This window comes from Xenorhabdus yunnanensis (genome assembly GCF_028598805.1).
Classification (GTDB): Bacteria; Pseudomonadota; Gammaproteobacteria; order Enterobacterales; family Enterobacteriaceae; genus Xenorhabdus; species Xenorhabdus yunnanensis.
Window position 1 is genome coordinate 1 of the sequence record NZ_JAQRFI010000042.1, and the last position, 40,985, is coordinate 40,985.

Sequence of the window (40,985 nt, forward strand, 5' to 3'; positions counted from 1 at the left end):
AAGCAAAGACACTTAGCTTGAACGAAGAGAAAGCAGCGTCATTTAGGCGCAGTCGGTAACATGCCCTTATAGGGCTAGAGCAAACCACCCGCTATGCGGGTGGTTCTGATTAACTTAAGCATATAGTAAGCTCTATGTACTGTTTTTTGCTATTTTTTCCACAAGCTTATTGTACTCTTTCCAAACAACGGATACTGGTGAGTTTAAACAGCAGATAGAGATTGAACCACCTGTTGCAGGATGATATTCATACTTTGATTTTCCTCTATAAACTCTCTTGGGCAGTATGTTGTCCGCAGGATTCTTTCTTTTTCGCTCTAACATCAATTATAACCTCACTTGCAGATTATCTGATGGCCAGATAGTGGATTATTAACATCTTGCTAACCCGTTATTGTTGTTTCCTATTGTAAAAATAACAACTGAAAATTTTAATACGCGATGGTGGCTTTTTCCAACTATCACAGTATTAAAATTTAATAATCTCATTTGGAGAAAGATATTACTATATGTTTTCGTAAATATTAGAAATTTCAAGATTAAATTTTGTAATTCACCCACTTTTTTAATGAATTCGGTGATTACTACATTAGTGATATAGCAGAGCGTGATTATCTAAATTTACTCTGTGCATTTTGTTTGGGTGCATCAATAACTTCCAGTTAACACATTCTTTTCATTTGGTTATTGTATTGGCATTGTTTTTAAAAGGTTTTATTTTTGTTGATGATATGTTTTGTGTTTTGGGTGGGGCGTTAATTAATTTATGTCTATTGCTTATATATAAGAAGAAAATTAACCCGCAACTCTTGTTCGTGAAATGCACTTAATCAGCTCAAAATAGGGAATAAAGCGTTTATGGCGAATAGATAACTATTTAATTTTTCTAAAGTAAATGTAAAAATTTCATTAAAAGTTACACATTGAAATTGATATTGTGTTACATTCTTTCCGTTTTTACTGGCTAGTATCTCTGTGTTTTTGTATACAGAATTTTGTTACTTGTTAAGTATAAAGGAAATTAAGCACAATAAAATTTCACCGGATACGGCACTATGGTCAGCTAATGTTTGCTAATTAGTAAGAGGAAAATATCTTGACGGATCTGATTAACTTCATTAACTTCATTAACAACATCCTTTGGGACTACGCACTAATATACCTGCTTCTTGCGGTTGGTCTTTACTTCACACTGCGTTCTGGTTTTATACAGCTTCGTCATTTTGGTCATATGTTTTCAGTTCTGAAAGATAGTAATAAATCAGATAATTCTGGTATTTCATCTTTTCAGGCTTTATGTACCAGCCTTGCTGCTCGTGTGGGAACCGGTAACTTAGCAGGAGTTGCCATTGCAATTACTGCAGGTGGGCCAGGGGCTATTTTCTGGATGTGGGTAGTGGCATTTATTGGTATGGCAACTTCCTTTGTGGAAAGCACGCTTGCCCAGTTGTACAAGACGAAAGACGATCAGGGAAATTATCGCGGTGGCCCGGCTTACTACATGGAAAAAGGGTTGAAGAAGCGATGGATGGGAGTATTGTTTTCATTCTTCCTTATTATCGCGTTTGGTCTTGTATTTAATGCTGTCCAAGCAAATTCAATTGCGGAAGCGGCTGCCTTTGCCTTTCATGTCAAACCATTTTATGTCGGTATTGTCTTAGTCATTATTAGTGGCACAATTATTTTCGGTGGGCTGCGTTCCATTGCCCGAGTAGCGGAATTGGTTGTACCGTTCATGGCTGGCGCTTATTTAATACTGGCATTTTGGGTTGTTGGTCACAATATTGAACGCATCCCAGCGGTATTTGCATTAATTATCAAGAGCGCCTTTGGCCTTCAGGAAGCAATAGCAGGAACATTAGGCTACGGCATCTCTCAGGCAATGACTCAGGGTGTTCAGCGTGGGTTATTTTCGAATGAAGCAGGGATGGGATCTGCGCCGAATGCTGCGGCATCAGCTTCCCCATATCCACCACATCCAGCCTCTCAGGGTTATGTGCAGATGTTGGGTGTATTTATGGATACGATCGTTATCTGTAGTGCAACGGCAGTTATTATCCTTTCTTCCGGAATTCTCGATGATAATGTCACTGCTATCAGCGGAATTGAATTGACTCAGAGGGCATTATCAACAGCTGTTGGGCATTGGGGAACGACATTCATTGCGATTGCCATTTTCTTCTTTGCTTTCACATCGATTATTGCCAACTATGCTTATGCTGAAAGCAACATGATATTTTTGGAGCGCAACCACACTGCTGGATTATTTATTTTGCGGTTGGCTGCATTGGGTATGGTAATGTTTGGTGCATTGGCAGAAGTCCCTCTGGTTTGGAGTATGGCTAATCTATCAATGGCATGTATGGCTATTGTTAACTTGATTGCCATACTTATGTTGTCAGGCGTTGCAATAAAGTTGGCGAAGGATTATAACCGACAGAGAAAATTAGGTCAGTTGCCAACATTTAATATCAATTCGTACCCAGAGATTCAACAGCAAGTTGAAAAAGGTATTTGGGATAATGATATATCGCATAACAGCGAGAAGGGTAATCGCTGATACTGAAATGCCTCTATAGGGGATATCAGTAACGGGGTATTACTCGCATCAGGTAAAACTTTATTAGCCAGCCATTCGAACGTTCTGCGAATGGCTGGCTTTTATTTGTTCTTAAAAGCATGCTGATAAGCAAAAAGTATCACATCTATTTTAGTTTCATCTAGTATATAATCATTATAATGTTATCTTTTCCTGCAAAATAGCTGACCCAACATGATAAAACGATTAATGATAAGTATGTTTATCACATTGTTGATTGGTTGTTCTTATTCCCCTGAACGAGAAGATAGAAATGGGTATATTGTTGACCACTCCTATCCTTATTCGACTAAGCAAGGTATTGACTCAATTAGATTTATTGTCCTCCATTATACTGCGTTGGATGATAAAAAATCTTTACGGGCATTAACGGGAGGTCGTGTTAGTATTCATTACCTTATTCCCTCGCAGCCGCAGTATGAGAATAAAGAACCGATTATTTTTCAATTGGTTTCAGAAAAGGAAAGAGCATGGCACGCGGGAAAGAGTGAATGGAATAGATACCAAAACTTAAATCGTTATTCTATTGGTATTGAAATTGTTAATTGTGGGTTTAAGCAAGAGTTTATTAAAAAAGAATGGTGTTTATATCATCCGTCACAAATTGATACCGTTATCCGATTGCTAAAAGATATTATTCATAGGTATAAAATTAAAGCTGTTAATGTTGTGGGTCATAGCGACATAGCACCATTGAGAAAAAAAGATCCCGGGCCTGTTTTTCCGTGGCGTGAGCTTTATGAACAAGGAATTGGTGCTTGGCCTGATGACGCAACAGTGAATAAATATTTGGCTGGTAGGGCACCTAATTTTCCTGTGTCAGTGATGGCAATTCAGAAAGCGCTGGCTCTTTATGGCTATAGTATCCCTCAAACGGGACTCTTGGATAACACTTCTTATAGAACTATTCAAGCCTTTCAGATGCATTTTCGTCCGTCAGACATTAGCGGTATCCCCGATGCAGAAACGGAAGCAATCGCTTTGGCGTTAATCGAGAAGTACCAATAATGATTTAGGCATAGCGGCCTTGGTGAATGGCCGCTGATGATACCGAGCTTCATGGTTCGCAGTTGTAAGTGAGATGTAATGGAACTTTAACTTCAAGTTCAATATCTGTACTTTGGCGAAAATCGTGAGGCGTAATGCCATATTCTTTACGGAACATATAAGTGAAATGGGATTGAGAGCCAAAGCCGAAATCCAAAGCAATATCAAAAATAGGCAAGGAACTATTTTTCAGCAGAAAAACAGTGCCAGCCAAGCGTCGTTGGCGAATGTACTTCCCAAGAGATATGCCGGTAACTTCCTTGAATATTTTCTGCATGTGCCAAAGTGAATAGCCAGAGTAAGCAGCAAGCTCTTCAAGATGAATGACACGGCCAAGATGGTTTTCAATCCATTTACTCAGTGCGCATACAAGTGCTAAGTGGTTATCTTGTGCCATTACAATTTTAAACTGGTTGAAGGTTGAGGGAGTATACACAACTTCTTTTCAAGATGACAAAATCGATTATTATAGGGGGTACAACGACCAGATGAAAATTTTAACACGCTATCATCACTCTATCATATGATAACTCACCATAATATTTTATTTTAAAGTTAACAACAATGGAATAATCATAAGGTGGTCTAATTAAACACTAAATAAGTTCTTTTAACTCTGTGCTCAATATTGATTAACATACATTTACGGTATTCATTCTTTGTAAATGATGTTTTAATATCCACCTGATACGAATTAACACACTCAATATTGCGTTAAATTAGTATATAACTCAATCACTACAATATATTGAGGGAATCACGTTGAGGAAATTTGGATTCGACAAATCTTGTATAAGTTGGGAAAGATAGGAAAATATCTGGTTCAATTCAGATTTAACGATTTAAAACAATAAATTAAATAGCTTTTAATGAGACGGGTTCTAAACATCGTAAAAAGAGGACTAGATGGCGGAACAACAAGAACAACAATCAACGCTTAAGCGTGGTTTAAAGAACAGGCATATTCAGCTTATTGCCCTTGGTGGCGCAGTAGGAACCGGGTTATTTTTGGGTATTGCTCAAACCATCAAAATGGCGGGGCCTTCGGTGCTCCTTGGGTATGCAATTGGTGGGTTTATTGCATTTTTGATTATGCGCCAATTAGGTGAGATGGTTGTTGAGGAGCCTGTAGCGGGATCATTTAGCCACTTTGCTTATAAATATTGGGGAAATTTTGCCGGTTTCCTATCAGGTTGGAATTACTGGGCAATGTTTATTTTGGTTGGAATGGCTGAGTTAACGGCTGTTGGTATATATATCCAATATTGGTGGCCGGAAGTTCCAACATGGGTTTCTGCTGCAATATTCTTTGTACTGATCAATCTTATCAACCTAATTAATGTTCGGTTATATGGCGAAACTGAATTTTGGTTCTCTCTCATTAAAGTCAGTGCGATCATCGGGATGATTATCTTTGGGAGCTATTTACTGATCAGCGGTAATGGTGGCCCACAGGCAAGCATCACCAATTTATGGCAGCAGGGCGGTTTTATGCCAAATGGAATTTCTGGCTTGATTATGGCGATGGCCGTGATCATGTTTTCATTTGGTGGTCTGGAAACCGTGGGCATTACAGCAGCAGAAGCAGAAAATCCTGAAAAAAATATCCCAAAAGCAACTAACCAAGTTGTTTATCGAATCTTACTGTTTTATATCGGTTCATTGGCTATTTTGCTGTCGCTGTATCCATGGGCGAATGTGGTAGAAGGTGGTAGCCCATTTGTTTTGATCTTTCATAACTTGGATAGCTTCTGGGTAGCGAATGTTCTGAATGTGGTGGTACTAACGGCGGCCTTATCTGTTTATAACAGTGGTGTATATTGTAATAGTCGGATGTTGTATGGTTTGGCTAAACAAGGTAATGCCCCTCGTATACTCACAAAAGTTAACAAACGTAGTGTGCCGGTCTTGTCTATTGGTTTATCCGCGCTGGCAACATCGATTGGAGTATTGGTTAACTATGTAATGCCTGGTAAAGCATTTGAACTGTTAATGGCATTAGTGGTAACTACACTAGTCATTAACTGGATTATGATTTGTTTTGCTCACCTGAAATTCCGTGCAGCCAAGAATAAAGAAGGTATCAAAACGAAGTTTCAGGCACTGTGGTATCCATTTGGGAACTATCTGTGTTTGGCATTCCTGGCGTTCATTCTCATCATTATTCTAATGATGCCACCAATTCGTATTTCGGTTATTTTAATGCCGTTTTGGATTGTGGTCTTATGGGGTGGATACTTGATCGCTCAATCTAAGAAAACTAAGAAATAAGTAGACTGGTTGTTAATCCATTCAGTGTTTTTTCAGCTGGGTGTACAATCCCCGGCTGAAAAAACACTGAATGTCAATTCCCCACCTATTCTGAAGCCGCATTTTTCCCATAAATCAGAAGAAGAGTATTTGTGATCTTTTTCTGACAATATAACTTCATTTTAAATTCCAACTACTTCAATACGATGTACTTAATGGGATCAGTTTATCGTATAGAAGTAAACATATGGAGAAATATCTAAAAACGTCTTATAAATATTATAATTGAATAATATTTAATAAATGATAGACAAAAAGTAAGTTGGTTACATGTAAAAAAATTATATTGTATGTTCAAAAAGAATGATTGAAATTAATCATGATTTTTATAGTTATCTAAAATGGATTTTGCATAACTATAACTCTCTGGTCTACAACATAACAGATGTGAAAAACAGCATTATGTATTAAGTTTATTAAAGTGATTTCTTTGGGTTGAAATTTTCTTTTTACGTTTATTCATATGGTTAGGTGACTTAAAAATTATTAAGCAATTTCAAATTGGAACGGATATTAAGAATTTTAAATATGTGCGTTGGCTCCAGCACCTGAAAAAAATGGCTTGCGATTATATAAAGAGTATGTGATAAAACACGTGGGTAAACGAAGTGCTGTTCTGTTAATTAATAACAGAAACTAATACGAGTTTGTTTATTTTTATGCCAACAGGCTAATAAAGTGATTCAAAGGAAATTTTTGAAATGGCAAAAATCACTGGTACTGTGAAGTGGTTCAACGAGTCTAAAGGTTTTGGTTTTATTACTCCAGCTGATGGTAGCAAAGATGTATTTGTACATTTTTCTGCAATTATGAAAGATGGGTTTAAAACATTGTCTGAAGGCCAACAAGTTGAGTTTGAAATTCAGGATGGTCCTAAAGGTCCTGCTGCTGCAAACGTATCAACTTTATAGTAATAAATTTAATTTGGTTAGTATTTTATTACTGGCTAAATATATTTATCGTCAGTCTAGTTTTATTATCTGATGATAAGTTATTGCAAATATCACTCTATTGGGATACTAATAGAGTGATTTTTATTTTGACTCGGGGCGTTCTTTATTGAACTGAGAAGTACCCGTATTACCTGATCTGGATAATGCCAGCGTAGGGAAGTCATGGTATCTCTAGTTCCGATACCCACTTTTCTTTAGCTGGTGGTAGGAATCACCATTATGAGAATTAATTCACTGACGATCGCGGGAACAGATCCTAGCGGTGGAGCCGGCATTCAAGCCGATTTAAAAACCTTTTCCGCACTTGGTGCTTATGGTACGACAGTTATCACTGCGTTGGTTGCGCAAAATACAATGGGCGTACAATCGGTTTATAACCTTGATCCTCTCTTTGTTGCTGCTCAGTTAGAATCAGTGCTTTCAGATGTCAGAATTGATAGTGCTAAAATTGGTATGTTGTCGAATGCTGCCAATATCGCGGTAGTAGCAGAATCATTGCATCGTTATCCTATTCCCTACATTGTATTGGATACTGTTATGGTGGCGAAAAGCGGTGATCCCTTGTTATCACCGGAGGCTATTACAGCGATGGTAGAACAATTATTGCCGAGCGTTTCTTTGATCACTCCCAACTTGCCGGAAGCAGCAGCCATATTAAAATGTGATATTGCCAATACTGAAAATGAAATGTTACAGCAGGGGCGCGCATTACGTGCAATGGGATGTCAGGCAGTTTTATTGAAAGGTGGGCATTTGAATAATGCGGAAAGCCCTGATTGGCTTTTTACCCCGGAAAGGGAGTGGCGTTTTACCGCTCCGAGAGTAAATACGCGGCATACTCATGGAACTGGTTGTACTTTGTCTGCTGCACTTGCTGCATTGCGCCCACGTTATTCAGATTGGCAAAGTACACTACCGGTTGCGAAAACATATTTACAAAATGCACTAATACAGGCGGATAGTTTAGAAGTTGGTCATGGTATTGGGCCAGTACATCATTTTCATCAATGGTGGTGAATTGAGAATTTTATTTTCTCTGAAAATACTTTGCCTTGGATAATATCATGCTTGAGTAATGGGGACACAGAGATCCCCATCTTGACGCTGGTGTGCCCAGAAATTTTGATTAGGCGATAGTAATTTTCTTATCGAGATAGACATCCTGTACGGAGTGGATCAACTCAACGCCTTCTTTCATCGATTTCTTGAACGCTTTGCGCCCAAGAATCAATCCCATTCCTCCGGCACGTTTATTGATGACAGCCGTGCGGACTGAATCACTTAAATCATTATTTCCGGAAGCACCACCTGAATTGATTAATCCAGCGCGTCCCATATAACAGTTAGCAAGTTGATAGCGAACGAGATCAATCGGATGTTCAGTGGTTAAATCGCTGTAGACGCGTTTATCTGTGTGCCCGAATCCAATCGCAGTATAGCCACCATTCGTTTCAGCCATTTTTTGTTTAACGATATCAGCACCGATTGTTGCTGCCAGATGGTTTGCTTGACCGGTTAAATCGGCGCTGGTGTGGTAATCAACCCCATTTTTCTTGAAAGCTGAGTTGCGCAGATAAGCCCATAATACGGTGACCATGCCTAGTTCGTGAGCGCGTTCAAAAGCGGCTGAAATTTCTTCTATTTGGCGGCGTGATTCGGGAGAGCCGTAATAGATTGTCGCACCTACTGCAACTGCACCCATGTTAAATGCTTGCTCGACACTGGCATACAAAGTTTGATCATATTGAGCCGGGTAGGTCAACGCCTCATTGTGGTTGAGCTTGACCAGAAATGGAATCTTATGGGCATAACGACGAGAAACAGACGCCAGAACACCATAAGTTGAAGCAACACAGTTACAGCCAGCTTCAATTGCCAGTTCAACGATATTTTTGGGATCAAAATAGAGAGGATTGGCAGCAAAAGAAGCGCTGGCAGAATGTTCAACTCCCTGATCTACCGGCAAAATTGAGAGATAACCAGTGCCTGCCAGACGGCCATGATTCAGTAAGGTTTGCATGGAACGAAGGACAGTATTGGGGCGGTTATTTTCAAGCATTACTCTATCGACAAAATCTGTACCTGGGAGATAGAGATTTTCACGTGGAATAGTATTGCATTGATGTTGCAATAAACTTTCTGCGTCTTTTCCTAACAACTTAGCAATATCAGTCATAATTAACTCCAGTTTGCAAAAGGCGCTACTGATTGTTGTTTATATTCGAGCTGATCACAAGGGAAGTAGAGGGGGAAGCAGCAGTGGATCGCTTCAGTCAATACAAATGTTGCTAAAATTTAATCATTTTGCATAACAATAAAGAAAGATAATATGTATCTGGCTTGATTTATTTGGATTGGTGATGGGTAAATATTGTAGTTATTCATGGATTGAATGATTTCGATTATTTTTTTGTAAAATTTCCTTCATTAAACTGAATAAATTCTAACAATATTTATTGGAATACTGTTTTCTTGGTTATCATAATTAGCGTTACTAATAGGAGTTCAATAAATATCCAATATAAATTAGTAATCATTAAATCAATTTATGTCTAATGAAGGTGGTTTTTTAATGTATTGAATTTATTGAGTTATTTATTCTTTAATGTAAAAGAAAAGGCCAGCCCAAGGGAGATTGAGCTAGCCAAGGAGGTGGTTCCTAGTCTTACAGTAAAACTTTTTTAGTTCTTTATTTTTCAGGGATGATAATACGAGAAATAAAATAGCATTGATGTGATCTGTTTCTAAAAAAATAGATCAATTTCTTTAAAATCTTATTTCTAATTATTTCACTTGTAATTCTTGTAGGTAAGATGTTCTGGTATTGCCGCCTTTTAATTTCCGGACAAGCAAAGCATAATCCAGCTCGATTTCTTCAGGAATAGGAAGATAAACGATATGTCCATCACCCGGTGCAACTTCTACAGTTTGGCCTTTTTTATTTGCCATGGTTTCTAACGTGAAGTTAATATTGCCTGATGGCGTCATGAGTTCCAGATTATCCCCAACAAGAAATTTATTCTTCACGGCGACTTCAGCCAAGCCATTGACTCGATTACCAGTAAGCTCTCCAACAAATTGTTGAGTGTCTGACACTGAATAGCCGTATTCATAGGTTTGGTAGGCATCATGAGTATGGCGGCGCAGAAAACCTTCTGTATAGCCACGATGTGCCAAACCTTCCAGTGTGGTCATTAACGTTGGGTCGAAAGGCTTTCCGGCAACGGCATCATCTATAGCACGACGATATACCTGAGCGGTGCGGGCACAATAATAGAAAGATTTGGTACGGCCTTCTATTTTCAGTGAGTGAACACCCATCTTTGTTAATCTTTCCACATGCTCAATGGCACGTAAGTCCTTGGAGTTCATAATATAAGTACCATGTTCATCTTCAAACGCTGACATATATTCGCCAGGACGTTTGGCTTCTTCTATCATGAATACTTTATCTGTTGGCGCGCCTTGACCCAGTGTTGGCTCAATATTTTTGACAGGGATAGGATCGTGCAAATGGACAATATTTCCGACAGTGTCTTCTTTGCCTTCCTGCACATTGTACTCCCAGCGGCAGGCATTAGTGCATGTGCCCTGATTGGGATCGCGTTTATTGATATAACCCGATAACAGGCAGCGACCGGAATAAGCCATACAGAGTGCACCATGCACAAAAATCTCAAGTTCCATATCAGGTACTTGCTGGCGGATTTCAGCGATTTCTTCCAGTGAGAGTTCACGGGAGAGAATGACTCGCGTCAGTCCCATCTGTTTCCAGAATTTTACAGTGGCCCAGTTTACAGCATTGGCTTGAACTGAAAGATGAATATCTATTTCAGGAAATGCTTCACGTACCATCATAATCAAGCCCGGATCAGACATAATCAACGCATCAGGTCCCATTTCCACGACAGGTTTTAAATCACGGATAAAAGTTTTCAGCTTTGCGTTATGTGGTGCGATATTAACGACGACATAAAAACGCTTACCCAAGTCGTGAGCTTCCTTAATGCCCTGAGCCAATGTTTCATGGTTAAATTCATTATTTCGAACACGCAGGCTATAACGGGGTTGTCCGGCATAAATGGCATCTGCGCCATAAGCGAATGCGTAACGCATGTTTTTCAAAGAGCCGGCAGGAGAAAGTAATTCTGGAGTAAACATATTTTTAACGTTCTCGGTCTGAGTTCAAGTCAGTCCTTACCCAGACTTCATTATCATTACTAAGGGTAAGGTTTAAAGGAGGGGGATTTTAGCGCCTATACCATCATTAGCACAAATATATTATGGAAATATAATGATGCTACGTCCTGTATATACCCAATGGATTTCAAGATGCGTCGCGAGTTAATAATTGTATCTGTTAATCGTGTTTGGTCAGATCACGAATGTTTTCTGTCGGCCCGATTTATTTATTCTCACCTCATGGCAGGCTTTATCGGAAGAGTTGACTTGCACAGAGTGAATAGATTTGACAAAAAAATTTATCTCCCATCCCTCTATTTTATAGAGCACGATGACTATTTTGTATTTGTCGATTAATTTATAACTACTTCCAAATTGGATGCTGCACGAATATATTACAGTATCTCTTATTCAGAGATAATTACACACCGTAACAATAATAACCTGATTAATTCAGCTTCTCATTAGGAGTTCCGCATGCCGGCAGCTATTTGGGCTCTAGCCATAGCAACATTTGGGATCGCTACAACCGAATTTATTGTCGCTGGTTTACTTCCTGAAATCGCAATCGAATTTAGTATTTCAATACCAACTGCGGGGTATATGGTAACCAGTTATGCACTTGGTGTATTTGTTGGAGCACCTGTTCTAATAATATTGGGGGGACGTATAGAAAGGAAAAAGATGCTTTCCGTGTTAATGATATTATTTATTATCGGAAATGCGCTGACTACTTTTTCCCCGACATTTTATCTGGCAATTATCGGTCGAATTGTGGCTTCTTTGACCCACGGTGCTTTTATGGGAATCGGTGCAATTATTGCTGCTGAGCTGGTGCCGGAAAATAAAAGAACTACTGCTATCGCATTTATGTTTAGCGGAATGACACTTGCCAACTTGGTTGGTATTCCACTTGGAACATGGATAGGGAAAGCAATTTCCTGGCGCGTCACTTTTGCAATAATTACTGTCATTGGCATTATTGCATTGTTTGGGATTTTAAAGTTATTACCTAAATTTGACCAAAAAGCGCCCGCCAGTATCAAAAAGGAATTGTTAGCTTTCACTAATATCCATGTCCTTTTGGCAATGGGGATTACCGTGTTGGGTCCTGCTGCATTTTTTACAACTATTACCTATATTGCTCCATTGATGATCAATATTGCTGGGTTCTCTGAGAGTGCAATAACATGGATTCTGCTGGTTTTGGGGCTGGGGTTTTTCTTTGGCAATATTGTTGGTGGGAAACTTGCCGATAAGGCAATGAGGCCATTGTTATATTGGACTCTAGGACTACAATCCTTTATTTTGTTTGTTTTCTGGCTTTATGGCGACAATCAATTTATTGCCTGTTTGAGTATATTTCTAATGGCAGCATGTGGTTTTGCCACAGTATCGCCAATCCAGCGTCTGGTGATGGATAAAGCTCAGGAAGCTGGTGCACCTAATCTTGTTTCTTCGGTTAATATTGGATTTTTTAATTTGGGCAATGCAGTCGGTGCATGGCTGGGTGGTGTGATTATCGCATCTAATTATGGCTACACAACCCTCAATCTGGCAGGTGGTTTATTAGCCTTGATGGCATTGTTATTAGCTGTCATTTCAGGCTTGATTGACCATAAAAGAGCTTAAGCATATAGTCTCAACATAAATATATAGCCTCAACAGTAACCGACATTATTATTAATGTTGGTTACTGTGCCCACATTGCAAATAGTACTCAATAAAACCAGTTGCGGTGGATATTGTTACATCAACCGACAGATTTCTGCTTCCCATCGATAACCCAATCCATAAATGGAACGGATAAATGATTTATCCTCATCCAATTGCTCCAGTTTCCTGCGTAAATTTTTAATGTGGCTATCAATAGTACGGTCGTTCACAATGCGATGATCGTTATAAAGATTATCCAATAACTGATCACGAGAAAAAACACGTCCTGGTTGAGTGGACATAATTTTGAGCAAGCGGAATTCAACCGGAGTGAGTTCAAGCACTTGTTCAAGGTAACGAGCCTGAAAGTGGTTTTCATCAATGGTCAGTGAGTTTTGCTCGCTAATGATATCTTTTGGACGGTAGCAACGACGCAAAATTACTTTTACTCTGGCAACTATTTCCCGTGGGCTATACGGTTTGCAGATATAATCGTCAGCTCCAATTTCCAGACCGAGTAACCGGTCAATCTCCTCTGTTTTGGCTGTCATCATTACAATCGGGATATCTGAAAATTTGCGGATTTCCCGACAGATCGATAACCCATCAAGGCCGGGCAGCATAAGATCAAGCAAGATAATATGGGGTTGGTATTTTTGAACATAAGCAATGACTTCATCACCACGTGTGAGCCATTGGGTTTGGTAATCCGCAGATTGTAGATAATCAACCAGTAATTGCCCCAACTTTGGTTCATCTTCAACGATTAGAACAGTATTTTGGGTTAGATGTGTACTCATTATGTTTCAAGTTTATATGCTTCAAGTTCAGATGATTTAATCAGCGGTAATACTACGTGAATTTTAATACCACCTAAAGGTGATATTTCAGCACGAATTATTCCATCATGGGCTTCAACGATATTATAGCAAATTGCCAGCCCAAGCCCTGAACCTCCGCTTGCGCGGTTGCGGGAAGATTCACATCGATAAAAACGCTCAAAAACCCGCTGACATTGCTCAACAGTCAGTCCGGGAGCACTATCCTGTAAATCGAATATCCATTTTTGCTGATCTGAATGTCCACGAATAATCACTTTTCCGTGCTTATTGGTATAACGCAGGCTATTTTCCAACAAATTGTGAAATAATTGTGTCAGTCGATTTGGATCTGCAAATAATGTCACATTTTCTTTTAAATTCAATTCCAAAGAGATTTGTTTATCTGCAAAGCGGCTATGATAATTCGCCACGGATATTTGCAGTAATTCACTGACATTAATAGGTTCTTTTCTATAGGCCAGTGAGCCTCGATTAGAGAGGGATAATAAATGCAAATCGTCTACCAGCTTTGTCAGAGTAGTCACTTCTGTGAGCAAAGAATGGATAGTTTCTTGTGTTGGTTTCCGCAAACCATCTTGCAAGGCTTCCAGCTCACCGCGCAAAACAGAAAGTGGGGTGCGTAGTTCATGGGAGATATCGGCCATATAATCACGGCGCATTTGTTCATTTTTTTCTAGCGTGCAGGCAAGCTGGTTAAAATCTGATGCTAATTTGCCTATTTCATCTTTACTGGATGGAATAACACGAACAGTAAAATCACCTGCTGCGAGTTTATGTGTACCTTCCACTAGCCGCTTAACAGGTCTTAAAAGACCACGGGAGAAAATAAAAGTGGCGATCAGTGCCAATAAAGTTGAAAAACCCGCAATAACCCAACTGGTGAATTGCTGCTGGTGAGCGAAACTAATGTCGGCCTGACGGGTAATTTTGTCAGATGGGCTGACAATGACCCAACCGACAGTCTTATTTTGATAGGTGACTGATTTGCGATAACTCCCCGCTGGAATATCACTAGAGTGCCCTACTAAACGATTCATTTGAGCATCTACAATCCAAAATTGAGGGCGCAAACCATGAGATTTGGTTTTCTGACGGGGATCGTTATCCTGTTCAACCGTGCGGATAATTTGAAATATCGCTCGATCATTTTGAGTCAGAAAATGCCAATTACCTTGTTTCTGGTACTGTTCTGTTAATGCTTCTGCCAGCCTATTAGCCTGCATTCGGCTATTTTGTTTGATATAGCCAATAAAACTATGCTGAAAACTGACATGAACTCCCCAGTGCATTGTGACCAATACCAGCATACAAGTAGCAAAAATTGCCAGAAAAAGTTTAGTTCTGATCCCCGTTTTTATCATGTATTTCATTTTGACTCAGTTACCCGAGATGGGGAGATACTGAGTGTTGCCTGACGATGACGCCATTTTTCACGCAATCGGTCAAAAAACAGATACACAACCGGAGTGGTATACAGAGTGAGAAGTTGGCTCATCACCAGACCACCAACAATCGTGATCCCCAGCGGGAAGCGTAATTCAGCCCCATCCCCGTTGCTCAGTACCAAAGGTAAAGCGCCAGCCAGAGCAGAGAACGTCGTCATCATGATCGGACGGAATCGCAATAAACTGGCCTGAAAAATCGCTTCCTGGGCACTGAGTTTGCCACTTCGTTGCGCTTCAAGGGCAAAATCCACCATGATAATGGCGTTTTTCTTGACAATACCGACCAACAGCATAATTCCAATCATAGCGATTAGGCTAAATGGAGTATTGAACAGTTCCAGAGCCAACAAAGCACCTATTCCCGCAGAAGGCAGGGTAGAAAGGATTGTCAGGGGATGGATATAACTTTCATAGAGCACTCCGAGCACCAGATAAACAGTGACGATGGCAGCAAGGATCACCAGTAATTGAGAGCGCTCACTCTCTTGAAAATCCTGTGCTGTACCAGCGAAAGAGCTACGCACTGCTGAAGGAACGCCCAGTTCTGTTATTGTTCTTTCTATTGCACTGATGGCATCGGACAACGTATAGCCGGGTGCTACATCAAACGCAATGGTAGAAGAAGCTGAAAGCCCCTGATGATAAACGTCCAATGGTGCATTAGAAGGGTGCCACTGTGCAAAGTAGGAGAGGGGAATACGTTCTCCTTTGCTATTAATGACAAACATTTTCTCCAGCGCACTGGGATCTTGGTTATATTGCGGAGCAACTTCCATGACTACTCTGTATTGATTCAACGGTTCGTAAATTGTGGAGACTTGCCTCTGCCCAAAAGCGTTGTTGAGCAAATTATTTGCCTCAGTAACATTAATACCTAAACGGGCCATAACATCACGATCATAGGTAATCGCTATTTCAGCACCTTTAGCCTCTTCATCGTCATCGGCATTGACATCCACCAATTGAGGCATTTTTTCCAGCGCTTTCTTGACGATAGGACTCCATTTACGCAGTTCGCCAAAATCATCAGACAGTAAATTAAACTGATAAGTCGATTTGGCTCCCCGTCCTCCGCTTCTCAGATCTTGAACAGGAACTAAATATAAGCGTGCTCCTGCTTCATTGGTCAGTTTGCTTCTTAAGCGGGTAATAACTTGCTGGATACTTTCGGTACGTTCTTTCAATGGCTTCAGAGAAATAAACATAGAACCCACATTGATGCTGTCACCACCAGTAGAACCCACGACATTATCCACGGTTGGATCGTCATTGACGACCTGCATAAAGCGCTTCACTTTTTCACGCATGGCCTGAAATGAAATACTTTGGTCAGCAACCACAAAACCCAGCATTTTCCCAGTATCTTGTTTAGGGAAAAACGTTTTTGGGATACTGATATAGAGCCAGATATTCAGGGCAATAATGCCAAGCAATGTCAGCAATACCCAACGAGTATGATTGAGTATCCATTTCAATGAACGGCCATAGCCTTGCTGAATTCTCAGCAATACCTTCCCGAATCCCCGTGTCTGCTTCTGTGTGTTTGCTGGTGTGGATTTGAGCAAATAAGCACACATCATCGGGGTCAAGGTCAGTGAAATGAACAGAGAAATCCCGATGGCGGTTGTAAGTGTGACAGCAAAATCCCGGAATAATCTGCCGAGTAACTCATCGATCAATACAAGGGGAATAAATACCGCAACGAGTGACAGGCTCATGGCCAATACCGTGAATCCAACTTCTCTGACCCCTTTGAGAGCGGCTTGCATGGGTTTTAACCCGGCATTCAGGTGGCGGGAAATATTCTCCAGTACCACAATGGCATCATCGACAACAAATCCAGTGGCAATGGTTAATGCCATCAACGAGAGGTTGTTCAAACTGAAACCACATAAATACATGGCGGTAAAGGTGCCAATCAGTGATACCGGAACGGCAATTGCCGGAATCAATGTCGCTCGGCCAGAACGTAAAAACAGGAACACGACCAGAATCACCGAGGCGACGGCAATCGCTAGTGCACTTTTTACTTCTTGCAGAGAAGTGTGAATAGTCGGTGAGCGATCCTGAGCAATGTTTAGCTGAATGTTGGCGGGTAAAGATGCTTGCAGAGTGGGAAGTTGCTCACGAATACGTTGAACGGTTGAGATAATATTTGCACCCGCTTCACGACGGATAATAAGAACAATAGCAGACTTATTTCCGGACATGCCTGCTGCGCGAATATCCTCGACAGAGTTCTTAACATTTGCGACATCCTGCAACCTGACAGGTGCTCCATTATTATAATGCACAATAATCGAGCGGTAACTGTCAGGTGTTTTCAGTTCGTCATTGGTACGTAGCTGCCAAATCTGTTTATCGGAATCAATATGCCCCGTTGGAAATTGGACATTAGCATTATTGATGGCATTACTGACATCGTTGAGAGAAACACCTTGATTAAAAAGTGAATTTGGGTTTAGTTCAACGCGTATTGCCGGTAATGAACTACCGCCAACACTGACTTTGCTGACGCCTTCTATCTGGGAAATCCTTTGGGCTAATCTGGTAGAAGCAAGGTCATACAGTTGGCCTTCACTATAATTGTCAGAGGTGAGGGTCAAAATTATAATCGGAGCATCTGACAAATTGGCTTTATAATATCTCGGTTTGCTTGGCATACCGGAAGGCAATAAGCTTTGTGCGGCATTGATGGCCGCTTGAACATCCCGTGCTGCACCATTGATATCTCGGTTGAGATCGAATTCCAGATAAATATAAGAGGCTCCCAGTGAGCTGGCGGAAGACATCTCTTTTACCCCTGAAATACGGCCCAATGCACGTTCCAGAGGCGTCGTCACGGAGGATGCCATGGTTTCTGGTGATGCGCCGGGCATGGAAGCGCGAACCGTTATCATGGGAAAATCAACTTGTGGTAGCGGTGATACAGGCAGCAAGAAAAAACTGAATGCACCACAGAGAGTGATGGCTAAACTCAGCAATGTTGTAGCAACTGGCCGCTGAATAAATAGGGCGAAGAATTTCACAGCGGCTCCTGATGATTAACTGAAGATTTATCAAGCCTTATTTGCTTATCTTTGCTGTTTTTTCGGTAATAGCATGCCAGCTGATCAAACAGCAGATAAATAACGGGAGTTGTGAACAAGGTTAGAATCTGGCTCATAATCAGGCCCCCGACCATGCTTGCGCCTAAAGGACGGCGCAGCTCCGCACCGATACCGGTACTCAACATCAGTGGCAATGCTCCCAGCAGTGCTGCCATTGTTGTCATCAGGATTGGCCTGAAACGCAACAAACAGGCTTGGTAAATGGCCTCATAAGGAGTCATTCCTTTTTCCCGCTCTGCTGCCAGAGCAAAATCGATCATCATGATGGCATTTTTCTTCACAATGCCGATCAAGAGAATGATCCCAATGACGGCGATAATATCTAACTCATAGCCACCGATCATCAAAGCCAGCAATGCGCCAACACCTGCGGTAGGTAAGGTTGACAAGATTGTAACGGGATGAATAAAACTTTCGTACAGTATACCGAGTACGATATACATAGCGACGACAGCTGCCAGAATCAGCCAAAGGGTATTACTGAGTGCATCTTGGAACGCCAGCGTTGCTCCCTGAAATTGCGTAATGATGTCTTTTGGCATTTGGATCGCCCGTTCTGCCTCATTGACGGCATTGACCGCTTGTTCAAGGGAAGAATCTTTCGCAACATTGAATGAAAAAGTGGCGGAAGGAAATTGTTGTAGATGATCGATAGACAAATTCCCCAACCGCTGTTCGACGGTTGCAATGGTATTGAGAGGTACCATTTTTCCATCATTACCGGTCAGATAAAGATTATTCAGCGCTTCCAGCCCCTGAGCATTCTTCGTATCCTGCTCAAGGATGACGCGATACTGATTTGATTGAGTGTAAATGGTCGAAATCAGGCGTTGGCCAAAGGCGTTATACAAAGCATTATCCACCGCAGCCATAGAGATCCCAAACCGGCTGGCCATATCTCTATTCACTTTGAGATAAGCCACTAGCCCTTGATTTTGCCAATTGTTACCGATATCCACCAACTCTGGTCGTTGTTTCAGGGCATTTTGCAATTTAGGAACCCAGACAGCGAGTTCATCAAGTGAAGTGGCCTGCAATGTAAACTGATATTGCGTGCGCGATAATTGGGTATCAATTGTCAAATCCTGTGTTGGTTGCAGGTACAGTGTGACGTCAGGAACTTTGGCAATGCGTGCCTGTAGACGAGGGATGACTTCGTTAATGTGATCGTCACGTTGGCTGAGTGGTTTCAACGTGATTTGAAGACGAGCATTATTCAAGGTTGGATTGTTACCATCAACACCGATAAATGTCGTGACATTATCCACAGCCGGATCTTTTAATAACAGGGTCGTGACTTGCCGCTGTTTATCCGCCATTGCATTGAACGAAATGGATTGTGGTGCTTCCAGTGTGCCCTGAATCAACCCGTTGTCTTGCAGGGGAAAGAATCCTTTGGGGATCATGATATAGAGCAGGGCAGTCAGAGCCAACGTGCCGAATGCAACACCCAGTGTAATCCAAGGGTGATTTAACACTCGTTTCAGGAAGACAGCATAGACTGCAATCATGCGCTCGAAGAAACGTTCGCATGCCTGTTCGAAGCGATTGTGTTTAGTATTGGCTTCGGGTTTCAGCATTCTTGCGCACATCATCGGCGTTAGCGTCAATGACACAACAGCAGAAATTAAAATGGCAACGGCAAGGGTAATGGCGAATTCCCTGAATAGCCGACCGACGATATCTCCCATAAACAAAAGAGGGATCAAGACGGCAATTAATGAAAAAGTCAGGGAGATGATAGTAAAGCCGATTTCTCCCGCCCCTTTCAGCGCAGCCGCCAGAGGCTTTTCTCCTCGTTCAATGTAACGAGAAATATTTTCTATAACGACAATGGCATCATCCACTACGAAGCCGGTTGCAACGGTTAGCGCCATTAAAGTCAGGTTATTAACGGAAAAGCCGCAAAAATGCATAACGGCGAATGTACCTACCAGCGAAAGCGGTACTGCAATACTTGGGATCAAGGTTGCAGTGACATTGCGTAAAAATAGGTAAATCACCATGACGACCAGTGCGATAGCCAGCAATAGTTCAAATTGAACATCCTTGACTGAATTGCGGATCGAAATAGTGCGGTCTGTCAGCAGCTCTACATTGACGGAGTTGGGCAGGCTGCTGATCAATTCTGGCAGCATGGTACGAATATTATCCGTAGTCTCAATAACGTTCGCCCCGGGTTGGCGCTGAACATTAATAACGATGGCCGGCTTCTCATTTGCCCATGCGCCTAATTTGCTATTTTCCACACCCTGTTCAATAGTGGCGACATCACGCAGACGAACCGGAGCATCATTTTTGTAGGCTACGATTAAATTGCGGTAATCATCGATAGATTTCATTTGATCGTTGGTGGATATAGTAATGGAGCGGGTTGGCCCGTCAAAACTGCCTTTTGCCGAATTCACGTTAGCTTTCATGATGGCAGAACGGATAACATCGCTATCTAATCCTTGTGAAGCTACGGCTTGTGCGTTCAATTTCACACGTACAGCAGGGCGTTGCCCGCCTGCCAAAGTGACCAAACCGACCCCACTGACTTGAGAAATACGCTGGGCTACGCGGGTTTCCACCATATCTTGCACCTGAGTCATCGGCAGGGCATCAGACGTTACAGCCAGCGTCAATATGGGAGGATCAGCCGGATTGACTTTGCTGTAAATTGGCGGATAAGGCAGATCTTCCGGCAATAGATTACTGGCTGAATTGATCGCCGCCTGCACATCCTGCTCTGCTACATCCAAGGGCAATGAGAGCTGGAATACCAGTGTGATAACAGAAGCTCCACCAGAACTTCTGGATGACATCTGTTTTAAGCCGGACATCTGACCAAACTGTTTTTCCAGCGGAGCGGTAACGGCAGATGTCATCACATCCGGATTGGCACCGGGATACAGTGTTACCACTTGAATTGTTGGATAATCTACTTGCGGCAATGCAGAAACCGGCAACATCCGATAACCAATTATCCCGGCCAGCAAGATCGCAACCATAAATAATGTCGTGGCAACAGGGCGCAGGATAAACAGGCGAGATGGCCCTCCGCCTGTCATTGAAGAATCAGATTGCATTAGGAATTCTCCACCTTACCGTTTGATTGTTCTGAATTCTTCTTATTTTTATCTGCGTCAAGTGATTCAATTGCCAAGGGTTTGACAATCTCGACTTTGGCACCTTCGGTCAGGCTGTCAATGCCATCCGTGACGACGCGCTCACCTGCTGACAAGCCACTATTGATGACCACCAACTGATTATTTTGCAGCCCTGCGATGACCTTGTGTTTGCTGACTTTATTGTCTTTATTGTTTTTACTTATTTTCCAGACGAAATTACCGCTATTTCCCATTTGTAATCCAGCCGTTGGAATAACAACGACATTATTCAGTGTATTGACCTTCATCTGGATATTGACAAATTGATTAGGGAACAGCGCATTATCTTGATTATTAAACTGAGCTTTCATCTTGATTGTGCCAGTAGCTACATCAATTTGGTTATCGATACTGAATAGTTTTCCTTGCGCCAATTGTTGCTGATTATTGCGATCCCACGCGATGACAGCGACCTTTTCGTGATCTTTCTGAGCCTTTAACACGGTGCTGATATCGTTTTCAGGTAGGGAAAACAGCACATTAATAGGATCGACTTGTGTAATGGCCACAATGGGAGTTGCTCCCGCACCAGACACATAATTGCCGACATCAATACGTTTTAATCCAACGCGACCAGAAATAGGTGCCGTAATACGGCTGTATGCCAATTGCAATTTGGCTTCATCAATATCGGATTGAGTGGCTTTCACGCTGGCTTCACTCTGACGAACCAAAGAGATTTGCTTATCCAGATCCTGCTGGGAGATAAGTTTACTTTTCGCTAATTGCTGAAAGCGGAGCAAATCCTGTTTAGCATTGGTCAACGTTGCCTGATCTTTGGCGTATTGCCCCTGCGCTCTTGCCAATTTGACTTTCAGGGGACGAGGATCGATTTCCGCCAGTAAGTCGTCTTTTTTGACATATTGACCTTCATTAAAATGTAAAGCCATTAACTGACCTTCCACTTGGCTGGTGACAGTTACTGTATTTGCCGCCATAACCGTTCCTAATCCGCTTAAGTAATGAGGTACAGATTTGATTTCAGCCGTTGCTACCTGCACGGGAGGATAGGTTGGATTGTTTAAATTCTGTTCTGATTCTGAATCCTGAGAGTTATCTGATGATGAAGGTGTGTTGAAGTGTTTCCACGTAAAGAAAACTGCCGCGACGATCACGGCTAGCGCCGTAGCGAGACGGAAAAAATAGGAACGGCTTTTGTTATTCATTTGCTCGACATTCTCTTAATGTAGTGGCAGTAATCAGTCATGCAGCATCTTATGCCAAAATAGATGCAAGAATATATTATTAGTGTAACCAATGGGAATTAGTCAATAATGAAGAAAATATGGAGGTTATGTCAAAAAGATAATGTTTTGGGTAGTGATTTTTCATGGGATTTGTGATGAGTAATCCAATGGAGTTCAGAGAATTATGTTATGAGAGGAAATCTGTTGATATAGAACGCACCATATTCACGGCATTGCTTGGGATTTTTAACATAAAGTTAAGACATACCATGTGTACCGCCAGAGTAGTTTTTTTCTATCTTGAAATCCATTGGGTATAAATCATTCCGTGATGAGTATTTTTTCTTATAAGGATTAAAGATAAGAGACATACCCTTATAATTGATTTGATGATGATAGATAAGATGAAAAACATAAAAAATTTAACAATGATATGTGCTATGTTTTTCTTTTTTGGGAAGCTCACAGGCATCAGGGAATAATATTCCAAAAGATTTAAAAGAGTACATAGATAATGTGGAAGATTGCCAGCATTTTTCCGGTGAATGGGATAGTGATTTGCCTGATGAACAAAAGAAAGAAATAGAAGATGGTATTGACCAATATTGTACGAAAGCAAAAGAATTGCAGAAGAAACTTAAGAAGAAATACAAAAACGATATTAAAAAAATAGAAATAATAGATAGTTATGATATTTAATCCGGTTAATGTATGTTGACATTTTATGAAAAAATATGTGATTGAATGAATTTAAGATTTCTTTCTTATTATATAGTGACTTTCATCACGATTTTTCATACCCAAATGGCTGGATTTATGTGATTACAAAAAACGCCGATTCAAGCATCGGCGTTTTTTAAGAATCAAAACTAAACCAAAAATAGCGTCGCTAATCCTAAAAAGATAAAGAATCCGCCTGTATCTGTAATTGCAGTAATCATCACGCTGGAGCCAATTGCCGGATCTCTGCCCAATTTCATCATAATAAAGGGTATTAATACTCCCATCAGTGCGGCCATCAATAAGTTCAATACCATTGCCATCGTCATAACGCCCCCCATCGCGAGGTCACCATAGAGCAGATAAGTAATGACACCCATGATTCCACCCCAGATAATGCCATTGATAACAGCAACACCCAGCTCTCTCAATAACAGGTAAGAGAAGCTGCCGGTTTGGATTTGATGAAGTGCCAGCGCACGGACGATCATGGTGATGGTCTGGTTACCGGTATTGCCGCCGATGCCTGCCACGATGGGCATTAAGGTTGCAAGGGCAACGAGCTGGGAAATGGTATGTTCAAATAAGCCAATGACGCGTGAAGCAACAAAAGCGGTACATAAGTTTATGGCGAGCCATGTCCAACGAGTTTTTACCGCCTGACCAACAGGAGCAAAAACATCTTCTTCGCGGCTTAAGCCCCCCATTCGGCGAATATTGGTGTCAGTCTCTTCACTTAAGGTATCAACGATATCTTCAACAGTTAGGCGTCCCATTAAGCGCCCGTTATTGTCCACTACGGCGGCGGAAATCAAGTCGTAACGTTCAAATGCACTGGCGGCATCTTCACCTTTTTGCTCTGGTGAGAAAGTAACGGTATCCATATTCATAACTTCGGATACCAATCTGTCCGGTGCATTGAGCAGTAAGGTTGTGAGGAGCAGCTCTCCTTGAAGGCGATTCTTGCGATCAATCACAAAGATCTTATCTGTCGTTTCGGGAATTGAGCCTCTGGAGCGTAAAAAACGCTGAACAGTGCTGAGTGTAACATTGCCTCGCACTGTCACGAACTCGAAATCCATCATCTGACCAATACTATCTTTATGGTACTGCAATACTTCTCGGATGCGATTGCGTTGGCTCGGTTCCAGATAGGTCAGCAGGCGGCGAGTGGTATCACGGGGAAGACGTTCTACGATATAGGCCTGTTCATCTACGTGCAGCTTACCAATGGTGCGTAACAGCTCAACGTCAGACATATCTTTGATCAGGTTATCCCAAACGGGGATGGAGGCTTCCACCAAAACCTCACCACGATGATTACTGTCGATCAAACGCCATAAAGCGAGACGCTCATCGTAAGGCAAAGCCTCCAGAATATCGGCAATATCGGCAGCATGCAGGCTGGTCAGCAGCGTACTGACTTCCTCTATTTTCTCCAATAATTGTTCGTCACTGATAGCTGAATATTCATCAGTTTGACCTAATAATGTATCGACAAATAGCTTATCGTGGATGAATAGTGAAAGCAGGCGTTGACGAACATGTGTCAGCTTTTGGGAATATTGGCTGGCAACAGTTGTATTATCAGGTGTAAAGGTTGGTTGTGACATGGAGCACCTTTAAGGCAGAAAATAGGGCAAAAAACCAGACGATCGTAATAATATCGCCATAAATTTGAGTGTTATTGGTTATTATATTCTGTTTTTGGGTTATGGAGATATTTCACCGATTGCTGTTGTGTTTGCAGAGAATGTTCCAATGCTGCCATAAATGAATAGATAAAGCGCCCAAATAATATTAAGAAGCTGATAAACAGTATTAATTTTATAATTTGAACCGTTTTCCTGTTCTTTTTCATAACGCGATATCGTTAAGTCGATTCCTCTTCAATGTGTAATTTCCAGTTAGTCACATCACGCCAGTAGCTTTGCTCTTTCTCCAGATCGAGCATCACGAGGGCATTTTGTGCTAAATAGTTTTTGGGCAGATAGAGTATCCAATGACCATGATCGGTTTCTAGCCTTAATGTATCCGGTGTTGTGGTAGATTGGCGTTGGTTGTTCAACAAGGTTGCCAATCGCAATATCTTGAGCATGGGAAGGTACTGTTTTTTCTTGTACAAATAGAAACGGGGATGCTCATGCACTTTAACCGCTTTGCGGTGATAACGAACCAGTGTTGCCAACAACGATTGTTGTTCTTGGTTGAATCCCGGCAGATCGGTATTTTGCAGGATATAAGCAGAATGCCGTTGCAAGCCACTCAGATTGATGCTTAAACCAACCTCATGCAGCATGGCTGCCCAAAGCAGAATTGACTCCAGTTGTGGATGTACTCGTTTAGGGTTTTGTGCTGCCCATTGGTTATACAGATTTTTGGCGGTACACCAAACTCGGTCTGCCTGTTCCCGATCGATATTATAGTGTTCAGCAAGGCTTTTGGCGGTTCGTTGGCGAATATCCTGATGACGGAAACGGTTCTCCATTTCGTAAAGTACACCTTCCCGCAATGCACCATGAGACAGGCGTAATTCCTGAATATTTAAAGCATCGAAAATGCCGCACAATATTGCTAGCCCGGAAACAAAAGTTTGTTTCCGGTCATCGGATAATCCCGGCAATTCCAGTGCAGTGAAATCTCTGTATTTCAGGACTCGTTCTACCAGTATGTTTAAACGTTCTGGCGTAATCAGGCCATCTTTCTCATCCAATTCCACCAATAGTTCGTGTACTGCCTTGATAGTTCCCGATGCGCCCAAGGCAAAATCCCAGCCTTTTGTCCGAAATTGCCAGACGAGATTCTCCAGTTTTTGTGCCGCCTGGAGCCGTGCCCGGCGAAAGTTATGTTCATTAATCACACCGTCCGGGAAGAATTGACGGGCAAAACTGACACAGCCCATACGGCGGCTTTCAATCAATAGAGGTTCGAAGTCTTCACCGATAACCAATTCAGTGGAACCTCCGCCAATATCAATTACCAGCTTCCGGCCTTTTTCTGGTTGCGTATGCTCAACGCCCATAAAAATCAGACGGGCTTCTTCATGACCAGAGATAATTTCAATTGGATAGGGGATGACTTCTTTTGCCCGTTTTAAAAATTCTTGTACGTTGGCGGCTTCACGTAGGCTATGTGTTCCCACTAAACAGACATTATTGGCGGAAAAACCCTGCAATCGTTCTGCAAACAGAGAAAGACAATTCAGGCCACGATTTATGGCTTCTTCGCTTAATTCATTTTTACTGTTTAAACCATCGGCAAGATAAACCCGCTTTTTTAAACGTCCAATAACCTGTAGTGCGCCGTTAACAATACGGGCGATTACCATGTGGAAGCTATTGGAACCCAAATCAATAGTGGCAATTTCTTGGGGTTTGGGCATTGGGGTATCGTGTTTTAACGGCATAAATCAGGCTCTTGGTTCCGGTTGTTCGAGGTTTTTCAAATAATCATAAACAGCAAGCTGCGCGCGGATTTTACGCTTATTTCCTCGTGGAACATAGTGATTGCTCAATTCCTTATCAATATATCGTGCTTTGACGGTATCACTGAACTGCAATTCAAGGATATGCATAACCTGTTGTTTCAGAAGAGGATCGAGCAGGCAAACAGCCACTTCAATGCGATGGTCAATGTTGCGGGTCATCCAGTCGGCCGAAGAAAGGAGAACTTTTTCATCGCCTTTATTGGTGAAAACATAAACGCGATCGTGTTCCAGGAAACGATCCACAATACTGGTGACTTGAATGTTTTCACTAAAGCCGGATTGATTGGGAACCAAAGAACACATGCCACGTACAAGAATGCGGATTTTGACACCAGCTTCAGAGGCATCATATAGGCGATCCACCAACTCCTTATCTACAAGGTTGTTGACTTTCAGAGTGATCCCCGCCAATTCACCGGCCTGTGCATTCTCGATTTCCTGAGTAATCAGTCGATTGAGCATGGCGCGTGAATTTTGGGGCGATACCATTAAATTATTAAATGTGACAGGCCGATAAGGGTTTTCAATAAAGTTAAATACCCGACGAACTTCATTAGTGACTTCGGGGTTGGCAGTCAGCAGAGAATAATCGGTATAGAGGCGTGCCGTTTTTTCGTTGAAATTTCCCGTACCTATATGGGCGTAACGAATAATTTCTTCGCCTTCCAGCCGCGAAATAATGAAGAGTTTTGCGTGAATTTTCAGGCCCAGAGCGGAGAAAATAACATGTACTCCCGCTTCAGTGAGGCGTTTTGCCCAATGGATATTAGCCTCTTCGTCAAAACGTGCTTGTAATTCCACCACGACAGTCACTTTCTTGCCATTATGTGCTGCATGAATCATGGAATCAATAATGCGTGAGTCTTTTGCGACGCGGTAGATATTAATCTTGATCGAAAGCACGCTGGGATCGAAAGATGCCTGACGCAGTAATTCCAGCACATGTTCGAACGTGTGGTAAGGGTAATAAAGCAGGACATCCCTTTCACGGATAGCGTCGAATCCGTTGCGGAAATGGTCAAACCAAGTATGACGCAGTCGCGGTATAGGTTTGTTCAGAAGGTTACGGTTTCCTTCATTGGGAAATTTGATGAAATCTTTAAAGTTATGATAGCGACCACCTGCAATCACAGAGTCATCATTCGATAACCCCAGCTTGCTACGCAGTAGTTCTACCATTTCATCAGGCATATCACGCTGATAGACAAACCGTACAGGCTCCGCAGTCAGTCTTTGCTTCAATGTGGAAGACATCAGTTCCAGCAGACTGGATTCCATCTCTGTTGCAAGGTCATACTCGGAATCGCGGGTCATTTTCATCGAGTAGACGTTCAAAGTATCATAATCGAAGAATCCCTTGAAAATTTCATCCAGAGTGTAACGTAGAATATTATCAAGCAATATCATTGACTTGCGTTTTCTTGGCATTTCTGGGGGGAGGTTGACGAAACGCGGGACTTTATCGGATGGAATTTCCAACAAAGCATATTGCGTTTCTTGCCCACGGATAATTTCAATGGCTAAATAGGTATAATCATCCTTTAAAAACTCAACCAAATTGGTTTCTGAATTGATGACAATTGGTGTTATGTGTGGCCGTAAATGCTGGCGAAAATATTGCCGCAGCCAGATTTGTTGATTTGGAGATATCTGACGTTCATTGATCAAGAAAATTTGATTACGTGCCATTTCCAGCAGCAGATCGTTATAAAGGGTATCGAATTCTTGATCGATTTTGACAACCTTAGCCTGAATCTTTCTTAATAATTGGCGGGCACCAGTGGCTGAACCCCGTTCTTCACTGATAAGAATGCGTCGCTTCACATCGGCAAAACGAACCTTATAAAACTCATCCAAATTATTGGAGTAGATCCCTAAAAACCTCATTCTTTCAATCAGCGGGTTACTTTTGTCAGCTGCTTCCTGAAGTACACGCTCGTTGAAAGAGAGCCAGCTGAGTTCTTTTTCGGTATAAAGGCGATCGTGGGACATTACTACTCCTTACTGCTCCATTTGGTTTTCCATCTGGCTTGATGGTTAGCGTTTAATGAGCCGGCGTGCTGGTCTGAGCTTCACGGGCTTTATTAGCGAAATAGTGGTGTTGGAAAGTACACATCCTAATGGCTGTATGATAAGAGCCGTTTACAAAAAATTCATCGATTAATTCGCCTTCAATATGGAAGCCCAATTTATTGTATATATGAATTGCTTTTATGTTCTCTTTATCAACAATCAAATACAGCTTGTAAAGATTTAAAACAGCAAAAGCGTATTCCATCGCCAGTTTGGCGGCCACTGTTGCGTAGCCTTGTCCTTGATAGGCTGGGGCGATGATAATCTGGAATTCAGCACGACGGTGGATATAATCAATCTCGACTAATTCCACCAGCCCAACTTTGGAGTTCAGGCTTTCGATGATAAAGCGGCGCTCATTTTGATCATGAATATGCTTGTCATAGAGGTCGCATAATTCAACAAAGGCTTCATAAGGCTCTTCAAACCAATAACGCATGACACTGGCATTATTATCAAGTTGGTGAACAAAAGGAAGATCTTCCCGCTCAAGGGGACGCAAGTTTACAGATGGGTTTTCTGCACCATTGGACATTGGATACCTCAGTGTTTTTTTAATGGGTTGTATGAACTGAAACCATGCTTACACCTTTCAGATTTCAAGTCGCCGCTTTGTTGGCTGCACCCACTTATCCAAGCCATATAACTCGCTATGCTCCCAGAAGTTTGTTCTCTCACCACGCGCATCAAATTGAAATCTATTGGGTATAAATATATTTGATATTAAATAATGTTCGAATAAATAATTATTGCTAGATTTATTTTTAGATTGATAAACAACCAATCATATCGTGCATAGAAATAAATCAACCCAAAATAGTAACTTACAGTAAAGTATCACTGAAGCATAGCACTTATAAAACTTAGCACTTATAAAACATAGTACTTAAAAAATACTCTAATAAAATCAGTTAACAGAAAGTTGTAAGTTGAAATCTGCTAGCCTAGATTATTCCGACGCGTAACCTTGTGGTGGCAGAACCTTGCCATCCATTATTGCTGTATTGCCTTCTATTGCCAAACGCTGATCTAAAAACCAGCCGATGACCAAAGGATAAATACTATGTTCTTGGGTTTGCACACGTCCGATAACATCCTCTTCTTTATCTCCTGCAAAAATCGGCACCTTAGCTTGTAAAATAATGGGGCCACCATCTAATTCTTCAGTAACGAAATGGATAGAGGTACCATGTTCTTTATCGCCGTTTTCAATGGCTTTCCGATGGGTATGCAGTCCGGGATATTTGGGCAAAAGAGAAGGATGGATATTGAGCAGGCGTCCATAATAGTGCTGTACAAATCCGGGCGATAAAATTCTCATATAACCTGCTAAAACCACTAGATCTGGATCATATTGATCAATGGCTTTGAATAAGGCGATATCATAACTGGTACGATCCGCATAGACCTTCGGATTGATAAAATGGGCAGGGATATCTGTCTGTTCAGCACGTTGCAGACCATAGGCATCAGCATTATTACTGAAAACCGCAGCAATACGTCCATTAATTCGGTTTTGTTGGCAGGCGTCTATAATAGATTGAAGATTACTACCATTACCGGATACTAAAACGACAATTTTTTTCATGATTTGTTTTCGCTGAATGGTTTTTTTTCACTGAATAGTTTTTTTAACGAATAGTTTTTTCACTGAATAGCTTGCCTTCATTGCAACTTAAAAGCCATAAGATATATCTTTTTCAGGCTACAGCTTGATTGGCTGTAACCTGAAATCAATTGGGCAGAATATTTATTTAATAATTTTATGTTGTAACTTTATATTGTAACTTTATATTGTAATAACAATAGGTTGATCATCAGCATGGAGTTCGGCAATTGTACCGATTTGCCAGGCATTTTCACCTGATGCTTGCAGATATGAAATTGCTTGTTTTGCCTGAGATTGTGGAAGGGCGATTATCATACCAACCCCGCAGTTAAATGTGCGGTACATTTCGTGCTCACTGACGTTACCTGCTTGCTGTAACCAGGTAAAAATTGCTGGCCATTGCCAACTGTCGGCATTGATTCTGGCCTGCATATTTTCTGGCAGAACGCGGGGAATATTTTCCCAGAAGCCACCACCAGTCAGGTGTGAAATTGCATGAATCTCAACTTTTTCGATCAGCTCAAGGACTGATTTAACGTAAATTTGGGTTGGGGCAAGTAAATGGTCTGCGAGTGGTTTCCCTTCGAGCTGAGTCGTTTCTGGATCTGCCTGACTCACCTCAAGGATTTTACGGATCAGGGAGTAGCCGTTGGAGTGTGGTCCGCTGGATGCGAGTGCAATCAAAGCATCGCCAGCCTGTACCTGACTGCCATCAATAATTTCTGATTTTTCGACAACACCGACGCAAAAACCAGCGACATCATAATCTTCACCGTGATACATACCGGGCATTTCTGCTGTTTCACCACCGACCAATGCACAGCCTGCTTGTTTGCAGCCTTCTGCTATCCCTGTAATGACACTGGCGGCTGTGTCGACATCCAGTTTGCCGGTGGCATAGTAATCAAGGAAGAAAAGAGGCTCAGCTCCCTGAACAACCAGATCATTGACACACATGGCAACCAAATCAATTCCGATAGTATCATGGCGCTTCAAGTCCATGGCCAGACGCAGCTTGGTACCAACGCCATCTGTACCGGAAACCAATATCGGTTCACGATATTTCTGTGGCAGGGCACATAATGCACCGAAACCACCTAATCCTCCCATCACTTCGGGGCGACGGGTCTGTTTTACGACACCTTTGATACGATTGACTAAGGCATTGCCGGCATCAATATCGACACCAGCATCTTTATAGCTAAGAGAGGTTTTGTTGGTCACTGCGTAGCTCCCAGGCGGTTGCATTTTTATGAATAAAACAGAACGGCGACAATTCTAACAGCCTAAGCAAACGTTTGCGATAGCTTTGTATAGGTTTCCTGCCGGAGCAGAATAGAAGAAAACTACTCGTGATTGATAAAAATCAATAGATTGGTAGTGGCTTGATGTTGAAAAGGAGGTATAATCCCGCGATTTTTTATCTGCTGGCTATATTAGGAGAAACCCATGAAGATCGTTGAGGTTAAACACCCACTAGTTAGACATAAGCTTGGCCTGATGCGAGATCATGATATAAGCACCAAACGCTTTCGTGAACTGGCCTCAGAGGTGGGTAGTCTTCTGACATATGAAGCAACTGCTGATTTGGATGTTGAAAAAGTGACCATTGATGGCTGGTGTGGTCCGGTAGAAATAGACCAAATTAAAGGAAAAAAAATTACAGTAGTACCTATCCTGCGTGCGGGCTTGGGCATGATGGATGGCGTACTGGAAAATATCCCTAGTGCGCGAATCAGTGTCGTTGGTGTATATCGTGATGAAGAAACACTTGAGCCTGTACCCTATTTTCAGAAATTAGTTTCTGACATTAATGAGCGCATGGCATTGGTTGTTGATCCGATGTTGGCGACTGGTGGCTCGATGATTGCCACCATTGATTTGCTGAAAAAAGCGGGATGCTCTGTAATTAAGGTACTGGTTTTGGTTGCTGCGCCGGAAGGGGTTGCTGCACTAGAAAAAGCTCACCCTGATGTTGAATTGTATACCGCCTCAATTGATGAATATCTCAATGAACATGGATATATCGTCCCCGGCTTAGGGGATGCAGGTGATAAAATATTTGGTACTAAATAACACTTATAGCCGGCTGAAAAGTCGGCTTTTTTTGGTTTCTAGCCAGATGATATAAAAGGATATCAATAATGACCCGTCGGACTATTGGGGTAGACGAAAAACCGCCTTTGGCACAGACTATCCCTTTAAGTTTACAACATCTATTTGCCATGTTTGGTGCAACCGTTTTGGTTCCCATTTTGTTTAAAGTTAATCCCGCGACGATTTTGTTGTTCAACGGCATTGGAACATTGCTGTATTTGGTGATTTGTAAAGGAAAGATCCCGGCCTACTTAGGTTCCAGTTTTGCTTTTATCTCGCCTGTATTGTTGTTGCTGCCTTTGGGATATGAGTTGGCATTGGGTGGATTTATTATCTGTGGTTTGTTGTTTTGTCTGGTTGCCCTGATTGTAAAAGTTGCGGGAAGAGGATGGATCAATGCGATGTTTCCGCCTGCCGCGATGGGAGCTATTGTTGCAGTGATCGGGCTGGAGCTGGCAGGTGTTGCTGCTGATATGGCGGGTTTGCGTCCAGCAGCAGGCACTGAGGTCAATACAACCAACCTGACCATATCCATGGTAACGCTGGGCGTAACGATCTTCGGTTCAGTGATGTTCCGTGGTTTTATGGCGATTATCCCGATTCTGATTGGTGTTTTGGTGGGTTATGCATTGTCATTCTTCATGGGTGTTGTAGATTTAACTCCAGTACGTGAAGCTCCGTGGTTTGCATTACCGACATTCTATACTCCACGTTTTGAATGGTTTGCCATCATGACGATTTTACCTGCGGCGCTGGTAGTCATTGCGGAGCATGTTGGGCATTTGGTGGTAACGGCAAATATTGTGCAGAAAGATTTATTGAAAAATCCGGGTCTGCATCGCTCGATGTTTGCGAATGGTTTTTCAACGATGATTTCGGGTTTCTTTGGTTCAACACCCAACACGACTTATGGTGAAAATATTGGTGTTATGGCGCTTACCCGTGTGTATAGCACGTGGGTGATTGGCGGTGCTGCGGTGATTGCAATATTGCTTTCCTGTGTCGGTAAATTGGCTGCGGCAATTCAAATGATCCCTGTTCCTGTTATGGGTGGCGTTTCTCTGCTGCTATACGGAGTGATTGGTGCATCAGGTATCCGAGTATTGATTGATTCGAAAGTTGATTACAGCAAGGCGCAGAATTTGATTCTGACTTCTGTTATTTTAATTATTGGTGTTAGTGGAGCGAAAATTCAGATTGGTGCAGCAGAATTGAAGGGTATGGCACTTGCCACGGTTGTAGGCATTGGTTTGAGTCTGCTTTTCAAGTTGATCAGTATTATTCGTCCAGAAGAGCAATATATTAACTCATCTTTGGAGTCGATTGAAGATAACAAAAGGCGTGAAGCAATAGAATAAATTACATTAGTCAAATTGATAAGAAAGGGCTTTATTTTAAAGCCCTTTCTATTTTCAAATTAATCAGATAATTTAACATCTTTTTTCAAGGCTATCTTAGCTAATCCTCTATATATACGTGCTTTTTCTCTTAATTTATCGGCTGTAATATCAGATAAGTTCTTAGAAGAAGGAGAATTGAAAGAACTGTTTCTATTTAAATTATATAACCCCTGTGGTTTGATAACTGGTCTATTAATTTCGCTAATGTTATAAGGGGCTATTTTATCATCTCTTGTCAATGTAGTAATGCTTCCATCTTGATCAAAGAAAGCCAATTCTAATACATTAAATTTTGAATCTTGTCTGATTGCATTGTATATCACTGGTCTTAAAGGAGAAAATAAATTATTGTATCTTTCCGTGTTTGCTATTTTTTCTCTAATATTTTTATCTGTTACGAAACAATTGCTACTAAACCACTCGATCATTTTACTTTGCCATTTATAGTGATAATTTTTTCCTTTACAAATAATATCTGCCCAGGGATCACATATCCATGATTCTGATTGAATGGATAATAGTGCTTCTTTCATCTGTTCTGAACTAATTTTATCTTCCATATGGCATATATTTATAAAAATATGATCATAAGGTTCCTGGGTCTCATACATAGTTATGTATATTATTTTTTTAGGATCGGGATCTGGTTTTTTGTAATGATTAAAAATTTTGAGGGAATAATTCTTGATCAAGTAATGAAAAGCATAAGTAGAAAGTTCATCACAATTTCCAACGAGATTGGTTTTGAATTTATTCTTAGTAAAATATTTATAGCATTGGGGAATGCTTTCTGAGCCATTTTGACTATAAATCTGCTTTTCTTCTATACGTAATTTACTAATTTTCTCTTCTTTTTGTTCAATGGTATTTATTAGTTTATGTACTATAGGAGACTCATATTCACCAACTTTATCAATTTTTTTAGTTTCAAAAAAAAATTTGTTGGAGGAGCCACCTATAAAAACGCTTTGAGTTTTTTTTATCACATCGCGTAATATTGTTTCCATTAACATATTAACCTCCAATGAAAGTAACTTAAGATGGATAAGTTAAAATCTCTGGTAATGTATCGTATTTTTGCTATTGGTAATATTGACTATTGGTAGTATAGGGTTGTCAGATATAAGAACTTTTTCTCTGGAGTGAACTGGTCTATATCTAGCTTGCGGACAAAATAGACTTTGTTTTGTTACAGGTGTAGAGTTATGGAAAACATGTTTTGATACTAACCTGAATGTTCATTATAATACCAGTCAAAAAAAGTAAATTTTTACTATCCGATTGGTTGTAAATTATCCCTCATCTTATGGGGTGATGAGCCTCAATAATAACCTCCTGCTTTAAACAAAGCATTCGTTTCATTTATAGAGACCTTTTGTGGTAGACTTAGCACTGTTCGTTATCCATTCTGTTTGAGGTGCTTCTGAATACACCGTCGCAGCTTTCATTGCCATTATATTTGCCCGATGATGAAACCTTTGCCAGTTTCTTTGCAGGTGAGAATACTTCCTTATTAGCTGCAATAAAATTGGCCATTAGCCATTCACACGGCAGTTATATCTATTTTTGGTCCCGCGATGGCGGGGGCAAGAGCCATTTGCTTCACGCAGCTTGTACCGAATTGTCTCAGCAGGAAGAAGCTGTAGGGTATGTACCACTGGATAAGCGTGCCTATTTTGTTCCCGAAGTCCTTGATGGTATGGAACATTTATCATTAGTGTGCATCGACAATATTGAGTGTATTGCTGGTGATCAGGCATGGGAGATGGCTATTTTTAACCTTTACAACCGAATTGTAGAAATTGGCCGGACTTGTCTTTTGATCACAGGTGATCGTCCCCCGCGGCAAATAAACCTGACGCTACCGGATTTGGCATCCCGTTTGGATTGGGGGCAAATTTACAAATTACAGCCTTTGTCTGATGATGAGAAAATTCAGGCATTGCAACTACGGGCAAAATTACGGGGTTTTGAATTACCAGAAGATGTCGGGCGCTTTGTGCTGAAACGGCTCGATAGGGAAATGCAAACGTTGTTTAAAACTTTGGATGAACTTGATCGTGCTTCTATTGTAGCACAACGCAAACTGACTATTCCGTTTGTGAAAGATATCCTTGAGCTTTGAATTAAGAAAGCAGAAAGGAAATGAGATCAGGATAAAAAAGTGATAGAGAATATATCCCTATCACTTTTTTATTTATTTCCCTGAAAAATATTTAGAACAGAATTTCTTTAACTTGCTCAGGGGGACGCCCCAAACGCGCCTTATCACCAACAACAACAATCGGGCGCTCTATCAATTTGGGGTTTTCCGTCATCGCCTGAAGCAATGCTTCTTGGGATAATGCGGTATCACCAAGGTTTAACTCTTTATATAGCTCTTCTTTGGTACGCATCAATTGACGGGCATCGTTGAAACCGAGCTGCTTCAATAACACGGCAAGTTGTTCTACTGTAGGTGGCGTATCGAGATAGTGAATGATTTCAGGCGCAATGCCGAGTTCTTCAACCAATTTAAGTGTTTCACGGCTCTTTGAGCAGCGGGGATTATGGTAGAAAGTAACTTGTTGCATGTAAAAATCCTTCATTTTTTGTATTGGCTATAACTTTGTTGCAATTGGCGCAATTGATCAATGCGGGCATCATACCGCTTTTGAGCATAACTACCCAATTTTGCCAATGCACTGGCCTCGCTAAGTTGCGTTATAGCTAAGTCAAATTGACCTTTTAATGCCATGATTTCCGCTTGGGCGGCGAGTGCCTCATCGCGTTTTCCTTGTTTTCCGGCCGTATTTCTTAACAGTTCCCATCCATTGAGATCGTCTGGATGATTGAAGGTATAACGAAACAGAAGTTGTGATGCCTGAGAATATTTTTTGTCCATAAAGTAGGCATTGGCGAGTTTGACTTGCAATATTGGATTATTTTTCTGCTTTTTGAGGGCATCCTGCAATCGATTGATAGCACTGCTATACTGTTTTTGCCCAATATCAATATTAGTCATTGTATCAATAAACCAAATGTTATCCGGTTGTTTATCCAGCAATGGAGAAAGCATTGTTCTGGCCTCAGTATACTTTTTATCCTGAGAAAGCAAAATAGCATGTCCATAGGCAGCAGCAAACTGTTCTTTGGCGGTTCCTTGACTATATTTTTTTAATAATTCGTCAATATAAGGACGTTGATTGGTCGAATACATTGTTAAAATACGAACACGGGCGAACAGAAAATCTTGCGATTCAGGGATGGCTTTAGCTGAATATTGATTTGCCCTATTGCGAGCATCAGCCAAACGGCTGTCAGGTAATGGATGTGTGTATAGCATTTCCGGTAGCGTAGAGCTATAGCGGGATTGATCTGCCAGTATCTGCATAAAGTTAGGCATACCGCGCGGGTCAAATCCTGCTCGACTGAGCGTTCGCATTCCAATACGATCAGCTTCTTGCTCATTCGATTGAGTAAAACTGATCATGCCCTGTTGGAAACCGGCTAGTGTACTACTGAGTGCGGCCATGCCTGCCTGTGGGTTGGCCATTATCAGTAGGATAGAACCCAGTGTGCCAGCCCATGCCAGGGGGCTGGCACGTTTTTGTTCTTCTATCAATCGTGCTAAATGCCGTTGTGTAACATGGGAAATTTCATGAGCTACGACAGATGCCAGCTCGCTTTCATTGCGACTATAGCGCAATAGAGCCGAGTGCAGAACAACGTTACCACCGAAAAACGCATAGGCATTAATATTAGGGTTATTGATTAGATAGAAATGGAAGGGAGTTTTTACTGAATCGGCATGGCTGACTAATTTCTGACCTAGGTTGTCAATGTATTGAGTCAGTAGCGGGTCATAAATCAGAGGTGCTTGGGCTCGTATTAAGCGTATATAAAAATCACCCATGGCCATTTCCTGATTGATGCTGAGGGTTGCCCCCGCTGTAGTGCCAATATCAGGTAGTGAATCTTCAGCCGGGGCAGATAATACAGGTGTATTACCCAATAACAACAGGCTGATAAAGATGGTTATCAGAGATTTTTTCGACGTTTTTTTCATAAAGCGATTCTCATAAAACAGTGTGCTCCGTTTTGGCTATCAATTTCATGAATACGTTGATGGTAAAAGGGTACCTTAAAATCGTTAATGATAATAAATTTTAGTGAAAAATAATCATTAGGAGTTATCTCTAAGGAGTTTTATTTATGTTGGATATGATCATGCAATGGTATCGTCGCCGTTTCACTGATCCACAAGTTGTTGCATTATCAGTCATTTTATTGGCTGGTTTTGGGATCATCTACTTTTTTAATGGGATTTTGGCACCTGTCCTTGCAGCTATTGTACTGGCTTATTTGTTGGAATGGCCCACTGTACAATTAGGAAGATTGGGCTGTAGTCGTACACTCTCTGTTTCTATTGTATTAACAATTTTTATGGGAATCAGTGCGTTAATTATATTGATTGTTGCCCCGACTGTCTGGCAGCAAGGTTTAAATTTAATTTCTGATCTCCCCAATATGATTAATCGATTTAATGAGTATGCGCATACTTTACCTTCTCGTTATCCTGCGCTGGTTGATGCCGGTATTATTGATATGATTGCTGATAATCTGCGTAGCAAACTCTCTTTGGCGGGTGAGTCCGTTTTTAAGTTTTCGGTTGCTTCTTTGATTGGATTATTGACGCTGGCTATTTATCTGATCCTTGTTCCCTTGATGGTGTTCTTTCTATTAAAAGACAAAAAACAGATGGTGGTGGCATTACAACGTATATTGCCACGTAACCGTAGTTTGGCTGGAAAAGTGTGGCGTGAGATGAACCAGCAGATCACCAATTATATCCGTGGCAAAGTAACAGAAATGGTTATATTGACCATCTGCACGTATGCTGTATTTGCTTTCTTTGATTTGCATTATTCTTTGTTGCTTGCGGTTTTGGTCGGTTTATCTGTGCTTGTTCCTTATATCGGCACCGTACTTGTCACTATTCCAGTTATTGTTGTGGCTTTGTTTCAATGGGGAATTGGGGCCGATTTCTGGACTCTGTTCATCGCATATTTGGTAGTGCAGGGCTTGGATGGAAACCTTCTTGTGCCAATTTTGTTCTCGGAAGCAGTTAATCTTCATCCTCTTGTCATCATCCTTTCTGTGATTGTTTTTGGCGGATTATGGGGATTCTGGGGCGTTTTCTTTGCTATTCCATTGGCTACTTTAATCAAAGCTGTCATTCACGTTTTGCCGGAAGAAAAATTTGAAGAAAAAGAATGATAAAAGTAACTGCTAATATTGCAGAATTGAGTCGTGAGAATTGATCAATGAAAAATAGCGAGTGAAAAAGTAAATAAGTTGCCGCCTGATGGATGGAGCGGCAACTTGAAAGACGAAGGATATTAGACACAAGATTAATGTTGTTTCACATAATCCAGTACAATTTGATGATGATTACTAGTTTTAAATTTATCAAAAACGTGTTCAACATCACCTTGTGGGTTAATCAAGAAACTGATGCGGTGAATGCCGTCATAGGTTTTCCCCATGAACTGTTTTTCTCCCCAAACACCAAATTGCTCGGCAACTTGATGGTTAACATCAGAAAGCAGTGTGAAATTCAGCCTCTCTTTTTCTACAAAGCGGGATAACTTTTCAGGTGCATCTGTGCTGATGCCTAGCACTTTAACATTAACGCTTTTCAGTTCATCCATCGTATCACGTAAGTTACATGCTTGAACGGTGCAGCCTGGAGTCATTGCTTTGGGATAAAAATAAACTAAAACCTGCTGCCCCTTGAAATCAGACAAATTAATGGTTTCGCCATCTTGGTCAGGAAGGCTGAATTGAGGTGCCTTGTCACCGGCTTTTAATGGACTCATCACTCATTCTCCGTTTAGTCGTTTTGATTTAAATAATTTATCGTTAATGCTGCTATATATTCTTACATTAACATGTGTATACATCACATGTTATACATTCATATGAAATTAAAGTTAAATTTTTTCTTCTTGCCTCATTGTATTCAATATTATTCATATGTATTTGTCTTGTTTCACAATAAATATGTACATAGCAGCAAACTTTGAGCTTACAATTCAGTGAATCACTCATCATATATCAAATTATATGTCTTGCTATACGAGGGTATTTGATTGAAGCAATAATCTTACTTAAGTAAAATTTTTTGGTGATTTAGCCGTAGGATGAAATTGCCTTGAACTTTAACAAATAATAAGTGAGGGATTTATGTCTGAAGTTAATAAGCCAGAAAATCAGCAACCTGATCTCAAGTGTCCATTTGATCCAGACCAATACAAGATTAAGCTTGATGCTGTAGTGGCACCAGTTGGTTCTTTTCCTTGGGCAATAATTCAAGTGTATTTAGGTAATCAGTTGTATCGTAGTGATTGGGAGGCTTCTAACGAGTATATTCGCCTTGCTCCCAAGTCGGCGAATTTTTCGCCCCAAATTGAAAAGATTAATGAGAGTGGAGAATTTTCAATTTGGCAGCCAACTCAAGAAGATATGATGGCTTGTGATTGGAAATTTAACTGCATGCTGTCCTTTGATCTTATATCAGGAACCAGCAAGTTTAATCACGGTCAGGATTGGGGATATATAAGTGATAAGGGAGGATGGATCAGTGGAAGTGAATCTCCTTTTGGTACGCTAAATATAATCTCAAATAAGACAGAAATTGCAGGTATTCTGGCATTCTATTGGAGTACGTATGATTGGTTGCATTTTATAGTATCTTCGAAAGAGAGCCATGAGAATGTGGCAGGATTACTTACGAAAAGTGTTTATGTAACCGTTGATAACACAATCTATAATCTTGGTGCTTCCTCACTTTTAAGTGGAGACGACACCAACGATACATACACCGTTGCATATAGCAATAATGACTCACGAAAACTGGGTGAGATATTGAAACAAATAAATAAATCCAAGGCGTTCTGTATCAATTGGCGTTAATTCTGCTTACATCCTGAATGCAAAGCTGCGCTCCAGCGTAGCTTTTTCTTGTATATAGAAAACCCCCTGCTAGGCAGGGGGTTCTGTAGAGCTTTCAGCTATAAATCCGCTATAAAAACCCCTTTTGATTTGTTAAAACACCTTGCGGTCTGGCAACTG

Annotated in this window: 30 protein-coding genes and 1 riboswitch; of the genes, 12 read left to right on the top strand and 18 right to left on the bottom strand. The window is 41.2% G+C overall.

What is annotated here, in order from left to right; all coding sequences use genetic code 11:
* Positions 1 to 1,105: 1,105 nt before the first annotated feature.
* Complete coding sequence (locus tag PSI23_RS15520) at positions 1,106 to 2,560, top strand: alanine/glycine:cation symporter family protein (protein WP_373567344.1); 1,455 nt, start codon at positions 1,106 to 1,108, stop codon at positions 2,558 to 2,560.
* Between the two features lie 216 nt (positions 2,561 to 2,776).
* On the top strand, positions 2,777 to 3,607 hold the full coding sequence (locus tag PSI23_RS15525) for an N-acetylmuramoyl-L-alanine amidase (protein WP_273555961.1): 831 nt from the start codon (positions 2,777 to 2,779) through the stop codon (positions 3,605 to 3,607).
* Between the two features lie 49 nt (positions 3,608 to 3,656).
* Here the strand turns inward: PSI23_RS15525 and PSI23_RS15530 are convergent, their stop codons facing one another.
* Positions 3,657 to 4,043, bottom strand: a complete 387-nt coding sequence (locus tag PSI23_RS15530) for a helix-turn-helix domain-containing protein (protein ID WP_273555962.1) — start codon at positions 4,041 to 4,043, stop codon at positions 3,657 to 3,659.
* Positions 4,044 to 4,552: 509 nt separating this feature from the next.
* Between PSI23_RS15530 and PSI23_RS15535 the strand changes: the two genes are divergently transcribed.
* The 3 genes from PSI23_RS15535 (at position 4,553) to thiD (ending at position 7,926) form a co-directional block, all read left to right on the top strand.
* Positions 4,553 to 5,917, top strand: a complete 1,365-nt coding sequence (locus PSI23_RS15535; protein ID WP_273555937.1) for an amino acid permease — start codon at positions 4,553 to 4,555, stop codon at positions 5,915 to 5,917.
* Positions 5,918 to 6,657: 740 nt separating this feature from the next.
* Positions 6,658 to 6,867 carry a transcription antiterminator/RNA stability regulator CspE gene (cspE, locus tag PSI23_RS15540; protein WP_273555938.1) on the top strand — a complete coding sequence of 70 codons (210 nt, stop codon included), beginning with the start codon at positions 6,658 to 6,660 and terminating at the stop codon, positions 6,865 to 6,867.
* Positions 6,868 to 6,991: 124 nt separating this feature from the next.
* Positions 6,992 to 7,084, top strand: a riboswitch (TPP riboswitch).
* Positions 7,085 to 7,125: 41 nt separating this feature from the next.
* Complete coding sequence (gene thiD, locus PSI23_RS15545; RefSeq protein WP_273555963.1) at positions 7,126 to 7,926, top strand: bifunctional hydroxymethylpyrimidine kinase/phosphomethylpyrimidine kinase; 801 nt, start codon at positions 7,126 to 7,128, stop codon at positions 7,924 to 7,926.
* A 109-nt stretch (positions 7,927 to 8,035) separates the two neighbouring features.
* Here the strand turns inward: thiD and fbaB are convergent, their stop codons facing one another.
* Both fbaB and trhP read right to left on the bottom strand, forming a co-directional pair.
* A complete protein-coding gene (gene fbaB / locus PSI23_RS15550; protein ID WP_273555939.1) occupies positions 8,036 to 9,085 on the bottom strand; it encodes a class I fructose-bisphosphate aldolase in 1,050 nt (349 codons plus the stop codon).
* 608 nt (positions 9,086 to 9,693) lie between these two features.
* Positions 9,694 to 11,070 (bottom strand): prephenate-dependent tRNA uridine(34) hydroxylase TrhP, encoded by a 1,377-nt coding sequence (gene trhP, locus PSI23_RS15555; protein ID WP_273555940.1) that lies wholly within the window; start codon positions 11,068 to 11,070, stop codon positions 9,694 to 9,696.
* A gap of 498 nt (positions 11,071 to 11,568) precedes the next feature.
* On the opposite strand from trhP, the gene PSI23_RS15560 reads away from it, so the two are divergent.
* Positions 11,569 to 12,723 carry an MFS transporter gene (locus tag PSI23_RS15560; RefSeq protein WP_273555941.1) on the top strand — a complete coding sequence of 385 codons (1,155 nt, stop codon included), beginning with the start codon at positions 11,569 to 11,571 and terminating at the stop codon, positions 12,721 to 12,723.
* 116 nt (positions 12,724 to 12,839) lie between these two features.
* Here PSI23_RS15560 and baeR read toward each other — a convergent pair whose 3' ends face one another.
* From baeR to PSI23_RS15585, 5 genes are read right to left on the bottom strand one after another with little or no spacing between them, the layout of a single operon-like run.
* On the bottom strand, positions 12,840 to 13,547 hold the full coding sequence (gene baeR, locus PSI23_RS15565; RefSeq protein WP_273555942.1) for an envelope stress response regulator BaeR: 708 nt from the start codon (positions 13,545 to 13,547) through the stop codon (positions 12,840 to 12,842).
* A complete protein-coding gene (gene baeS / locus PSI23_RS15570) occupies positions 13,547 to 14,947 on the bottom strand; it encodes an envelope stress sensor histidine kinase BaeS (RefSeq protein WP_273555964.1) in 1,401 nt (466 codons plus the stop codon). Before baeS ends, baeR begins: the two co-directional genes overlap by 1 nt.
* An 8-nt stretch (positions 14,948 to 14,955) precedes the next feature.
* A complete protein-coding gene (gene mdtC / locus PSI23_RS15575; RefSeq protein WP_273555943.1) occupies positions 14,956 to 18,063 on the bottom strand; it encodes a multidrug efflux RND transporter permease subunit MdtC in 3,108 nt (1,035 codons plus the stop codon).
* Complete coding sequence (locus tag PSI23_RS15580) at positions 18,060 to 21,215, bottom strand: MdtB/MuxB family multidrug efflux RND transporter permease subunit (RefSeq protein ID WP_273555944.1); 3,156 nt, start codon at positions 21,213 to 21,215, stop codon at positions 18,060 to 18,062. Before PSI23_RS15580 ends, mdtC begins: the two co-directional genes overlap by 4 nt.
* Positions 21,215 to 22,462, bottom strand: coding sequence for an MdtA/MuxA family multidrug efflux RND transporter periplasmic adaptor subunit (locus PSI23_RS15585; protein ID WP_273555945.1), 1,248 nt, complete (start codon positions 22,460 to 22,462; stop codon positions 21,215 to 21,217). The genes PSI23_RS15580 and PSI23_RS15585 overlap by 1 nt, the downstream gene beginning before the upstream one ends.
* A gap of 474 nt (positions 22,463 to 22,936) precedes the next feature.
* Here PSI23_RS15585 and PSI23_RS15590 point away from each other — a divergent pair, with 474 nt between their 5' ends.
* Positions 22,937 to 23,182 carry a hypothetical protein gene (locus tag PSI23_RS15590; protein ID WP_273555946.1) on the top strand — a complete coding sequence of 82 codons (246 nt, stop codon included), beginning with the start codon at positions 22,937 to 22,939 and terminating at the stop codon, positions 23,180 to 23,182.
* 170 nt (positions 23,183 to 23,352) lie between these two features.
* Here PSI23_RS15590 and mgtE read toward each other — a convergent pair whose 3' ends face one another.
* From mgtE to purM, 6 genes are all read right to left on the bottom strand, one after another.
* On the bottom strand, positions 23,353 to 24,816 hold the full coding sequence (gene mgtE, locus PSI23_RS15595) for a magnesium transporter (RefSeq protein WP_273555947.1): 1,464 nt from the start codon (positions 24,814 to 24,816) through the stop codon (positions 23,353 to 23,355).
* 260 nt (positions 24,817 to 25,076) lie between these two features.
* Positions 25,077 to 26,609 carry an exopolyphosphatase gene (gene ppx / locus PSI23_RS15600; protein ID WP_273555948.1) on the bottom strand — a complete coding sequence of 511 codons (1,533 nt, stop codon included), beginning with the start codon at positions 26,607 to 26,609 and terminating at the stop codon, positions 25,077 to 25,079.
* A 3-nt stretch (positions 26,610 to 26,612) separates the two neighbouring features.
* Complete coding sequence (gene ppk1 / locus PSI23_RS15605; protein WP_273555949.1) at positions 26,613 to 28,682, bottom strand: polyphosphate kinase 1; 2,070 nt, start codon at positions 28,680 to 28,682, stop codon at positions 26,613 to 26,615.
* A 52-nt stretch (positions 28,683 to 28,734) separates the two neighbouring features.
* Positions 28,735 to 29,298, bottom strand: a complete 564-nt coding sequence (speG, locus tag PSI23_RS15610; RefSeq protein WP_273555950.1) for a spermidine N1-acetyltransferase — start codon at positions 29,296 to 29,298, stop codon at positions 28,735 to 28,737.
* 414 nt (positions 29,299 to 29,712) lie between these two features.
* On the bottom strand, positions 29,713 to 30,351 hold the full coding sequence (gene purN, locus PSI23_RS15615) for a phosphoribosylglycinamide formyltransferase (RefSeq protein WP_273555951.1): 639 nt from the start codon (positions 30,349 to 30,351) through the stop codon (positions 29,713 to 29,715).
* A gap of 201 nt (positions 30,352 to 30,552) precedes the next feature.
* Positions 30,553 to 31,596 carry a phosphoribosylformylglycinamidine cyclo-ligase gene (purM, locus tag PSI23_RS15620; protein ID WP_273555952.1) on the bottom strand — a complete coding sequence of 348 codons (1,044 nt, stop codon included), beginning with the start codon at positions 31,594 to 31,596 and terminating at the stop codon, positions 30,553 to 30,555.
* Positions 31,597 to 31,821: 225 nt separating this feature from the next.
* Here purM and upp point away from each other — a divergent pair, with 225 nt between their 5' ends.
* Both upp and uraA read left to right on the top strand, forming a co-directional pair.
* Entirely contained in the window at positions 31,822 to 32,448 is a 627-nt protein-coding gene (gene upp / locus PSI23_RS15625; RefSeq protein ID WP_273555953.1) for a uracil phosphoribosyltransferase, read from the top strand.
* Positions 32,449 to 32,516: 68 nt separating this feature from the next.
* Positions 32,517 to 33,827 carry a uracil permease gene (gene uraA, locus PSI23_RS15630; protein WP_273555954.1) on the top strand — a complete coding sequence of 437 codons (1,311 nt, stop codon included), beginning with the start codon at positions 32,517 to 32,519 and terminating at the stop codon, positions 33,825 to 33,827.
* Between the two features lie 59 nt (positions 33,828 to 33,886).
* Here uraA and PSI23_RS15635 read toward each other — a convergent pair whose 3' ends face one another.
* Complete coding sequence (locus PSI23_RS15635; protein WP_273555955.1) at positions 33,887 to 34,882, bottom strand: hypothetical protein; 996 nt, start codon at positions 34,880 to 34,882, stop codon at positions 33,887 to 33,889.
* Positions 34,883 to 35,286: 404 nt separating this feature from the next.
* On the opposite strand from PSI23_RS15635, the gene hda reads away from it, so the two are divergent.
* Entirely contained in the window at positions 35,287 to 35,994 is a 708-nt protein-coding gene (gene hda, locus PSI23_RS15640; RefSeq protein WP_175485901.1) for a DnaA inactivator Hda, read from the top strand.
* 91 nt (positions 35,995 to 36,085) lie between these two features.
* On the opposite strand, the gene arsC is transcribed toward hda, so the two are convergent.
* A complete protein-coding gene (gene arsC, locus PSI23_RS15645; protein WP_273555956.1) occupies positions 36,086 to 36,442 on the bottom strand; it encodes an arsenate reductase (glutaredoxin) in 357 nt (118 codons plus the stop codon).
* Positions 36,443 to 36,453: 11 nt separating this feature from the next.
* Positions 36,454 to 37,917, bottom strand: coding sequence for a beta-barrel assembly-enhancing protease (gene bepA, locus PSI23_RS15650; RefSeq protein WP_273555957.1), 1,464 nt, complete (start codon positions 37,915 to 37,917; stop codon positions 36,454 to 36,456).
* A gap of 146 nt (positions 37,918 to 38,063) precedes the next feature.
* Here bepA and PSI23_RS15655 point away from each other — a divergent pair, with 146 nt between their 5' ends.
* Entirely contained in the window at positions 38,064 to 39,128 is a 1,065-nt protein-coding gene (locus tag PSI23_RS15655; protein ID WP_273555958.1) for an AI-2E family transporter, read from the top strand.
* A gap of 134 nt (positions 39,129 to 39,262) precedes the next feature.
* Here PSI23_RS15655 and bcp read toward each other — a convergent pair whose 3' ends face one another.
* On the bottom strand, positions 39,263 to 39,730 hold the full coding sequence (bcp, locus tag PSI23_RS15660; protein ID WP_273555959.1) for a thioredoxin-dependent thiol peroxidase: 468 nt from the start codon (positions 39,728 to 39,730) through the stop codon (positions 39,263 to 39,265).
* Between the two features lie 367 nt (positions 39,731 to 40,097).
* Between bcp and PSI23_RS15665 the strand changes: the two genes are divergently transcribed.
* Positions 40,098 to 40,826 (top strand): Thoeris anti-defense Tad2 family protein, encoded by a 729-nt coding sequence (locus PSI23_RS15665; protein ID WP_273555960.1) that lies wholly within the window; start codon positions 40,098 to 40,100, stop codon positions 40,824 to 40,826.
* The last annotated feature ends 159 nt before the right edge of the window (positions 40,827 to 40,985 follow it).

Coding starts and splice junctions, on each gene's coding strand:
- PSI23_RS15530 (WP_273555962.1), bottom strand. CDS start 4,043: ATGGCACAAGATAACCACTTAGCACTTGTATGCGCACTGAGTAAATGG.
- PSI23_RS15535 (WP_273555937.1), top strand. CDS start 4,553: ATGGCGGAACAACAAGAACAACAATCAACGCTTAAGCGTGGTTTAAAG.
- cspE (WP_273555938.1), top strand. CDS start 6,658: ATGGCAAAAATCACTGGTACTGTGAAGTGGTTCAACGAGTCTAAAGGT.
- fbaB (WP_273555939.1), bottom strand. CDS start 9,085: ATGACTGATATTGCTAAGTTGTTAGGAAAAGACGCAGAAAGTTTATTG.
- trhP (WP_273555940.1), bottom strand. CDS start 11,070: ATGTTTACTCCAGAATTACTTTCTCCTGCCGGCTCTTTGAAAAACATG.
- PSI23_RS15560 (WP_273555941.1), top strand. CDS start 11,569: ATGCCGGCAGCTATTTGGGCTCTAGCCATAGCAACATTTGGGATCGCT.
- baeR (WP_273555942.1), bottom strand. CDS start 13,547: ATGAGTACACATCTAACCCAAAATACTGTTCTAATCGTTGAAGATGAA.
- PSI23_RS15580 (WP_273555944.1), bottom strand. CDS start 21,215: ATGCAATCTGATTCTTCAATGACAGGCGGAGGGCCATCTCGCCTGTTT.
- PSI23_RS15585 (WP_273555945.1), bottom strand. CDS start 22,462: ATGAATAACAAAAGCCGTTCCTATTTTTTCCGTCTCGCTACGGCGCTA.
- mgtE (WP_273555947.1), bottom strand. CDS start 24,816: ATGTCACAACCAACCTTTACACCTGATAATACAACTGTTGCCAGCCAA.
- ppx (WP_273555948.1), bottom strand. CDS start 26,609: ATGCCGTTAAAACACGATACCCCAATGCCCAAACCCCAAGAAATTGCC.
- ppk1 (WP_273555949.1), bottom strand. CDS start 28,682: ATGTCCCACGATCGCCTTTATACCGAAAAAGAACTCAGCTGGCTCTCT.
- speG (WP_273555950.1), bottom strand. CDS start 29,298: ATGTCCAATGGTGCAGAAAACCCATCTGTAAACTTGCGTCCCCTTGAG.
- purN (WP_273555951.1), bottom strand. CDS start 30,351: ATGAAAAAAATTGTCGTTTTAGTATCCGGTAATGGTAGTAATCTTCAA.
- upp (WP_273555953.1), top strand. CDS start 31,822: ATGAAGATCGTTGAGGTTAAACACCCACTAGTTAGACATAAGCTTGGC.
- uraA (WP_273555954.1), top strand. CDS start 32,517: ATGACCCGTCGGACTATTGGGGTAGACGAAAAACCGCCTTTGGCACAG.
- PSI23_RS15635 (WP_273555955.1), bottom strand. CDS start 34,882: ATGTTAATGGAAACAATATTACGCGATGTGATAAAAAAAACTCAAAGC.
- arsC (WP_273555956.1), bottom strand. CDS start 36,442: ATGCAACAAGTTACTTTCTACCATAATCCCCGCTGCTCAAAGAGCCGT.
- bepA (WP_273555957.1), bottom strand. CDS start 37,917: ATGAAAAAAACGTCGAAAAAATCTCTGATAACCATCTTTATCAGCCTG.
- PSI23_RS15655 (WP_273555958.1), top strand. CDS start 38,064: ATGTTGGATATGATCATGCAATGGTATCGTCGCCGTTTCACTGATCCA.
- bcp (WP_273555959.1), bottom strand. CDS start 39,730: ATGAGTCCATTAAAAGCCGGTGACAAGGCACCTCAATTCAGCCTTCCT.
- PSI23_RS15665 (WP_273555960.1), top strand. CDS start 40,098: ATGTCTGAAGTTAATAAGCCAGAAAATCAGCAACCTGATCTCAAGTGT.